Origin of the sequence: Propionicimonas paludicola, from assembly GCF_002563675.1 — a bacterium.
Taxonomy (GTDB): domain Bacteria; phylum Actinomycetota; class Actinomycetes; order Propionibacteriales; family Propionibacteriaceae; genus Propionicimonas; species Propionicimonas paludicola.
The window spans coordinates 2,281,719-2,338,699 of record NZ_PDJC01000001.1 but is presented as its reverse complement, the minus strand read 5'-3'; the positions used below and the strand labels follow the sequence as shown (position 1 = coordinate 2,338,699).

At 68.9% G+C, this 56,981-nt stretch carries 53 protein-coding genes (2 of these 53 cut by a window edge); 21 read left to right on the top strand and 32 right to left on the bottom strand.

Annotated elements, in window-relative coordinates:
- From ATK74_RS10945 to ATK74_RS10915, 7 genes are all read left to right on the top strand, one after another.
- Positions 1-349, top strand: the final stretch of a protein-coding gene (locus tag ATK74_RS10945) for a hypothetical protein (RefSeq protein WP_098461062.1). Its footprint begins 803 nt before the window's first position; 349 of the gene's 1,152 nt are visible here — the last part of the coding sequence; the start codon falls outside the window, past its left edge; the stop codon is at positions 347-349.
- A 30-nt stretch (positions 350-379) separates the two neighbouring features.
- Complete coding sequence (locus ATK74_RS15690) at positions 380-2,041, top strand: Ig-like domain-containing protein (RefSeq protein WP_098461061.1); 1,662 nt, start codon at positions 380-382, stop codon at positions 2,039-2,041.
- Positions 2,042-2,259: 218 nt separating this feature from the next.
- Positions 2,260-3,420, top strand: a complete 1,161-nt coding sequence (locus tag ATK74_RS10935; protein WP_098461060.1) for a COG1470 family protein — start codon at positions 2,260-2,262, stop codon at positions 3,418-3,420.
- Positions 3,417-4,190, top strand: coding sequence for a hypothetical protein (locus tag ATK74_RS10930; protein WP_098461059.1), 774 nt, complete (start codon positions 3,417-3,419; stop codon positions 4,188-4,190). The genes ATK74_RS10935 and ATK74_RS10930 overlap by 4 nt, the downstream gene beginning before the upstream one ends.
- Positions 4,187-5,206 carry a sortase gene (locus tag ATK74_RS10925; protein ID WP_098461058.1) on the top strand — a complete coding sequence of 340 codons (1,020 nt, stop codon included), beginning with the start codon at positions 4,187-4,189 and terminating at the stop codon, positions 5,204-5,206. The genes ATK74_RS10930 and ATK74_RS10925 overlap by 4 nt, the downstream gene beginning before the upstream one ends.
- Positions 5,207-5,261: 55 nt before the next feature.
- Positions 5,262-6,224 carry a phosphate ABC transporter ATP-binding protein PstB gene (gene pstB / locus ATK74_RS10920; RefSeq protein ID WP_211283355.1) on the top strand — a complete coding sequence of 321 codons (963 nt, stop codon included), beginning with the start codon at positions 5,262-5,264 and terminating at the stop codon, positions 6,222-6,224.
- Entirely contained in the window at positions 6,196-7,026 is an 831-nt protein-coding gene (locus tag ATK74_RS10915; protein ID WP_098461057.1) for a lytic transglycosylase domain-containing protein, read from the top strand. Before pstB ends, ATK74_RS10915 begins: the two co-directional genes overlap by 29 nt.
- 129 nt (positions 7,027-7,155) lie before the next feature.
- On the opposite strand, the gene ATK74_RS10910 is transcribed toward ATK74_RS10915, so the two are convergent.
- On the bottom strand, positions 7,156-9,081 hold the full coding sequence (locus ATK74_RS10910; RefSeq protein ID WP_143483639.1) for a leucine-rich repeat domain-containing protein: 1,926 nt from the start codon (positions 9,079-9,081) through the stop codon (positions 7,156-7,158).
- A 180-nt stretch (positions 9,082-9,261) separates the two neighbouring features.
- On the opposite strand from ATK74_RS10910, the gene ATK74_RS10905 reads away from it, so the two are divergent.
- The 5 genes from ATK74_RS10905 to ATK74_RS10885 all read left to right on the top strand — a co-directional run bounded on the left by ATK74_RS10905 (position 9,262) and on the right by ATK74_RS10885 (position 13,937).
- Complete coding sequence (locus ATK74_RS10905) at positions 9,262-10,758, top strand: methylmalonyl-CoA carboxytransferase subunit 5S (protein WP_098461055.1); 1,497 nt, start codon at positions 9,262-9,264, stop codon at positions 10,756-10,758.
- Between the two features lie 10 nt (positions 10,759-10,768).
- Entirely contained in the window at positions 10,769-12,328 is a 1,560-nt protein-coding gene (locus ATK74_RS10900; protein WP_098461054.1) for an acyl-CoA carboxylase subunit beta, read from the top strand.
- 5 nt (positions 12,329-12,333) lie between these two features.
- Positions 12,334-12,591 (top strand): hypothetical protein, encoded by a 258-nt coding sequence (locus tag ATK74_RS10895; protein ID WP_143483638.1) that lies wholly within the window; start codon positions 12,334-12,336, stop codon positions 12,589-12,591.
- A gap of 19 nt (positions 12,592-12,610) precedes the next feature.
- Positions 12,611-12,976, top strand: coding sequence for a biotin/lipoyl-containing protein (locus ATK74_RS10890; RefSeq protein ID WP_098461052.1), 366 nt, complete (start codon positions 12,611-12,613; stop codon positions 12,974-12,976).
- Between the two features lie 73 nt (positions 12,977-13,049).
- Positions 13,050-13,937 (top strand): NAD(P)-dependent oxidoreductase, encoded by an 888-nt coding sequence (locus ATK74_RS10885; protein ID WP_098461051.1) that lies wholly within the window; start codon positions 13,050-13,052, stop codon positions 13,935-13,937.
- Positions 13,938-13,944: 7 nt separating this feature from the next.
- On the opposite strand, the gene ATK74_RS10880 is transcribed toward ATK74_RS10885, so the two are convergent.
- Together ATK74_RS10880 and ATK74_RS10875 are read right to left on the bottom strand one after the other, a co-directional pair.
- Positions 13,945-14,697 carry a fructosamine kinase family protein gene (locus ATK74_RS10880; RefSeq protein WP_098461050.1) on the bottom strand — a complete coding sequence of 251 codons (753 nt, stop codon included), beginning with the start codon at positions 14,695-14,697 and terminating at the stop codon, positions 13,945-13,947.
- Positions 14,698-14,707: 10 nt separating this feature from the next.
- Complete coding sequence (locus tag ATK74_RS10875; protein WP_098461049.1) at positions 14,708-15,172, bottom strand: phage tail protein; 465 nt, start codon at positions 15,170-15,172, stop codon at positions 14,708-14,710.
- A 248-nt stretch (positions 15,173-15,420) separates the two neighbouring features.
- On the opposite strand from ATK74_RS10875, the gene ATK74_RS10870 reads away from it, so the two are divergent.
- A complete protein-coding gene (locus ATK74_RS10870; RefSeq protein WP_098461048.1) occupies positions 15,421-15,780 on the top strand; it encodes a hypothetical protein in 360 nt (119 codons plus the stop codon).
- A gap of 33 nt (positions 15,781-15,813) precedes the next feature.
- Here ATK74_RS10870 and arsM read toward each other — a convergent pair whose 3' ends face one another.
- Positions 15,814-16,650: an arsenite methyltransferase gene (gene arsM / locus ATK74_RS10865; RefSeq protein WP_098461047.1), complete on the bottom strand. Its 837-nt coding sequence runs from the start codon at positions 16,648-16,650 to the stop codon at positions 15,814-15,816.
- A 73-nt stretch (positions 16,651-16,723) separates the two neighbouring features.
- Here arsM and ATK74_RS10860 point away from each other — a divergent pair, with 73 nt between their 5' ends.
- Both ATK74_RS10860 and chrA read left to right on the top strand, forming a co-directional pair.
- On the top strand, positions 16,724-17,065 hold the full coding sequence (locus ATK74_RS10860) for an ArsR/SmtB family transcription factor (RefSeq protein WP_098461046.1): 342 nt from the start codon (positions 16,724-16,726) through the stop codon (positions 17,063-17,065).
- A 12-nt stretch (positions 17,066-17,077) separates the two neighbouring features.
- Positions 17,078-18,280, top strand: coding sequence for a chromate efflux transporter (gene chrA, locus ATK74_RS10855; protein WP_098461045.1), 1,203 nt, complete (start codon positions 17,078-17,080; stop codon positions 18,278-18,280).
- A 13-nt stretch (positions 18,281-18,293) separates the two neighbouring features.
- Here the strand turns inward: chrA and ATK74_RS10850 are convergent, their stop codons facing one another.
- Positions 18,294-19,178, bottom strand: coding sequence for a phosphoribulokinase (locus ATK74_RS10850; RefSeq protein ID WP_098461044.1), 885 nt, complete (start codon positions 19,176-19,178; stop codon positions 18,294-18,296).
- 8 nt (positions 19,179-19,186) lie between these two features.
- On the bottom strand, positions 19,187-20,206 hold the full coding sequence (locus ATK74_RS10845; protein WP_098461043.1) for a class 1 fructose-bisphosphatase: 1,020 nt from the start codon (positions 20,204-20,206) through the stop codon (positions 19,187-19,189).
- 282 nt (positions 20,207-20,488) lie between these two features.
- Here ATK74_RS10845 and ATK74_RS10840 point away from each other — a divergent pair, with 282 nt between their 5' ends.
- Complete coding sequence (locus tag ATK74_RS10840) at positions 20,489-21,859, top strand: ribulose-bisphosphate carboxylase (RefSeq protein WP_098461042.1); 1,371 nt, start codon at positions 20,489-20,491, stop codon at positions 21,857-21,859.
- Between the two features lie 63 nt (positions 21,860-21,922).
- Here ATK74_RS10840 and ATK74_RS10835 read toward each other — a convergent pair whose 3' ends face one another.
- From ATK74_RS10835 to ATK74_RS10810, 6 genes are all read right to left on the bottom strand, one after another.
- On the bottom strand, positions 21,923-22,879 hold the full coding sequence (locus ATK74_RS10835; RefSeq protein ID WP_098461041.1) for a sugar-binding transcriptional regulator: 957 nt from the start codon (positions 22,877-22,879) through the stop codon (positions 21,923-21,925).
- Between the two features lie 146 nt (positions 22,880-23,025).
- Complete coding sequence (locus tag ATK74_RS10830) at positions 23,026-24,807, bottom strand: ABC-F family ATP-binding cassette domain-containing protein (protein WP_211283454.1); 1,782 nt, start codon at positions 24,805-24,807, stop codon at positions 23,026-23,028.
- Positions 24,804-25,565, bottom strand: a complete 762-nt coding sequence (locus ATK74_RS10825; RefSeq protein WP_098461039.1) for a DUF4191 domain-containing protein — start codon at positions 25,563-25,565, stop codon at positions 24,804-24,806. Before ATK74_RS10825 ends, ATK74_RS10830 begins: the two co-directional genes overlap by 4 nt.
- 27 nt (positions 25,566-25,592) lie before the next feature.
- A complete protein-coding gene (gene lipA / locus ATK74_RS10820; protein WP_245840895.1) occupies positions 25,593-26,516 on the bottom strand; it encodes a lipoyl synthase in 924 nt (307 codons plus the stop codon).
- A gap of 91 nt (positions 26,517-26,607) precedes the next feature.
- A complete protein-coding gene (locus ATK74_RS10815; RefSeq protein WP_098461037.1) occupies positions 26,608-28,806 on the bottom strand; it encodes a leucine-rich repeat protein in 2,199 nt (732 codons plus the stop codon).
- Between the two features lie 113 nt (positions 28,807-28,919).
- Positions 28,920-31,025, bottom strand: a complete 2,106-nt coding sequence (locus ATK74_RS10810; RefSeq protein ID WP_169923825.1) for a leucine-rich repeat domain-containing protein — start codon at positions 31,023-31,025, stop codon at positions 28,920-28,922.
- A gap of 64 nt (positions 31,026-31,089) precedes the next feature.
- Between ATK74_RS10810 and ATK74_RS15415 the strand changes: the two genes are divergently transcribed.
- Positions 31,090-31,308: a hypothetical protein gene (locus ATK74_RS15415; RefSeq protein ID WP_169923824.1), complete on the top strand. Its 219-nt coding sequence runs from the start codon at positions 31,090-31,092 to the stop codon at positions 31,306-31,308.
- A 388-nt stretch (positions 31,309-31,696) separates the two neighbouring features.
- Here the strand turns inward: ATK74_RS15415 and lipB are convergent, their stop codons facing one another.
- Both lipB and sucB read right to left on the bottom strand, forming a co-directional pair.
- Positions 31,697-32,434 (bottom strand): lipoyl(octanoyl) transferase LipB, encoded by a 738-nt coding sequence (gene lipB / locus ATK74_RS10805; protein ID WP_211283354.1) that lies wholly within the window; start codon positions 32,432-32,434, stop codon positions 31,697-31,699.
- Positions 32,431-34,161, bottom strand: a complete 1,731-nt coding sequence (gene sucB / locus ATK74_RS10800) for a 2-oxoglutarate dehydrogenase, E2 component, dihydrolipoamide succinyltransferase (RefSeq protein ID WP_098461035.1) — start codon at positions 34,159-34,161, stop codon at positions 32,431-32,433. The genes lipB and sucB overlap by 4 nt, the downstream gene beginning before the upstream one ends.
- Positions 34,162-34,239: 78 nt before the next feature.
- Between sucB and ATK74_RS10795 the strand changes: the two genes are divergently transcribed.
- Positions 34,240-34,560, top strand: a complete 321-nt coding sequence (locus tag ATK74_RS10795) for a hypothetical protein (RefSeq protein ID WP_098461034.1) — start codon at positions 34,240-34,242, stop codon at positions 34,558-34,560.
- On the opposite strand, the gene ATK74_RS10790 is transcribed toward ATK74_RS10795, so the two are convergent.
- Both ATK74_RS10790 and ATK74_RS10785 read right to left on the bottom strand, forming a co-directional pair.
- Positions 34,530-36,119 carry an FAD-dependent oxidoreductase gene (locus tag ATK74_RS10790; RefSeq protein WP_098461033.1) on the bottom strand — a complete coding sequence of 530 codons (1,590 nt, stop codon included), beginning with the start codon at positions 36,117-36,119 and terminating at the stop codon, positions 34,530-34,532. The genes ATK74_RS10795 and ATK74_RS10790 overlap by 31 nt on opposite strands.
- 1 nt (position 36,120) lies before the next feature.
- The gene (locus tag ATK74_RS10785) at positions 36,121-37,599 is read right to left on the bottom strand and encodes a leucyl aminopeptidase (protein WP_098461032.1); all 1,479 of its coding nucleotides are present in this window, start codon (positions 37,597-37,599) and stop codon (positions 36,121-36,123) included.
- Positions 37,600-37,765: 166 nt separating this feature from the next.
- Between ATK74_RS10785 and ATK74_RS10780 the strand changes: the two genes are divergently transcribed.
- On the top strand, positions 37,766-38,890 hold the full coding sequence (locus ATK74_RS10780) for an iron-containing alcohol dehydrogenase (RefSeq protein ID WP_211283353.1): 1,125 nt from the start codon (positions 37,766-37,768) through the stop codon (positions 38,888-38,890).
- 37 nt (positions 38,891-38,927) lie between these two features.
- Complete coding sequence (gcvT, locus tag ATK74_RS10775; protein WP_098461031.1) at positions 38,928-40,022, top strand: glycine cleavage system aminomethyltransferase GcvT; 1,095 nt, start codon at positions 38,928-38,930, stop codon at positions 40,020-40,022.
- Positions 40,023-40,321: 299 nt separating this feature from the next.
- Here gcvT and ATK74_RS10770 read toward each other — a convergent pair whose 3' ends face one another.
- The 6 genes from ATK74_RS10770 to ATK74_RS10750 all read right to left on the bottom strand — a co-directional run bounded on the left by ATK74_RS10770 (position 40,322) and on the right by ATK74_RS10750 (position 46,339).
- The gene (locus ATK74_RS10770; RefSeq protein ID WP_169923823.1) at positions 40,322-41,875 is read right to left on the bottom strand and encodes an ABC transporter ATP-binding protein; all 1,554 of its coding nucleotides are present in this window, start codon (positions 41,873-41,875) and stop codon (positions 40,322-40,324) included.
- Positions 41,872-42,723 (bottom strand): ABC transporter permease, encoded by an 852-nt coding sequence (locus ATK74_RS10765; protein ID WP_098461029.1) that lies wholly within the window; start codon positions 42,721-42,723, stop codon positions 41,872-41,874. Before ATK74_RS10765 ends, ATK74_RS10770 begins: the two co-directional genes overlap by 4 nt.
- Positions 42,720-43,667 carry an ABC transporter permease gene (locus ATK74_RS10760; RefSeq protein ID WP_143483637.1) on the bottom strand — a complete coding sequence of 316 codons (948 nt, stop codon included), beginning with the start codon at positions 43,665-43,667 and terminating at the stop codon, positions 42,720-42,722. Before ATK74_RS10760 ends, ATK74_RS10765 begins: the two co-directional genes overlap by 4 nt.
- Positions 43,668-43,694: 27 nt before the next feature.
- Complete coding sequence (locus ATK74_RS10755) at positions 43,695-45,275, bottom strand: ABC transporter substrate-binding protein (RefSeq protein WP_169923822.1); 1,581 nt, start codon at positions 45,273-45,275, stop codon at positions 43,695-43,697.
- 79 nt (positions 45,276-45,354) lie between these two features.
- Positions 45,355-45,789: a hypothetical protein gene (locus ATK74_RS15410; protein ID WP_169923821.1), complete on the bottom strand. Its 435-nt coding sequence runs from the start codon at positions 45,787-45,789 to the stop codon at positions 45,355-45,357.
- 10 nt (positions 45,790-45,799) lie between these two features.
- Entirely contained in the window at positions 45,800-46,339 is a 540-nt protein-coding gene (locus ATK74_RS10750) for a cucumopine synthase-related protein (protein ID WP_098461026.1), read from the bottom strand.
- Between the two features lie 197 nt (positions 46,340-46,536).
- Between ATK74_RS10750 and ATK74_RS10745 the strand changes: the two genes are divergently transcribed.
- Positions 46,537-47,280, top strand: a complete 744-nt coding sequence (locus ATK74_RS10745) for an IclR family transcriptional regulator (protein WP_098461025.1) — start codon at positions 46,537-46,539, stop codon at positions 47,278-47,280.
- Positions 47,281-47,667: 387 nt separating this feature from the next.
- On the opposite strand, the gene hutI is transcribed toward ATK74_RS10745, so the two are convergent.
- The 10 genes from hutI to ATK74_RS10695 all read right to left on the bottom strand — a co-directional run.
- Complete coding sequence (hutI, locus tag ATK74_RS10740; RefSeq protein WP_098461024.1) at positions 47,668-48,810, bottom strand: imidazolonepropionase; 1,143 nt, start codon at positions 48,808-48,810, stop codon at positions 47,668-47,670.
- On the bottom strand, positions 48,807-49,898 hold the full coding sequence (locus ATK74_RS10735; RefSeq protein WP_098461023.1) for a formimidoylglutamate deiminase: 1,092 nt from the start codon (positions 49,896-49,898) through the stop codon (positions 48,807-48,809). The genes hutI and ATK74_RS10735 overlap by 4 nt, the downstream gene beginning before the upstream one ends.
- A complete protein-coding gene (locus ATK74_RS10730) occupies positions 49,895-51,076 on the bottom strand; it encodes an allantoate amidohydrolase (protein ID WP_098461022.1) in 1,182 nt (393 codons plus the stop codon). Before ATK74_RS10730 ends, ATK74_RS10735 begins: the two co-directional genes overlap by 4 nt.
- Before the next feature lies 1 nt (position 51,077).
- Complete coding sequence (gene hutU / locus ATK74_RS10725; protein WP_098461021.1) at positions 51,078-52,727, bottom strand: urocanate hydratase; 1,650 nt, start codon at positions 52,725-52,727, stop codon at positions 51,078-51,080.
- 102 nt (positions 52,728-52,829) lie between these two features.
- A complete protein-coding gene (hutH, locus tag ATK74_RS10720; protein WP_098461020.1) occupies positions 52,830-54,380 on the bottom strand; it encodes a histidine ammonia-lyase in 1,551 nt (516 codons plus the stop codon).
- Positions 54,377-54,808 carry a DUF3830 family protein gene (locus tag ATK74_RS10715; RefSeq protein WP_098461019.1) on the bottom strand — a complete coding sequence of 144 codons (432 nt, stop codon included), beginning with the start codon at positions 54,806-54,808 and terminating at the stop codon, positions 54,377-54,379. The genes hutH and ATK74_RS10715 overlap by 4 nt, the downstream gene beginning before the upstream one ends.
- A 16-nt stretch (positions 54,809-54,824) precedes the next feature.
- On the bottom strand, positions 54,825-55,301 hold the full coding sequence (locus ATK74_RS10710; protein ID WP_098461018.1) for a cucumopine synthase-related protein: 477 nt from the start codon (positions 55,299-55,301) through the stop codon (positions 54,825-54,827).
- A gap of 70 nt (positions 55,302-55,371) precedes the next feature.
- On the bottom strand, positions 55,372-56,139 hold the full coding sequence (locus ATK74_RS10705; RefSeq protein ID WP_169923820.1) for an SDR family NAD(P)-dependent oxidoreductase: 768 nt from the start codon (positions 56,137-56,139) through the stop codon (positions 55,372-55,374).
- Positions 56,136-56,870: an SDR family NAD(P)-dependent oxidoreductase gene (locus ATK74_RS10700; RefSeq protein WP_098461016.1), complete on the bottom strand. Its 735-nt coding sequence runs from the start codon at positions 56,868-56,870 to the stop codon at positions 56,136-56,138. Before ATK74_RS10700 ends, ATK74_RS10705 begins: the two co-directional genes overlap by 4 nt.
- Positions 56,867-56,981: the 3' portion of an amino acid ABC transporter ATP-binding protein gene (locus tag ATK74_RS10695; protein WP_098461015.1), read on the bottom strand. Its footprint extends 659 nt past the window's final position; only the last 115 of its 774 coding nucleotides appear in the window; its start codon lies off the right edge, out of view; it ends in the stop codon at positions 56,867-56,869. The genes ATK74_RS10700 and ATK74_RS10695 overlap by 4 nt, the downstream gene beginning before the upstream one ends.

Genomic DNA, 56,981 nt, shown 5'->3' with positions numbered 1-56,981 from the left:
CAACGGTGCGGCTCCGAGCACCATTCCGGCGTCCGGTGCGGTCAAGTTGGGCAGCCCGCTGGCTGCTGCCGCCTTCACCACGGACTCCGGTACTGGGGCACTGCTTCCGAACGCGACCTACTACTCGGACTCGACCTGGGGGCGTGACACCTACCTTGTCGTCGAGCGCGCCCGCATCACCTCGGGCAACGCCAAGTACGACGCCAACTTGGCGAACCTGCTGAACCCCAGCCGTTCCAACAGCCTGGTCAACATGAGTGCCTCGGCGAGCTCGCCCGGCGGTGTGAAGCGCCTCTTCGGCTTCCTCACTGTGTCCGACACGACTCCTCTGTACTCGAACACCAAGTAGCCGTTCCTCCGACTCTGAAAGGCATTGAACATGCGCACAAGACTTCGCGGTCTGGGTGTCGGCGTTCTCGCCGCCCTGATTGCCTCAGCTGGGGCAGCGGTTCCCGCATATGCGGCGACCGTACCGTCCACCTTCCCCGCCGACTCGAATGGCCCGGTCTACCTGGTTGACGCCCTGGACAACAACCAGTACGCCGCCAACTCTCAACTGGACTGGGACACCCCAGCGGGTGTCAACCTGTCCAGCACGTCCGGCACTGTCACCCGGTTGCCTTATGTCACTGACGCGGCCACGTCGACCCCCTTCCTCTCGGCAGTGGGCGCAGAGCGCACACCGGCGAGCTGGAAGGCCTTTGGTGATGCCGTCAACCTCAACGGGAAGGGTGTGCTGCTGCCCAACGTCACGCCGTCCTCGCTTCTCAACGGGAGTCCCGCTGGCGTCGTGTCTGCGGGCGGCACCTACAGTCTCGGTGTGGCGTACCTGAGCGGTCCGTCGACCGTTGTGGCCGCCTACTACACCACGATCAACGTGGATGCCGGCACTGGCACTTGGGCCTTCGCCACTCCGGCGGCTCCGGTTGTCATCACGGATGTTGCCACCACCACCACGCTGGCTGCGGACAAGTCCTCGGTCGAGCTGGGTGGCTCGGTGACTCTCACCGCGACCGTCGCCGCCTCGGGCAAGACCCCGGCCGGCAACGTCGAGTTCTACAAGGGCACCAGCAAGCTGGCCACCCGGGCACTGTCCAGCGGCACCGTGTCCTACGCGGTGACCCCGGGCACCACCGGCACCCAGACCTACTCGGCCAAGTTCGTCGAGAACACTGTCGGCACCGACAAGTTCCTGGCGTCCACCTCGTCCGATCTGTCGGTCGATGTCACCACCCCGCCTCCGCCCGTTGTCCCGAACGCACCGAGTGAGGGTGCGCTCAACTCCGACTCGAGCAACGGCGCGACGGCGACCTACGACGCAACCACTCACAAGGTCACCCTGAACGTGGATGCCGCCAACAACTCGAAGTCGGTGAACGTCTTCGCCTACTCCACCCCGACCTTCCTCGGCACACAGACGGTGGCCGATAGCAAGGTTGTGGCGGACGTGTCCGGGCTCGCCTCGGGCTCCCACAAGGTGGCCATCGTCGATCCGGCGACCTACGAGGTCATCGCGTGGGCTTCCTTCGACAAGACCGACGCCGCGATCAGCCCGTCGATCAGCAAGACCATCAACGCCGAGGCCGCCGCGGTTGCCCCGAGCGATGGCGAGTTCTCGCTGACCAACCTGAGCGGCAACACCGTGAGCCTGTCCAACCCGGCGATCGTCGACGGCAAGTCCGTCGTGTCCGGCACCCTGGGCAGCTTCAAGGTGACCGACCTGCGTCAGGTCTCCAAGCCGGGCTGGAAGCTCCAGACCAGCGTGACCGACTTCGCCAAGGGCACTGACACGATCGCGGCCTCCGCGCTCGGTATCAAGCCCAAGTCGGTCGGTCAGGCCGGATCCGGCGCCACCGCTCCGACCCTGGGTGACGAGCAGATCTCGGGCAGCGCCAGCTACCCGTGGGACTTCGCCACCCTGGCCGCCGGCGCCTACTCCGGTGCCAGCACCTACGATGCCGACCTCACCTTCACCGCTCCCAGCGGCAAGCCGGCCGGCACCTACACCTCCACCCTCACCCTGACGCTGATCTCCAAGTGATCTTGGACGGGTGTGGCCGGGCCGTCTTTCGCCAGCGTTCCCGGTCACATCCGCAGAGTCAGCATCAATGAAGAGGCGCGTCCGCACGCGGGTTTGAGCCCCGGGTGCGGACGCGCCGCCTCTCCCTTTCGGGGGCTGTCTCGTTCGTTCGTCCGTCGTTAACCCGGCGGACCGATAACCGCCACGCAACAGATTTGTGAAGGACAAAGGGTAGAGCCATGACCTCTGTGCCGCTCCGCCGCCTCGGCGCCCTGATCGCAGCAGTTGCACTCGGCCTGGGTGGCCTGGTGCTTTCGACCGGAGTGGCACATGCCGAGGACACCGTCGGGATCGGGATCTCCCCGGCCAACGACAAGGGCAAGCCGGACGGACGCAGCCGGTTCACCTATCAGGCCAAGCCCGGCCAGACCATCACCGATCACGTGCGGGTCACCAACACCGGATCCACCCGGGTTGAGGTCACCCTCTACGCCGCGGACGCCTACAACGACGAGAAGGGCGACTTCGCGCTGGCCGACAGCACCGAAAAGAAGGCGGGTGCGGCCGCCTGGGTCACCTTCGACGGACGGCCGAAGCTCGGCCTGACCTTGAAGCGCGGCGAGTCCAAGACGGTGCCGTTCACGGTCGCCATCCCCGCCGACGCCGGTCCGGGCGATCACCCGGCGGGTGTCATCGCCTCTGCGGTCACCGGCGGACAGGTCACCGTGGAGCGGCGGATCGCGAACCGGATGTACGTGCGGGTCGGCGGCGACCTGCAGCCCGTCCTCACCATCACCAGCTTCTCCGGGGTCTACCACTCCGGCCTGAACCCGCTGGACGGCTCGATCAGCGTCACCGCCACCATCACCAACAGCGGCAACGTGGCACTCGAGGGCACCACCACGCTGTCGGCCACCACCTGGTTCGGTGCAGGCATCGGACGTCCCTCGCGCGCCGAACTGCCCGAGATTCTGCCCGGCAGCACCACCACCGTGAACTTCGAGATCACCGGAGTGCCGCAGGTCGGCTACGCCACGGCGCGGATGCTGTTGCAGGGCGGCATCTCCGGCGACGCTCCTGACCCCGGCCCGCTTCCGGTGATCCAACGCGACCTGCTGATCGCGGCCATCCCGTGGGTGGTGGTGGCCGTGCTGCTGGTCGGCGGGCTGCTCTGGCTGGTGCTGTGGCTGCGCCGCCGCCGCGAGGATCGCTACGCCCGGGAGTGGATGGCGCACACCGAGGCCGAGGCAGCGTCCCGGGCGGCCGAGGCCGACGCCCAGGAGCTGGCCATGGCGGTGGCGTCCGGCTCGTTGGCCGCCCAGCGGGCGATCCTTCCCGACGAGGTCGCCGGCAGCCCGTGGGCCCACACAGATGATCCGGACGGGCAGGGCCCCCAGTGAGACGCAGGCGTGTTCGCGGGCTGACCCCGTTCCTGCTGGGCCTGGTGCTCAGCGGCAGTCTGCTGCTGGCTGCCTCCGGGTTGGCCCCCAGGGCCACTGCCGACGACAACATCGGGTTGAGTGTGGACGTCCTGTCGACCAGCCCGTCGCCGAGTCCGACGAAGTCGTCCACGCCGAAGCCCTCGTCCACGTCTTCCACGTCGTCCTCGAACACCGGCACTCCTGAGCCGACCGTGGCCGGGACAGACGCCACCGGGACGCCCACTAGTGGGCCGAACCCCGGCGAGGTTGAGCTGGGTGGGCTGCTCTACGTCAGCGGGCTGAGCTGGACCTACACCCCGTCGCTGAACCCGGCCGCGGGCGCGCTGGACCTCCATTTCAGCGTCCGCAATGCCTTCGACAAGCCGGTCGATGCCAGCGCGCAGTTCTGGGTGACCGGAGTCTTCGGTCAGGTTGTTGGCCAGCCGGCCACAGTCGGGGTCTTCAGCCTGCAGCCGGGGGAGACCCGGACGGTCTCGACCACCATCAGCGGCATGGCGCAATGGACGGTGGTCACGGCTCGGATGATCTTCACGCCGCCACCGCGGCTCGGCACCCAGAGCCTCAGCCCGGTCCACCGCGAAGAAGTCGTCTGGTTCCTGCCCTGGTTCGTGGTCTTGCTGGCTGCCCTCGGCGGTGCCGGCTTCGTCGGCTGGCGCTGGTGGCGTGGACGTCCGGTGGTGCCGGACGAGGCCGCAGAACAGCCCGCACCCGAGGTCGAGGCCGAATGACCCAGCAGTTCGCTCCCGTGGCCGCCCCCGGTGCGGTCCTGGAGGCACCCCGTCCGGCGCCGGAGGATCAGGCGCGGCGGTCCACCGGGCAGCATGCCCCCGGCTCTCCCGACCGGTTCCGGCGGCCGCCCAAGCGACTGCCTCGGCAGCTGCCGCAGTACGCGCCGCTGAGTCGTACCCAGCTGCTGGTTCGGGCCAGCCTCGGCCTGGTGGCCGCACTGCTGGCCGCGTTCCTGATCGACCTGGTCGGGTTCAGCCACTTGCAGCACTTGATCTCCCAGCAGCAGTCCCGCGACCTGTTCGTCACCCAGCTGGCCGATGGCACGGCTCCGGTGAACGAAGGCGACGTGGACGGGGTCCTGCTCGCCGACGGCGCCCCGGTGGCGCGGCTGCAGATTCCGGCGCTCGGGATCAACGAGATCATCGGTGAGGGGACCACGTCTTCGGTGCTGGCCAAGGGGCCCGGGCATCGCCGGGACACCCCACTGCCCGGCCAGGGCGGCGTCAGCGTCATCATGGGACGAGCCAGCGCCTTCGGCGGGCCCTTCGGCAGACTCCAGGAGCTGCCTCCGGGCGAGGCCATCAGTGTGGTCACCGGCCAGGGTGAGCAGCTCTTCCGGGTGATCGGGGTGCGCTACGCCGGCGATCCGGCACCGGGCCCAGTGGCGTCCGGACGCTCCCGGATGGTGCTCGAGACCGCCCGCGGCGGACCCTACTTCCCGCAGGGCGTGGTCCGGGTGGACGCCGAACTGGTCTCGGCCACCCAGGCCAACGGCGGACGGATGACCACCCCCGCCTCGCTGCCGGCCAGTGCCCGCGAACTTGCCGGCGACTTCAGCACGAGCTGGGCGTTGGTCTTCGCTCTGCAGTTCCTGATCGTCGCCGAGGTAGCTGCCGTCTATGCCTACCGACGTTTCGGCTGGGCCCGGACCTGGGTGGTCTTCGTTCCGGTGCTGGCCCTCGGCTCCCTGCTGGTGGCCGACCAGGTCATTCGACTGCTGCCGAACCTGTTATGAGCACGAACCAGGCGGCTTGGTGCCGCCGCACTGTGATTGTGAGGACTACGAGCCGATGAGCGTCCCTGAACGGGTGTTTGAGCCGACCCAGCCGCTGCCGGCCGCCCCGGTGCCGCCCCAGCCGCAGAGTTGGGCGGCGGCGGTCACCCCGCCACCCGCCGAGCCGGTGTCCCCGGTGCCGCCGGTGCAGTTCCGTGCCGGCGAGCACCCCACGCCGGCACCGACGGCATCGGCGGCACCCCGGCTCTCCGGGCTGGAGGCTCGTTCGATCTCGGCCTGGTTCGGCGACCACAAGGTGCTCGACCGGGTCTCGCTGGACATGCCGCCCGGGGTGATCACGTCGCTGATCGGGCCGTCCGGATGTGGCAAGTCCACCTTCCTGCGGATCCTGAACCGGATGCACGAGCTGGTCCCGTCCGCCTCGCTGGCCGGTGAGGTGCTGCTCGACGGCGACGACATCTACGACCGGCGACACAAGCTGGTGGACGCCCGCAAGAAGATCGGGATGGTCTTCCAGAAGCCGAACCCGTTCCCGGCCATGTCGATCTACGACAACGTGGTGGCCGGGCTCAGCCTGACCGGGGTCAAGGTGGATCGCGATCACCGCGATGAACTGGTCGAGACCAGCCTGACCCGGGCCGGTCTGTGGAATGAGGTCAAGGACCGGCTGCGGCAGCCCGGCGGTGGCCTGTCCGGTGGTCAGCAGCAGCGTCTGTGCATCGCCCGATCCCTGGCCGTGAAGCCGGCCATCCTGCTGATGGATGAGCCGTGTTCGGCGCTGGACCCCACCTCGACCCGGGTGATCGAGGAGACCATGCTCGAGCTGCGCAACGAGGTGACCATCGTGATCGTCACCCACAACATGCAGCAAGCCCAGCGAGTCTCCCAGCAGTGCGCGTTCTTCCTGGCCGCGCAGGGGCAGCCAGGGGTGATCGTCGAACACGGGGACACCGACGCCATGTTCTCCATGCCGCAGGACTCTCGGACCAATGACTACGTCACCGGCCGCTTTGGCTGAGCCGGCCGCTCCGCGATCCGGCGGACGGCGTTGGCGCGCTCTGGCCACCAGGATGGCCTCGGTGGTGCTGATCTTCGCCGCGGCCGCCGGCGTGATCGTGGTGCTCACCGTCAACGCGTCCGCGCGTGCGGTGAACCCGGAGATCGCCGCGGCGCAGCCCGCGGCCCCGGTCGTGGTGGACGAGCCGGCTCCGACCGCCAGTCAGCAGCCGGCCGCTGCCGTGCACATGTCCGGGCCGCGCAACCCACCCGATCCGTCCTGGCTGGGCCGGGTGGCCGCGGCTACCGGGATTCCGTCCCGAGCCTTGGCCGGCTACGCCTCGGCCGCCATCGCCGTAGCCAAGGAGCAGCCCGGTTGTGGGCTGTCCTGGAACACGCTGGCCGCCATCGGTGCGGTCGAGTCCAGCCACGGCGAACACCAGGACGGACAACTGCTCGACTCCGGCCTGCCCAGCTCGCCGATTCGCGGGCCCGCCCTGAACGGAAGCGGGCTGGGCATGATCCGCGACTCCGACAAGGGCGCCTGGGACGGCGATGCCACCTGGGATCGGGCGATCGGCCCGATGCAGTTCATCCCGGCCACCTGGCGGCGCTGGGGCGCCGACGGCAATGGGGACGGCAAGGCCGACCCGAACCAGATCGACGATGCCGCGCTCGCTGCCGGGCGCTACCTGTGTGCGTCCGGGTCGCTGCGCAGCCCGTCCGGCTGGCGCGCGGCGATCTACTCGTACAACCACTCCGACGCCTACGTCGACAAGGTCGCAGGTGTCGCCAACAGCTACGCGGCGGTCAGTGGCGGCTGACCGCCGCGTGGGCCAACTCCTGATGGACGCGGCCACCCCAAGCCCGCCAGCCACGCTCGCGGTCTTTTCAGACGCAGGCTGTGAGTTATCCGGCGTCATTGCCGGAAAACTCACAGCCTGCGAGTTCGGTCAGCGCTTCGGACGAACCGGCTTGGTGTAGACGAAGTACGAGTGGTAGCCGTATTGAGTTCCGGTGACCTTGACCTCGATCTTGGCCCGCGCATCCTTGCCGGTGAGCCGATAGGTGCGCCCGGTCGCTCCCTTGATCGGGTGGCCGTTGCGTAGCCATCGGTAGTGCAGCGTGGTTCCGGGCGTCCAGGTTCCCGGCTTCAGGGTGAGGGTGTGGCCGACCACGGCCGTGCCGGTGATCTTCGGCGCCGTCCACACATTCAGGTCCCCGAGCCGGACCGGCTTGGTCTGGGCCGAGCAGATCCGGGAGTCGGTGTAGCCGTTGCGATGCGCCGTGACGCAGACCTTCACCCGCTTGCCGAGATCGGACGGCTTCACGTCGTAGTAAAAGCCCTGGAAATCGGCGCCGGCCCCGGGCTTTCCGTTGACGTACCACTGACGGTCGATCTCGGTCGGCGTGGGTGACCAGGTGCCCGTGAGGTCGGAGCGCAGCGACATCCCGACTTCTGTGTTTCGGTCGCTCAGCTTCGCGATCTTGGGGACCTTCGTGAAGGTGACGTCCGGTTTTGCGCGCTGGGTGAAGGTGAGGGAGAGACCGAACATCTGGTCCGGTTTTGTCAGTCGAACTGAACCGTGGTGGAGCCCGGGGCTGGCGTAGGTAACCCTGCCCGCACTGCAGGTGGCCGTTGTTGAGTCGATCTCTGGGCAAATGGGCGAACCGTCTGTCCACCTGATGCCAAGGTCGGTCGGGGTGTTGATGTCGACCGACGGCAGTTCGCCTAGGTCTTGGTTGTAGGCCAAGACCGAGACTGTGTCTGGCAGTTCACTGAAGTCACGGATCTTGTTGTCCCACAGGTACACAGTGGCGTCGGGGGCAACCTCGCTCAGGGCGGCGACGTTGGTGAGCTGGTTGTCGCTGATGTTGACAAGGGTCAACCTGGCGCCGGCCAGGGCGTCCACCGAGTGCAGCTGGTTACCGATCAGACCGACGCTGGTGAGCTGGCTGAGCGCGCCTCTGGGGCCGAGTGCGGTGAGTCCATTGTCTGAAGCGTCTAGTACGCGCAACTGATGGAGCCCGAAGACCGGCGACAGATCGTGGATCGCGTTGTTGCTCACGCCCAGAGTGACCAGCGACGTCAGCCCGCCAAGTGCAGAGATGTCGGAAACATGGTTGTAGCCCACGTGCAAGTACCTGAGCGCGCTGAGTCCGGACAGGGGGCCAAGGTCTCGGACATCGGTCTTCTCTGCCCTGAGTTCCGCAAGTCGACTCAGGCCAGCCAGGGGGCCAAGGTCCTGGATCGAGTTGAGTGAGAGGACCAGGTACTCCACGTCGGTCAGACTTGCCAGTGGCGTAATCGACGTGAATCGGTTGCCACTCAGGACGAGCTTCTTTAGGCCGGCAAGCCCCGAAAGCGGACTCAGGTTGTCGATTCGGTTTCCGTCCAGGACGAGTTTGGTGAGTCCGGTTCGTCCGGCTAGACCGGCGAGGTCGCTGATCTGGTTGCGTGACAGATCCAGTTCGGTCAGTGCGGGGAGCGAGGGCAGCGAGTCGAGGCTCGTCAGCTGGCGGCTCCCGGTCACCCACAGGCTGCGCAACCGCGATGCTCCCGTCAGCGGAGCCAAGTTGGCGACGTTGGCTGATGTCAGGGCGAGTCTGGTGAGTGCGGTGAGTTCGCCGATTCCGGTGAGGTCACTGACTCCTGTACAGCTCAGCGACTCCAGCTTCGCCAGGTTGTCGGCGGTGAGTTCAGTTCCGATCCCTTCGGACTCCAGCTCGGTCACCAGGCAGGCGGCGAGCGTGGCGTCCGGCACGTTCACCAGATCGGACGCGTGGCTGACGCCAACATTGCCCAATGCCAGCGCGAGGCCTAAGGATGCCGAGATGGCAAGGCGAATCAGTGTCTGCGCAGGGTGGGGACGAGTCACAGCAGAAGCCTAGGGACGGGTCAGTGCCCGCGGAAAACCGGGGACGGGGTTCGTCCGCGAACTGACAACTGCGCAGCGTGTTCCTGCCCCTTTTCTCACAGGTCAGACCATTCGTCTCACGCCTGTCCGCAATCGGGCTTCCACGACAAGCTGTAGTAGTGGGGATGGGAGGATGGACCCATGAGTCAGCGAACCATTGGTGTTACCGAGGTAGCCCTCCGCGACGCCCACCAGAGCCTGATGGCCACACGAATGGCCATGGAGGACATGGTCGATGCCTGTGCCGACATCGACGCAGCCGGCTACTGGAGCGTGGAATGTTGGGGTGGCGCTACCTACGATTCCTGCATCCGATTCCTCAATGAGGACCCCTGGGCACGTCTGAGGACGTTCCGGGAACTGATGCCCAACTCCCGCCTGCAGATGTTGCTGCGCGGCCAGAACCTGCTTGGCTACCGCCACTACGAGGACGGTGTCGTCGATCGTTTCGTGGAGAAGTCGGCCGAGAACGGCATGGACGTGTTCCGCGTCTTCGATGCCCTGAACGACCCCCGCAACATGGCCCGTGCGATGGCTGCGGTCAAGAAGACCGGCAAGCACGCCCAGGGAACCATCTGCTACACGATCTCCCCGCTGCACACCGTCGAGGGCTACGTGAAGCTGGCCGGCCAGCTGCTCGACATGGGTGCTCAGTCGCTGGCGCTGAAGGACATGGCCGCACTGCTGCAGCCGCAGCCCGCCTACGACATCATCCGCGGCATCAAGGAGACCTACGGCGAGGACGTCCAGATCAACGTCCACTGCCACTCCACCACCGGCGTCACCCTGGTCACCTTGATGAAGGCGATCGAGGCCGGCGCGGACGTGGTCGACACCGCGATCAGCTCGATGAGCCTCGGCCCGGGCCACAACCCGACTGAGTCCCTGGTGGCGATGCTGGAAGGCACCGAGTACACCACCAACCTCGACGCTGACCGGCTGATCAAGATCCGCGATCACTTCTCGAAGATCCGCCCGAAGTACAAGGCGTTCGAGTCGGCCACCCTGGTCGACACCGACATCTTCTCCAGCCAGATCCCCGGCGGCATGCTCTCCAACATGGAGTCGCAGCTGAAGGCGCAGGGCGCAGGCGACCGGATCAAGGAAGTCATGGAGGAGGTCCCGCTGGTCAAGGCCGACGCCGGACACCCGCCGCTGGTCACCCCGTCCAGCCAGATCGTCGGCACCCAGGCCGTGTTCAACGTCCTGATGGGCAAGTACAAGGTGATGACCGGCGAGTTCGCCGACCTGATGCTCGGCTACTACGGCGAGTGCATGGGCGAGCGCAACCCCGAGGTGGTCGCCATCGCTCAGGCCCAGGCCAAGAAGGAGCCGATCACTCAGCGTCCGGCCGATCTGCTGGAGCCGGAGTGGGAGAAGCTCTCCGCTGACGCCGCCAAGCTCGAGGGCTTCGACGGCACCGACGAGGACGTGCTCACCTACGCCATGTTCCCGGGTGTCGCCCCCGGCTTCTTCAGCACTCGTGACGAGGGCCCGAAGAACGTCGGCAAGACCGCCGAGCAGCTCAAGGCAGAGGCCGATGCGGCCAGTGGCGCCGCCAATGCAGTCCGCGGCCCGATCAAGTACAAGGTCTCCCTCGGCGGACGCGACCACAGCGTCACCGTAGAGATGGCGTGAGGGGAAGCAGATGAGCAAGAAGCCAGAAACCATGAGCAAGCGCGTCGAAGCGCTGCACGAAGCTGAGGCCAAGGCCCGGCTCGGCGGCGGCGAGGCGCGGCTGGCCAAGCAGCACGAGCAGGGCAAGATGTCTGCTCGCGAGCGGCTGGACAACCTGTTGGATCCGAACAGCTTCGAAGAGGTCGGCCTGTTCCGTCGGAACCGGACCACCACCTTCGGCATGGACGTCGCCGACATGCCTGCTGACGGCGTGATCACCGGCTGCGGCACCGTGCTGGGTCGCCCGGTGCGGGTGGCCAGCCAGGACTTCACCGTCGCCGGCGGTTCGGCCGGCGAGACCCACAACAAGAAGGTTGTGGCGATGATGCAGTCCGCGTTGGAGAACGGCACGCCGTTCCTCTTCTTCAACGATTCGGGCGGCGCCCGGGTCCAGGAGGGCATCGACTCGCTGTCCGGCTACGGCCAGGTGTTCTACGCCAACGTGCTGCTGTCCGGTGTGGTCCCGCAGATCTCGATCATCGCCGGCCCCTGCGCCGGTGGCGCGGTCTACTCCCCGGCCCTGACCGACTTCATCATCCAGACCCGCAAGGCCCACATGTTCATCACCGGGCCGAACGTGATCAAGCAGGTCACCGGTGAGGACGTCACCCAGGATCAGCTCGGCGGCGCCGACACGCACATGTCGGTGTCCGGCGTGAACAGCTTCGTGGCCGACGATGACGAGCAGGCCATCCTGATCGCCAAGAAGCTGATCAGCTTCCTGCCCCAGAACAACGCTGAGGATGCTCCGCTCGTCCCGGGTGAGTACAACCTGGACTACGACGCCGAGATCGGCGACATCGTCCCCACCGAGGGCAAGGCCGGCTACGACGTCCGCGACATCATCGGACGCATCGTCGACAACGCCGACTTCCTGGAGGTCCAGGCCGGCTACGCCACCAACATCGTGGTGGGCTTCGCCCGGATCAACGGACGCAGCGTCGGCATCGTGGCGAACCAGCCGAACTCGCTGGCTGGTGTCCTTGACATCAACGCCTCCGACAAGGGCAGCAAGTTCATCCGCTTCCTGAACGCGTTCAACATCCCGATCGTCACCCTGGTCGACGTCCCCGGCTACCTGCCCGGTGTCGCCCAGGAGTACGGCGGCATCATCCGCCACGGTGCCAAGATGCTGTACGCCTACTCGGCGGCCACTGTCCCGAAGCTGACCGTGGTGCTCCGCAAGGCCTACGGCGGCTCGTACCTGGCCATGTCGGCCAAGGACCTTGGCGCCGACCGGGTGTTCGCCTGGCCGACCGCCGAGATCGCGGTGATGGGTGCCGAGGGTGCGGCTGCGGTGGTCTTCCGCAAGGAGATCGCGGCTGCCGATGATCCCGAAGCCAGGCGCGCTGAGCTGGTCGAGGAGTACCGCAACACCTTCGCCACTCCGTTCATGGCGGCCTCCCGCGGCCTGGTCGACGAGATCATCGATCCCGGCGACACCCGCAAGGCGCTGGCCATGGCTCTGGAGAACCTGGCGAACAAGCGCGTGCTCCGTCCGGCCAAGAAGCACGGCCTGGGACCGGTGTGATCGGCATGTCCACCAACGAGGAACTGCTCGATCTGGTCAAGACTCTGACTGACCGGATCGAGGGGCTCGAGGTCAAGATCAAGAGCCTCGAGGTCCACTGCCAGGATGTCCCGGAGGAGACCATGGTGGCGATTGCCGCCGCCGTGGCCGCCTACCTGGGGCACCGTGCCAAGCGACGTCAGCCGCACTTCACCACTACTCAGGGCTGGAAGGCGAGCACCCGGCGTTCCCAGCTTTCCCACCACCCGCTGTACACCCGCTGACGGCGCGGAAGGATCACAGATGAAACTCAAGGTAACTGTCAACGGAGTTCCCTACGGCATCGATGTTGAGGTCGAGGAGCCGGAGGCTCCGGCGCTCGGCCCGATCATCATCGGCGGCTCGGGCACCAGCTCGATCGTCGTTCCGACCACCGCCTCGGTGAGTGGCGCTTCGGCGAACGCCGTGACCGCGCCGCTGGCCGGCTCGGTGGCCCGGGTCCTGGTCGAGGAAGGTCAGGAGATCACCGCTGGAACGGTGCTCCTGGTCCTGGAGGCCATGAAGATGGAGACCGAGATCACCGCGCCGCGCGACGGCAAGGTGTCCCGGATTCTCGTCGAGAAGGGCACCGCGGTTCAGGCCGGCGAAGGCCTGGTCGAGGTCGACTGAGTCTGACTCATGCGAATGGCCCGTCCCCTCGGGGGCGGGTCATTTTGCGTGTGTGGGGGTTAGGCTGCCCGGCATGAGCCGGATCGCATTCATCGGACTGGGCCGGATGGGCTCGGGTATGGCCGGACGGCTGCTTGCGGCCGGTCATGAGGTCGTGGTGACCAACCGGACGCCGCAGCGCGCACAACCGCTGCTCGACCAGGGTGCGCTCTGGGCGCCCACTCCGGCCGAGGCGGTCACCGATGCCGTTGCCGTGTTCGCCATGCTCAGCGACGATGCGGCTTCTCGCGCGGTCTGGGAGGGTCCGGGCGGCGTGCTGGCCGGACAGCTGGAGCCCGGCACCTTCGCGATCGAGTGCTCGACGCTGTCGCCGGCCCGGGTCCGCGAACTCAGCGCGGCGGCCACGGCCGCCGGCATGCGCTACCTGGACTGCCCGGTCACCGGGCTCCCGGAGGCCGCCGCGTCAGGCAGCCTCACCTTGCTGGTCGGAGCCGAGGACGCCGACCTGGAGCTGGCTCGTCCGCTGCTGAAGCCGCTGGCCAGTGACCTGTTCCATTTCGGCCCGGTGGGGTCCGGCACCGCCTACAAGCTGATCGTGAACCTGATCGGGGCCGTGCAGATCGCCGGAGTGGCCGAAGGCCTGGCCATGGCCGAGCGGGCCGGGTTGGACCCGGCCCAAGTGGCCACGGCGCTGGCGCTGGGCCAGGCGGCCAGCCCGCAGGTGGTCCGCAACAGCCAGCGGATGGTGGCCGGCGATCACGACAGCAACCTCGCCTTCTCCGGACGGCTGCGGCAGAAGGACACCGCCTACGCCATCGCACTGGCCCACGAGCTGGGGATCGGTGTGCCCTTCGGCCAAGTGGCCCTGGACGGACTGGACGAGCTGCTTGCCGAAGGCTGGGGCGAGCTGAACGAGAGCGCCATCATCGAGGTGGCTCGACGGCGTCCGAGCCAGGACTAGCCGCGCATCAGTAGCGCCGCGCCACCTGGACGGCCTGGCTGCCATAGCCGCCGCCGAACAGGGCGGCATGCACCAGCAGCGGATGCAGTTGGTGCAGCCCGATCAGCTCGGTCCAACCGTCGGCCAGCGGGAACGCGTCGGTGTATCCCGCGTAGACCTCGGCCAGATGTGGCAGCCCGAACAGGGCCAGCATTGCCAAGTCGGTGAGCCGGTGGCCGCCGTGGGCGGCCGGATCGATCAGCACCACCGAGTCGCCGCTGAACAGGACGTTGCCGGCCCACAGGTCGCCGTGCAGCCGAGCCGGCGGCAGCTCGTCGTCGAACTCACCGGCGCTCAGCCGCTCGGCGAGCGCTTCGATCACGGCCAGCCCGGACGCGTCCAGCGCCCCCTGCCGATGCGCCCGCTGGGCGTAGGGGAGTAGTCGTTGCTCGGCGTAGAACTCACCCCAGCGCCGCGTCGGGCGCAGGCTGAGCGGTGCGTCACCGATGAAGCCGTCGCCGCTCCAGCCGTCCGGGCCGACCCCGAAAGCGCTGGCCCCGGCGTTGTGGGTGACGGCCAGCTGGGCGCCGAATCGTCGGGCGGCCGCAGCACTCGGCGCGACAGTGGCGACCCGCGAGACGGTGATCGAGGTGGGGCCGACCGCGAGCACTTTCGCCACCGGGACGCCGCCGGGCACGTCCAGCCAGGTCAACCCGGCCGCCTCCACCTCGAAGAAGCCGGACGGGGCCGCGGCGCGCTGCTTGGCGTACCCGTCGGTCACGGCTGGGAGCCTAGTACTGGCCCTTGATCACGAAGAAGGAGCCCCGGATCGTCCCGGCCAGCTTCGACTTCTGGGTGGCGAACTTGAACCGGGAGGCGAGCTCGGCCGGCACGTCCATGCCATCGGAGAGCTTGAACCCCACCGCTCGCTTGCCACCGTCCTCGATGGCGTACATCACGTTGATGGCCAGGCCGGACTGGTAGAAGACGTAGGCCATCCGCAGCCCGCCGGCGACGAACTGGGTCGCTTCCAGGGGTGTGGACTCGATCACCAGCTGACGCTCTTCGGCCAGCACCCGATGCACCCACTCGACGGTGTCAGCGGCCTGGGCGGCCGGCTCGGTGGCGAAGGTGTGGCCGTACTTGTTGAACCAATAGCGGGCCTCGTTGGCCCGCAGCCCGGCCAGCGCATCGGCCACCGGGGACGCCTCCAGGCCGACCGTGGACACGTTCACGAAATCGACGACATAGGACATAGCGACCTCCCGCTTCGTGGTGATCGGCAGGCTATCCCGTCGGGCTGCGTCAGGGGGATGGGCAATGTCGTCCAGGCTGAGCGTCGGCTAGGCAATTGGGACGGGGTCCGCACGGTCGTCTTCCTGCTTAGGCTGACCGCAACGTCCTGCTGAAGGGTGGTAACTCTATGAGTGCATGGTCGTTAGGTGCAGTTCCGCGGGAGTCGACGCGGAGCGTACGTCAAACCACGAGTGGCCTGAAGACCTTCGTGGACAAGGTGGTCAAGTGGATTCCCGGTGATGTCCTTGGCCTCTATCTCGCGGCAGTCTCGGCGATCGGCGTAGCCAACCCCCAGTTGTGGCTGCTGATCGTGGCCATCCTGCTGGCTCCGTTCGTGGTGGTCTTCGGCAGCTGGACGCTGCCCGAGGATCAGCGGCCATCTCGGCTGCCGGCCAGAGCGGTGCTGTCGGCGGTCGCGGTCGCCATTTGGGCGCTGACCGTGCCCGGCTCGGGCTGGCAGGTGTTCACCGTGGTCTCACAGAACGCGCAGACGGTCGCGGTGATCGGAGCGATCCTCGGGCTGGTCTTCGGGCTGGTGGCCAGTGCGCTGGTCCCCGACGAGGCCTGAGCCCGCCGATCGCGGACCAGCGCAGGGGCTGGACTAGGCCTTCTCGGCGCGGATGAAGGCGCTGGCGAAGGCGCCTTCGAGCTGTGCGATGGCCTCGGCCGGGCTGATCCCGTCCGGCAGGCTGTTGTCGGGCAGGGTGCCGGCCATCTCGAGCAGTTCGTCGCGCTCGTAGGTCCGGGTGACCTGGATCCGGGGGTTGGTGAAGCCGGAGGCGCGGAGCTTGGCTAGGTAGTCGGCATCGAGCAGGGCGCCGGCGATGCAGCCGGTCCACAACCCGATCAGCGATACCCACTCCGGCCCGAGCGGGCGCAGCAGGACGATGTCGGAGACGGCGAATCGTCCGCCCGGACGAAGGACCCGGAATGCCTCGCGCAGGACGGCGTCCTTGTCGGTGGACAGGTTGATCACACAGTTGGAGATCACCACGTCCACGCTGGCCTCGGGCAGCGGGATGTCCTCGATGGTGCCCTTGATGAAGGTGGCATTGGTGATGCCGGACTCGGCCTTGTTCCGCTCGGCAAGGGCCAGCATCTCGTCGGTCATGTCCAGGCCGTAGGCGTGCCCGTCCGGAGCGACCCGGCGGGCCGAAAGCAGGACGTCCAAGCCGCCACCGGAACCGAGGTCGAGGACCTGCTGGCCAGGCTCGAGTTCGATCAGCGCGGTCGGGTTGCCGCAGCCGAGCGAGGCGGCCAGCGCGCCTTCGGAGGGGCTGGCGGTCTGCTCGTACAGGCCTGCCGTGATCGGGTCGGTGCCGCCGGCTCCATAGCTGGAACTCCCGCAGCAGCCCCCATCGGCGAGCTGCAGGGCCTGTCGAGCGGCGCCGGCGTAGCGCTCACGGACGGCCTCACGCAGCTCGAGTTGTTCGCTCACTTCTCCTCCTTGAATAGATGATCATCGAAACAGGATCTTTCCAGCCTGTTTTGACGTGTGTCAAGATGACGCCATGGCTCTCGACCTCGAACTCGCCGCGGACTGCTGCGGCCTGGCTGTGGCCCCGGTCACCGAGGCGGAGGCCGCCCGGATCGCACCGATGTTCAAGGCGCTCGGTGATCCGGTTCGGCTACGGCTGGCCTCGATGATCGCCGGCCACGATGAGATCTGTGTCTGCGACCTGACCCCGTCCTTCGAGCTCTCCGGGCCCACGATCAGTCACCACCTGAAGGTGCTGCGCGAAGCCGGCCTGGTCGACTGCGAGCGTCGCGGCACCTGGGTCTACTACCGAGTGCTTCCGGACGCGCTGCGCGCACTCGGCTCCCTGCTCCAGCCGGCCGCTGTTCCGGCCTGAGCGGAACCGGCCGTGACTGAGCCGACCAGCCCAAGCCGCCTCGGACGGGCTGTCGAAGTCTTCACGGTCTTCCTCGGGTTGGGCCTGACCTCCTTCGGCGGCCCGATCGCGCATCTGGGTTACTTCCGTAGGGCGCTGGTCGAGCGCCGCCGCTGGCTCAGCGAGACCGCCTACGCCGACCTGGTTGCGCTGTGTCAGTTCCTGCCCGGACCGGCCTCCAGCCAGGTCGGGATGGGGATCGGCCTGCAGCGGGCCGGGTTGCCCGGTCTGGTCGCCGCCTGGCTCGGCTTCACACTGCCCTCGGCGCTGCTGATGGTCGGCTTCGGCTACGGACTCGACTTGTGGGGTGGTGCCGCCACTGCCGGCTGGGTGCTGGGCCTGAAGGCGGCCGCGGTGGGAGTTGTCGGGAATGCCGTCCTGGCCATGGCCCGGACGCTCACCCCGGACGCCAAGCGGGCCGCCATCGCGGTGGCGGCCCTGGTCGCCGTCCTGCTCAGCCCGCCGGCCTGGACTCAGCTGGTGGTGATCGCGGCGGCAGGGCTGATCGGGTTGGTCTGGCTCACCCCGTCCGCGCCGGCTCCGGAGTCCGAGCTGGACGTCCCGCTGGGCCGATCGGCCGCGGTGGTCAGCCTCGCGCTGTTCGCCGGTTTGTTGGTGGGGTTGCCGGTCCTGGCTGCGGCCACCGGGAACCCGGTGCTGCGGCTCTTCGACGACTTCTACCGGTCGGGATCCCTGGTCTTCGGCGGCGGCCACGTCGTGCTGCCGCTGCTCGACGCGGTCACCGTCCAGCCCGGGCTGGTCAGCCACGACACCTTCCTGGCCGGCTATGGGGCGGCCCAGGCCGTCCCCGGTCCGCTGTTCACCTTCGCGGCCTTCCTGGGCTACGTGCTCAACACCGCGCCCAACGGCCTGCTCGGTGCGGCCATCGCGCTGGTGGCCATCTTCCTTCCGTCGGCTCTGCTGATCGCCGGGGCGCTGCCGTTCTGGAGCCGGTTGCGCCGGGCACCGCGCGCGCAGGCAGCTCTCATGGGGGTCAACGCGGCCGTGGTTGGGATCTTGGCCGCTGCCCTCTACCAGCCGGTGTTCACCAGCGGGATCACTGGGGGAGTCAGCTTCGCCATCGCAGCTGTCTGCTTCGTAGCCCTGACCAGCTGGCGCACCCCGGCCTGGCTGGTGGTGCTGCTGGCCGGGCTGGCCGGCGCCGTCCTGCTCTAGGGTCGGCCCCGGTTCAAGCCCGGGCCAGCGAATGCTCCTTGCGGGCGGTGTCGACCAGCCGCCAGATCAGCGGAGTGAGGATCAGTTGCATGGCCAGATCCAGCTTGCCGCCGGGCACCACGATGCTGTTGGCCCGCGACATGAACGAGCCATTGATCATGCTGAGCAGGTAGGGGAAGTCGAAGCCGCGGGGATCGGCGAACCGGATCACTACCATCGACTCGTCCGGGGTGGGGATCCAGCGGGCGATGAACGGGTTCGAGGTGTCCACGATCGGCACCCGCTGGAAGTTGATGTGGGTGTTGGAGAACTGCGGGCAGATGTAGCGGACGTAGTCCGGCATCCGGCGCAGGATGGTGTCGGTGACCGCCTCGGTCGAGTAGCCGCGCTTTGTGCGGTCGCGGTGCAGCTTCTGGATCCACTCCAGGTTGATGGTCGGCACCACCCCGATCAGCAGATCGACCTTGCTGGCGACGTCCACGGTCTCGGTCTGGACGGCGCCGTGCAGCCCCTCGTAGTAGAGCAGGTCACTGCCCGGTGCCAGATCCTGCCAGGGCGTGAAGGTGCCCGGCTGGCAGCCCAGCGCGGCAGCCTCCTCGTCGTCGTGGACGTAGTTGCGCACCCGACCAGAGCCGGAGCGTCCGTACTCCTCGAAGAGGGCTTCGAGTTCCTCGAAGAGGTTCGCGTCCGGCCCGAAGTGGCTCAGTTCGCTGTGTCCGGCGGCTGCCTCGTGGGCGCGCTTCATTCCCTCGCGGTCGTAGCGATGGAAAGAGTCGCCGTGCACGATCGCCGCCGACACCGACTCCCGGGCGAAGATCTGGGCGAAGGTGTCGGTGATCGTGGAGGTGCCGGCCCCGGACGAGCCGGTGACCGCCACCACGGGATGCCTGCGGGACATCGATGCTCCTAGTCGGCGAAGAGAGTGCGGTGATGGAACAGGGGATGGGAGTACTCCCGGTCGTGGCCCAGCGCATGGTCGGCGAAGTAGCCCTCGAGTCGGGCCACCTCGTCGCTGCTGCCCAGGAACAGCGGCACCCGGGCGTCCAGGCCGCTCGGCGACACCTCGAGCACCCGACCGGTTCCGGTGCTGGCGCTGCCACCGGCCTGCTCGGCCAGGAAGGCCAGCGGGGCCGCAGTGTGCAGTAGCGGCGCCAACCAATGCCCGCTGCGTCCGGTGTCCGGGGCCAGGAACAGGCCGCCGGAGTTCAGCACCCGGTAGGCGCCGACCACGGCCGAGGCGTTCCAGCGCATGTGGAAGTCCTGCCTGCGCGGGCCGTCGCTGCCCAGCGTGCACTCCTCGACGTAGCGGCGCACCGCGGCCGGCCAGTGTGGGGCCTGGGAGGCGTCGATGGCGAACATGGCCGACTCGTCGGGGATCCGCAGGTGCGGGTGAGTGAGCACAAAGTTGCCCACGTCGCGGTCGAGGGTGAAGCCGTCCACACCGTCCCCGGTGGTCAGGGCGCAGATCGTCCGCGGCCCGAAGAGGGCGATCCCGGCGCTGACCTGACGGGTGCCCGGCTGCAGGAAGTCCTCGATCAGGCAGGGACGGCCCGGCTCGGGCCGCTCCAGGATCGAGAAGGCCGAGCCCACCGGCAGGTTGTCGTTCAGGTTGCTCATTCCGTGCATGGCATCGAAGAGCAGCAGGTAGCGGCCTTCGGGGTTGCCGGGCAGGATCTGTGGCTGGCCGGCGAAGGAGATCCCGGCGAGCTGGTCGGCCTCCTGCAGCTGGGCCAGCAGCACCTGGCCGGCCAGCCGGCGCAGGCTGCGGTTCACCTCCCGCGGGCTGGGCTGCCGAGTCTGATCGAGGATCAGCGGCCCTCTGCTGGCAGCGGCCGCGGTCAGCTTCACCGCGACGGCCAGCCCGCTGATCAGCGTGGCATGTGCCGTCTCGCGCATGCCGAGCAGGTACTGGGTAAGGGTGATCACCTCGGCTCCTTCATCTGGTTCGCGCAGCCTATTGATCAAAGATCACAATCAGCTATCGGTCCGCCCCGTTGAGCAAGAACATCAGCTGATCGAGCATTGCGTGCGAAATCGTGCAAGCCGCGTCCGGGCGCTATTCGAGGCCAGTTGCGGGCATTAGCATCATCGCCAACAGCAGGGTGGAGACTGGCGAGACCCCTCATCAGCATCCTCTGACTAGGTCTTCTGTGTCGCTGGCGTGCGTCCCGGCGTCCACTGAGGGCTGCGGCAATAGGGCGAGTCACCATGGATCAGTCGAAGCGTTATGTGAATCTCGACCTCTCTGAGGACGAGTTGATGGCGGGCGGAGCGCACATTCTGTGCGCCTATCGGATGACGCCCAAGCCGGGAATTGGATTTGTTGCGGCTGCCGCGCATTTCGCCGCGGAGTCGTCCACCGGAACAAATGTGACGGTCTCCACCACCGATGACTTCACCCGCAGCGTGGACGCCCTGGTGTACCGCGCGGACGAGGCCACCGGGGAGTTGCGGATCGCCTATCCGCTGGAGCTGTTCGACCGCAACATCATCGACGGTCGGATGATGATCGTCTCGTTCCTGACCCTGACCATCGGCAACAACCAGGGGATGGGCGACATCGAGGCCGCCAAGATGTACGACTTCTGGCTGCCGCGGCGGGCCATTGAGCTGTTCGACGGGCCGGCCAAGGGCATCGTCGACCTGTGGCGGACGCTCGGGCGTCCGGTGGTCGACGGCGGCTACATCGCCGGCACCATCATCAAGCCGAAGCTCGGGCTGCGTCCGGAGCCGTTCGCACAGGCCGCTCACGACTTCTGGCTGGGCGGGGACTTCATCAAGAACGACGAGCCGCAGGGCAACCAGCCGTTCGCGCCGCTGAAGCAGACCATCCCGCTGGTCTACGACGCCATGAAGCGGGCCATGGACGCCACCGGAGAGGCCAAGCTGTTCAGCGCCAACATCACCGCCGACGACCATGACGAGATGATCGCCCGCGGCGAGTACATCCTGTCCGCCTTCGGGCCGGACGCCGACAAGGTCGCGTTCCTGGTGGACGGCTTCGTTGGTGGCCCGGGGATGATCACCACGGCGCGGCGGCACTTCCCGAACCAGTTCCTGCACTACCACCGGGCCGGCCACGGGATGATCACCTCGCCGAGCTCTGCGCGCGGCTACACCGCCTATGTGCTGGCCAAGATGGCCCGCTTGCAGGGGGCGTCCGGGATCCACGTCGGCACCATGGGCTACGGAAAGATGGAGGGCGGCCGGGACGACCGCGCGATCGCCTACGTGATCGAGCGGGACAGCTACTCCGGCCCGGCCTTCCATCAGGAGTGGCACGGCATGCGTCCGACCACCCCGATCGTCTCGGGCGGGATGAACGCCCTGCGGCTGCCCGGCTTCTTCGCCAACCTGGGGCACGCCAACCTGATCAACACTGCCGGAGGCGGCTGCTACGGCCACCTGGACGGGCCTGCGGCCGGCGCCCGGTCTCTGCGCCAGGCCCACGACTGCTGGGCCGCGGGTGCCGATCCGATCGAGTGGGCGCTCGAGCACCGCGAGTTCGCCCGTGCCTTCGAGTCCTTCCCGGCCGACGCCGACGCGCTCTACCCGGGCTGGCGCTCCCGCCTGCTCTGAACCGGACGGACGGTCCGGCGGTCGCCGAGTGGGTCGACTCGCCGACCGAGGGGAGCCTGCGGACTAGCGGGACAGCCGGTTCAGCACGGCTCGCGCGGTGCCGTCGTCCAGGACCAGGTCGGTGGCGGTTCCGGCCCGGAGTGCGCCGATCAGCGCCGGGGCCCGGGACGGGTCGGCGACCACGCAGATCCGGCGCGCAATCTTGGCCAGCTCGGCCGGTGTCGGACCGGTGGCCCGCTCGTTGTAGGCGATGTCGGCGTACGAGCCGTCCTCGCGCAGCAGCACCGTACACACATCGCCGACCACGCCCTCGCTGAGCAGCTGCTCCATCTCGGCGGGGTCCATGTACCCGGCCGAGTAGACGTGGGACGGCACTCGCGCCTTCAGCGCGCCGACGCCGAAGACGGCGATGTCCACCTGGTCGCGCAGCCGCAGCACCTGCTGGATCGACCGTTCCCGCCACAGCACCGACTTGGCCTCGGGCTGGTCGAAGAAGGCCGGCACCGGGAACAGCACGGCGCGTGCGTCGAAGGCGTCACCGAAGGACTGCATGATCTCGCCGATGTAGGGCAGGCCCGAGTCATGCTGGTTCGCGCTTCCGTTCACCTGGACCACCGTGGCCTCGACCAGCGGGCGGCGTCCGAGATAGCGGACGACGTTGGACAAGGTGACGCCCCAGGCGACCCCGATCACGTCGTGATCCTCGACCACCTCGGTGAGCAGCTGGCCGGCCATCCGGGCCACCCGCTCCATCCGCACCTTTTCGTTGGCGTTCTCGCGCACCGACACCATATGGACGCGGACGCCGAAGCGCTGCGCCAGGGCCGTGGACAGCGGCGAAGCCGAGCCCTGGTGATCGGCCAGGGAGATCCGGACCAGTCCGGTATCGCGGGCCTCCTTGAGGAGTCGCGAGACCGTAGAGCGCGAGATCTTCAGATGATGCGCGATGGTCTCCATCGTCTCGGCGTGGACGTAGTACCGGGATGCCGCCTGGTACATCTCCTCGTAGCGCTCGCTCATGACCGTCCTCCCTTGCACGTTCGTGCAATGTGTAGCAGGTCGTGCGACGGTGAGCAATCTCGTCCGCGCGTGTTGGCGAGAGCGACCAGCGGCATCTGTCGTCCAAGTGTCTTCTGGCAAGGGTGGACGGTGTGGAACTCGCCCTGCTACTCGGCGTCGGCGAGTTCCAGCCAGCGGGCCTCGAGATCGGATTGCTCGGCCTGGGCCTGGGCCAGTTCGGCGTTCAGGCCGATCAGCCGTTCGTAGTCGGCGGCGTGGGTGGTCATCTGGTCGTGGAGTCCGGCGATCCGGGTCTCCAGCTTGGCCAGCTGTCCTTCGATCCGGGCCAGCTCCTTGCGCGCCTGGCGCTGGGTGGCCGCACTGCTGGCCGACACCGCCGGACGATCCTTGGCCGCCGATCCGGCCGCTCCGGCGTCCCGGACGACGGCGCGCCGGGCCAGGTACTCGTCCACTCCGCCGGGCAGCATCAGGCAGGTCCCGTCGCCCAGCAGGGCGTAGACCACATCGCAGGTGCGCTCCAGGAACCAGCGGTCGTGGGAGACCACCACCAGGGTCCCCGGCCAGGTGTCCAGATGGTCCTCGATCACGGTGAGAGTGTCGATGTCCAGGTCGTTGGTGGGCTCGTCGAGCAGCAGCACGTTCGGCTCGCTGAGCAGCAGCCGCAGGAACTGCAGTCGTCGCCGCTCGCCGCCGGACAGCTCGCCGATCCGAGTGACCAGTCGTTCGCCGGTGAAGCCGAAGTCCTCCAGCAGGTTGTTCGAGCTGGTCTCCTTGCCGGTGGTCAGCTTGACCTGTCGCTGCAGCCGCTGGACGGACTCCAGCACCCGCTCGTCGTCGTCCAGCTCGACCACCGACTGTGACAGGTGGCCCAGCCGCAGGGTCTTGCCCTGCTTCAGCTTGCCGGACACAGGTGAGATATCACCGGCCAGCAGCCGCAGCAGGGTGGTCTTGCCTGAGCCGTTCACTCCGACGATGCCGATCCGCATCCCCGGCCCGATCGACCAGTCCAGCCGGTGCAGCAGCTCACGTCCGTCGGGCAGTGCGTAACTGACCTGATGCAGGTCGAAGACGTCCTTGCCCAGCCGGGCGGTAGCGAACTCGTTGAGCTTGAGCTTGTCCCGTGGCTCGGGGACGTCGCTGATCAGCGCGTTGGCGGCATCGATCCGGAACTTGGGCTTCGAGGTGCGCGCGGGCGGACCTCGGCGCAGCCAGGCCAGTTCCTTGCGCAGCAGGTTCTGCCGCCGGGACTCGTTCGCCGCCGCCTGGCGGACCCGCTCGGCCCGGGCCAGCACGTAGGCCGCGTAGCCGCCGTCGTAGCTGTCCACCACGGCGTCGTGGACTTCCCACACCCGGCTGCAGACCGCGTCCAGGAACCAGCGGTCGTGGCTGACCACCAGCATCGCGGTGCCGGCTGCGCGCAGCGTGTTGAGGTGCTCGGCCAGCCAGGCCACCGCCTCGACGTCGAGGTGGTTGGTCGGCTCGTCCAGGGCCAGCAGTTCGTGGCCGGCCAGCAGCACCGCGGCCAGGCTGACCCGGCGGCGCTCGCCGCCCGACAGCCGGGACACCTTGGACTCCAGGTCCAGCTCACCCAGCAGATGCCCCACCACGGCCCGTCCGGCCGGTTCTGCGGCCCAGCTGTGGTCCGGGCGTCCACCCACCACGACATCGCGGATGCTGGCGTCCGCAGCGAACGCCTCGTCCTGGCCGAGGTAGCCGATCGAGGCACTGGAGTTGCGGACCACCTGACCGGAGTCGGGAAGCCGGCGTCCGGTGAGCAGCTGGAGCAGGGTCGACTTGCCGTCGCCGTTGCGTCCGACCACGCCGACCACGTCGCCACTGGACAGGCCAAGGCTGACCTCGTCCAGCAGGATCCGGGTACCGAAGGCGAGGCTCAGCCGTTCGGCGTTGACCAGATTGGCCAAGCTCAGCGACCGCGCATCGCGCGGTTGAGGCCCTTCATGTTCGGCAGCGGCCCGCGCGGGATCGGTGCCTTGGGCCGAGCCGCATCGAGCGCCCGCAGCCGTGAGGTGATGTCGGCGATCTGGGTCTTGGACAGCGCCTTGGGCAGCTTCTTGATGTGGCCGGTGAGCTTGGCCAGCGGAACCTGGTTGTCGGCATCGCCCATCATGATGGTGATCACCTTGGCGTCGTAGGCGATCTGCTCGTGCTTCTTGGCCTCGGTGGTCAGCAGCTGGCGGGTGCGCGCCGGGGCGCCTTCGCCGATCAGGATGATGCCGGCCGGGCCGACCACCCGATGGACCAGGTCGAGCTGACGGGTCGCGGTGATCCCGATGGTGTAGCTCCAGGCCTTGGAGTTGAGCAGGTTCAGGGCGACCTCGGCCGAACCGGGCTGGCCGGCGAACCGGACGAAGGTGGCCTTCTTGGCGCGATCGGTCAACACGTACAGGTCGACGGTCAGACCGCCGGTGGTGCCCAGGAGCGCCCACACCCACATCGGAGGAGCGAAGAAGCCGATCACCGTGGCGACCAGCAGGACGCCGACGAAGGTGCCGGCCAGGTACCAGTTCAGCTTCGGATCGACCTCCGCGGTGACCTTGTAGGTCTGCCACAGCTGCTTGTACCAGGGCCAATCCCGGGGGTTGGTGGAGTTCTTCTTCGCCAGCTTGGCCGCCTTGACTTCAGCCTTCTGCTTGGCGGCCAGTTCCTTGGCCTTCTCGCTCGCCATCTATCCGCTCCGGGTCATAGTTACCGCTTATACCTGCCGGGCGGCCATCGCCTGACGGTACAAACGGCCGGCCCGGTAGGAAGAACGTACCAATGGTCCGCTGAGTACGCCCACAAAGCCAATTTCGGTGGCCTCTTCGGCCAACTCGTCGAACTCCTCCGGGGTGACCCAGCGGTCGATCGGCAGGTGCCGCGGCGACGGACGCAGGTACTGGGTGATCGTGATCAGGTCGGTGCCGGCCTCGTGCAGGTCGACCAGCGCCTGGCTGATCTCCTCGCGGGTCTCGCCCATGCCCAGAATCAGGTTCGACTTGGTGACCAGCCCGCGGTCACGGGCCGCGGTCAGCACGCCCAGCGAGCGGTGGTAGTCGAAGGCCGGACGGATCCGCCGGAACACCCGGGGCACGGTCTCGACGTTGTGGGCGAACACCTCCGGAGCGGCATCGAAGATCTGGGCCAGCAGTTCGGCCTTGCCAGAGAAGTCGGGAGCCAGCATCTCCACCCCGACGCCGGGATTGGCCCGGTGGATGGCCCGAATCGTCTCCGCGTACAGCCAGGCACCCTCGTCGGGGAGGTCGTCGCGGCAGACGCCGGTGACCGTGGCGTAGCGCAGGTTCATCTTGGACACCGACTCGGCGACCCGCTCCGGCTCGCCCGGGTCATAGCCGGACGGCTTGCCGGACTCGATCTGGCAGAAGTCGCAGCGCCGCGTGCAGGCGTCCCCGCCGATCAGGAAGGTGGCTTCGCGGTCGGCCCAGCATTCGAAGATGTTCGGGCAGCCGGCTTCCTGGCACACCGTGTGCAGGCCCTCGTCGCGGACGAGCTGCTGCAGTTCGTTGTACTCCGGACCCATCTTGGCCGTGGTTTTGATCCAGGATGGCTTGCGCTCGATCGGGGTCTGCGCGTTGCGCACCTCGAGGCGGAGCAGTTTCCGTGGCGCGGTGTCGGTCACGGCTCTGAGCATAGCCAGACCCCGCGAGGTAGCGGCCTCACGGGGTCCGGGAGGGGCCGCGGAGCGGCCAGTCTCTAGGTGACTGTGCTGATCAGGCAGTTCTCCTGGTCAGGATCAGGCCGGTGCCGAGGATGATCAGCGCTGTGGCCAGCAGAGCCAGCGGGACGGTGTTCTCCGCTCCGGTGTTGGCCAGTTCCTCCGGGTCGTCGGCTTCGCCCCACACGGCCCACAGAGCGCTGGGCTCGCTCAGAGTCAGGTGCGCGCCAGCCGAGTGCAGAGTGCCGGAGCAGCCCGCATCGCCCTGCAGCTCAACACTGCACCAGCCCTGGAAGGTATGACCCTTCCAGCTGGGGCGGGGCAGCGTGGTCGTCCAGCCACCCGAGGTGTTCGCCGGCCCGACCACATCGGTCTGGCGCGACAGCGGCGCTGCGGGGCTCCGTCCGTCCCGGTAGACGTAGCGGGTCTGGGTCCCTGCGTCGAGGTTGGCCAGGTCGAGGGTGCGGTAGCCGGCCAGCACCTGGCTGAAGGCGCGGCTCTGTGGGGTGACCTTCGGACTGCTCACCACCAGTGGCTTGGCCTTGCCAACAGAGCTGTCTGTGACTCGGGGCCAGGAGTTGATGTTGATGCCGTCCGGACCGAACCACTGCCAGTCCACGTTCGCGTTCTCGGCGACCGCGCCGTCGATGAACCAGGTGCCTTCCTCAGGAGCCGAGCTGAACGGGAACACGATCCGTTCCAGGGTGAGGGGCCCTTCCTGGAGGAACGCACGCCAGAGGACCTCCAGTCGGCCAATCGAGTGCGGGAAGATCACCGTCCGCAAGGTGTTGGTGGCACCAGTCTGCGCGAACGCCTGGGAGCCGACGGACAGCACCGGGGCCGTGGCGGGGAACACGATCTCGGTGAGCGCGGTGTGTCCGGACGGGGCCTCCTGGAAGAATGCCGAGTCGCCCAGCTCCATGCCAACAGTGAGGGTCTCAGGGAAGGTGATCTCGGCCAGAGTGCAGTTTCCGTCCTGGCTGGACTGCTGGAAGGCGGCGATGTCGACTGTCGCGATCGCCGGGCTCTTCGGGAACGCCACTGAGGCCAGGCTGGTCCCCTGATCGCCTGCCTGTCGGAAGGCGTTCTCGCCGATGTAGATCTGGTCGATGGAGTCGCTGAAGTCGAGGTGAGCCAGGGACGTCTTGGCGGCGGCCTGCTGGGCGAAGGAGTCCATGCCAATGCTCAACGACTCCAGGGACGATCCAAAGTCCACCGAGGCCAGCGAGGTGCTCCCGCCGCTCGAGATCTGCACGAACGCCCCGTCGCCGACCTGGAGTTGTGGGTAGCCGGCCGGGAAGCTGATCGAGGTCAGCGCGTTGGCGCTCTGGGCGGTCTGAGCGAAGGCGCGATCACCGATGGCGAGGTTCTCGCTTCCGGTGCCATTGGACGGCAGTAGGTCGAAGGTGACGTGGGCCAGGGCATTGCTGCCACCCGAACTGCTCTGCTCGAAGGCCGAAGTCTGCACTGTGAGGTTGCCGGTGCGGGCTCGCAGCGTCACCGAAGCCAGGGCGTTGTTGCCCGTGCCGCCGGCGGCCTCCTGCGCGAAGGCGCCGGCCTTGAGGATCAGCCTCTCCAATGAGTCCGGGAAGACCACCTCCGACAGCGTGTTGGAGCCGACATCTGACTGCTGTGCGAAGGCGCCGGGGTCGATCTGCAGATCGGTGATGCCGTCGGGGAAGCGGACGCTGGTCAGCCGGTTGGCGACGCCGCCACGCGCCTGCAGGAAGGCCTCCTCGCCGATGTGGATCCCGGTCAGCGAGTTGGGACGATTGGTGAAGGACAAGCTGGTGATGTCGGCGCGACAGTTCTCGTTCGCGGACCCGTTGATCGTGATGCCCGTCCGGCCGGTGAGGGAGCTGAGATCGATCGTGATGGCGCCACTGGCGTAGCTGACCCAACTCAGCTTGCCATCGCCCGGGCACAGCGAGTTGTCGGGGAACACGTAGATCGGGTCGGGTGTGGCCGGGGACACGGCGGCGGCCGCCGCAACGTCCGTGGTCGGCGTGCTGGACGGCGCCGGCTCCGCGCTCGAGGAGGGGCTGGCCGACGCTTCGGCGGACGGGGTTGTCGTCGCCTCGGTAGACGAGGTTGGTGAAGGATCTGCGGTCGGCGCGGCCACTATCGGAGTCGGGGCGGACGGCTCCGAGCTGGCCGGGGCGGACGGCTCCACTGCGACGGCGGGTGCGGCGAAGCCGGTGGCCAGCAGCAACGAACAGGCAAGGGTGGCGGCGACGTTGCCGAGACGGATCATGCGAATCCTCAGGGGTGGATCATGGCGGACGGTAAACCATGCCCAAGACTAGGGGTAACGCATCCCCGACGTGGGGAATTTCGACGTTTGATTCAGCCCCGTCCGGGTGGCTTCTATTGCTTGCGCAACTGGTGACGACCGAGGATGAGGCCGAGTCCGGTGACGGTCAGGACGAGCGCCAGGCCGGTGAGCGGCACGGTCCCTTCACTGCCGGTGTGCGCCAGTTCATCGGGGGGTGTCGTGGGGGTGGGGGTCGGGGTCGAGTTGGATCCGACCTGCAGGCTCAGTTCTTCGGTGGTGGTTCCGCCTTGGTTGGTGGCGGCTACCGAGAAGGTGTACTGGCCGGCTGCGGTCGGGGTTCCGATGAGGTGGCACTGTTCGGTGAGGGTGAGCCCTGGCGGCAGGACGCTTTCCGGGTCGAGTGCGCAGGTGATCGGGCCCTGGCCGGAAAGGGAGATGGCCAGGTCGTAGGGCTGGCCGAGGGTTGCCTCAGTGAGGACCAGTTCCTCGAAGGTCGGAGCGGGGACCGCGGCCCACGTCCCCCACAGGGTCGTTGTGACGTTATCCAGGCTCATGCTGCCGCTGGTTGCGTGCAGGTCGCCTTCGCAGGAGGCAGTTCCGGTGACCTCCGTGGTGCACCACCCGAGGAAGCCGTCGCCGGCCTTTGGCGGCAGGTTGAGCGTCCAGGTGCCGTTGTCCCCGTAGGTGTCGGCCTGATCCTGGTACGGCTCGAGCCGGTTCGCTCCGTCGGGGTAGACGTACACCGTGTACGGCTTGGCGACGTTCTTGATGTTGACGCTGCGGTAGCCGACGAGGCGGTGGGGGAGAGGCCCGGCATCGTCCTGGGGGGCGACCCGGCCCACGCGGTTGTCCTGCATGGTGGTCCAGTCGGCGATGTCGGCGCCGTCTTCGCCGAACCAGTACCACGTGACGTGTTCACCGTTGTCGATGGGGAAAGGGATCCAGGTGCGGGCCGGAGGCGTGGAGAACGGGAAGTACAGGCTCAGCCCGTGGGTCGTCTGAGCTTGTGCGTTGAAGGCGAAGTACCCGATGCTGAGCGACGTCACGGTCTGGGGGAGGACGACTCCGGACAAGCCCACCGGCTGGGCGCCCTCGGTGCTCTGCATGAAGGCGACCTGGTCGATCTCCAAGTTGCCGACCTCGCGCGGGAACACCACGCTGGCCAGCGGGATGGCACCGGACTCATAGAGCTGGACCCGGAAGGCGCTGTCGCCGATCTTCATTCGGCCACTGACCTTGGTCGGGAAGGTGAGGTCGGAAAGGGCCGCCCCGAGATCGCTCCACTGGTAGAAGGCGTACGCCTCCACGGTAAGGCTGATCATCTGGTCGGGGAAGGTGACACTGGCCAAGGCGGTGGCAGCGTTGTGCGCCACCTGCAAGAAGGCGTTTTCGCCGATGGTCAGTTCGGTGATCGAGTTCGGGAACTGCACGCTGGTCAGTGCGGGTCGCACCTCCGGGTTGCTCGCGCCCGCCATGCCTGAGCTCTGGCTGAAGGCACCGGAGCCGATGTCCAAGGCGATCAGCCCATTGGGGAAGGTGATCGATGAGAGGGTGAGCGCCCCCTTCTCGGACCGCTGGCCGAATGCCTGGCTCGGCACGGTGAGCGATGTCAGACCGCGAGGGAAGCTCACCTCGGTCAGGCTGGTTCCGCTCCTTCCGCTCTGGTTGAACACTCCGACACCCAGGGTGAAGGTGTCCGGTGCGTCAGGGAAGGTGATCGAACTGAGCGTGGTGGCGCCGGCCGCATCCTGGGCGAAGGCCCAGTCACCCAGCTGCAGGTCGCGCAGGCCAGCCGGAAACGTCACCTCCGTGAGCGCGGTGGAACCGGACCCGCCGCTGGTCTGGGCGAAGGCATACGCACCGATGTGGAGGCTGATCACGGTGCTCGGGAACTTCACCGTGGACAGGCGGTTGTCGCCGCTCACGCTGACCTGAGCGAACGCGTCCGTCCCGATAGAGAGACTCGCTAGGCCCTCGGGGAAGGTGATCGAGGTCAGGGTGTTGGTGCCGGCTTGGCGGAACGCGTACTCCTCGATGATCATCGAGGAGACGTGGGTGCGCGCATTGATGAAGGAGATGGACGTGAGGTTGCTGAGGCAGTCGATGCCATCCTCGTCGCCGCCCTGGATGGTGAGCTCGCTGAGTGGGCCCTGCGCTTCATCCAGCTTCGCCAGGTCGATGGTCAGGCTCCCGCTCACCTCCGACAGCCACGGGTAGGCCCCGCAGAAGTTTGCGACGTGGAGGACCCCGATCGGGGTTTTGGTGCGGCTGGGCACACTGGCCGGCCTGACGGGGCGAGCCGAACTGTCGATCGGCGAGCTTGTGGCGGTTGGCGTGGCGATGGGGGTCGTGGACGGAGTCGCCGACGGCGAGCTGGTCGGTGCGGGGGACGGGCTGGTGTCGGTGCCCGGTGTGGTCGATGCTGTGGTGGTCGATCCCGCCGTGGAGGTGGTCGTGGCCTCGGCTGTCGGCTCGGCCTGAGCCGTCCCGACTGTCGCAAAGGCGAGGAGACCAGCGATCATCGCGCTGGTCAGTGTGCGCAGGGTCGAACGCATCTGGATACAGCCTCCCGTCGACGGGTGCGGCCTCGTGGGCTGCGCCCGTGCGCGGAGCCTACGGCCGGCCCCTGCCGCGCCCCCGCTCAGCCCCGGCCCACGGGCCCTCCTCGGCAAACTTCACCAGGTTATTCGTCAGCTGAATAATCAGATCTGATACTTCCAGGGAAGGTGAATGGGCTGGTCGACAGCGTCCGATGGAGGCCAGCCCATCCGTGCGAGAGCGGGGTTCGTGCTCGCCGAGTCGACGCCACCCGACCGTGATGATGAGGCCGATCCCAGCGACGGTCACCAACGAAGGAGGGCCTACGGCCTCACAGCTGAAGCCCGTAGCTGACCGCTGTCTGCGGGCGGGAGAGCAGCGGAGCGGACGGGGTGTAGCCGGTGAAGCTGAGCAGGTCGCTCAGGTAAGGCTCGGCCGCCGCGGCCACGTCGGTCAGGCTCGGCGCCGCGCCGAGCTCGGCAGCCAGTGACGTCACTCCGGCGTCGTCGATCCCACACGGGACGATTCGGCCGAACCAGGACAGGTCCGGATCGACGTTGAGCGCGAAGCCGTGCAGCGTGGTCCGCCGGGAGACCCGGACGCCGATGGCGGCGATCTTGCGCTCCGGGCGCGTGCCGTCCGCAGCCAGCCAGACGCCGGTGCGTCCCTCGATCCGTCCGGTGGTCAGGCCGTAGTCGGCCAGCAGCCGGATCAGCGCCTCCTCGACCCGGCGGACGTAGTCGACCACGCCCACCCCGTCCGGCAGCGGCACGATCGGATAGCCGACCAGCTGGCCGGGGCCGTGGTAGGTGATCTTCCCGCCGCGATCCACCTCGACCACCTCGGTGCCGTCCACCGGCCGCTCATGCGGCTGCGTGCGATGGCCGGCGGTGAAGACGTGGTCGTGCTCGACGAACAGCACCTGACCCGGCAGTGTCCGGTCGGCGACCTGCGCGTGGACTTCGCGCTGGCGCGCCCAGCCGTCCCGATAGCCGACCAGCCGACCCTCGGTCAGGCCGAGGTAGTCGAACTCGATCGGTTCGGGCAGCGGCTGGGCAGGCAGGCTCACAGGCCCAGTTCAGCTCCGAAGTCGCCCTCTTCGAGGCGGGCCTTGATGAAGCTCAGGAAGCGGGCGGCGTCCGCGCCGTCGACCAGCCGGTGGTCATACGACATCGACAGGTACATCATGTCGCGGACCGCGATGATCTCGCCCAGGTCGGGATCGGTGACCACCATGGGACGCTTCACGATCGCGCCGGTGCCCAGGATGGCCACCTGCGGCTGGTTGATGATCGGGGTGTCGAACAGGGTGCCCGCCGAGCCGTAGTTGGTGATCGTGAAGGTGCCGCCGGACAGCTCGTCCGGGGTGACCTTGGACGCCCGGGTGCGGGCCGCCAGATCACCGATCTTCTTGGCCAGGCCGGCCAGGGAGAGGGTGCCGGCATCGGCGACCACCGGGACCAGCAGGCCCTTCTCGGTGTCCACCGCGATGCCCAGGTGCTCGGCCTCGGCGTAGGTGATGGTGCCGGCCTCCGTGTCGATGGTGGCGTTCACCTTCGGGAACTGCTTGAGCGCCTCGGTGGTGGCCTTGGCGATGAACGGCAGGTAGCTGAGTCCGACGCCCTCGCGAGCCCGGAAGTCGTCCTTCACCTTGGCCCGCAGCTTGGAGATCACGGTGAGGTCCACCTCGACGGTGGCGGTCAGCTGAGCCGAGACCTGCAGCGACTCGACCATCCGCTTGGCGATGGTGGCCCGCAGCCGGGTCATCTTCTCGGTGGTGCCACGCTTGGCGGCGTCTGGGCTGGCCGCGGCCGGAGCGGACGGGGCTGCAGGCTTCGGAGCCGCAGCGGCGGCTGCCGCCGCCTTCTTGGCCTCGGCCGCCGTCAGGATGTCCTGCTTGCGGATGCGTCCACCGACGCCGGTGCCGGTGACCTCGTTGAGGTCGACTCCGGCCTCTGCGGCCATCTTGCGGACCAGGGGGGTCACGTACACCTCGACCGGGCCGTTCGCCCGGGCCGGAGCCGAGGCTGCCGGAGCAGCGGGCGCCGCAGCCGGAGCAGCGGCCTGAGCCGGAGCGGGGGCAGCAGCCGGAGTGGGAGCGGGTGCAGCGACGGGTGCCGCAGCAGGCGCAGCGGGAGCAGGCGCGGCCGGAGTTGCGGGAGCGGCATCGGCGGCACCGATCACGGCGAGCACGGCGCCGACCGGGGCCACGCCGTCCTCCGCGACCAGGATCTGCAGCAGGGTTCCGGAAACCGGTGCCGGGATCTCGGTGTCGACCTTGTCGGTGGAGACCTCGACCAGCGGCTCGTCGGCTTCGACCTGATCGCCGACAGCCTTCAGCCAGCGGGAGATGGTGCCCTCGGTGACCGACTCGCCCAGCTGGGGGAGCTTCACCTCGGTGCTGCCGGCGCTCGACGGCGCAGCGGACGGAGCCGGCGCAGCCGGTGCCGGGGCCTCTGCGGCCGGAGCGGGCTCTGCGACCGGGGCGGGAGCCTCGGCGGCAGGTGCTGCAGCCGGAGGTTCCGCGGCCGGAGCGGCGGGCGTGGAACCGGCCTCGGAGGCCTCGCCGATGACGCCGAGGGTGGCGCCCACCGGGGCCACGCCGTCCTCGTCAACCAGGATTTCCAGCAGGACGCCGGCGACCGGGGCCGGGATCTCGGTGTCGACCTTGTCGGTGGAGACTTCGACCAGCGGCTCGTCCACCTCGACGTAGTCCCCAACCTTCTTCAGCCAGCGGGAAATCGTCCCTTCGGTGACGCTTTCACCAAGTGCAGGCAGTGGGACGGGTGTGGACATGACGCAAGCTCCTTCGCGTTCAATGCAAGACGGTGCAGAAGTCAGACTAGCCCGGATCCCGACGGGGATAATGGCCAGGTGAGTTGGTTCCCCAAATGGCGGCGAGGCTCGTCCGCCGGTGGTTCCGGACGTCCGGAGCAGGCCGCAATGGCCCATTTGGAGCAGTTCGTGGCCTCCCGACGAGGGGTCGAAGCCTTCATCGAACAGCCCACCACCATGACCAAAGCCAGCATCCTGTTGGTCGCCCATGACGGTGAGTGGACCCGTCGCAGCGTCCCGGATGTCGCCTGGGCCAGGCGATTTGCCGCTCGATTACGGCTCCCTGCCTACGACGCAGGCGTGATCGGCTACCCGCAGCGGATGCGCGACTACAACTCCCGGCGCAAGCCAAGCCGCTGATCGGTGACCGCTGCGAAGGCTTCGACCAGGGCCGCGCCGAGGGCCACGCCGGGCGCCGGCGAGGCCGACTTGAACAGCGAAGCCGCCGCGCCACCGCACGCATAGAGGCCCGAAATCGCGGTGCCATCAGTACGTAGAACTCGGGAGTCTGCGTCGATGATCAGCCCGCCCTTGGTGCCCGAATCGCCCGGGTACACCGGCACTGCCCAGAACGGCTGCTTCTCCAACTTGCCGACCGACGTGGCCTTCTTGTTGCCGTGGTCGCCCAGTGCCAGATCCCAGGTGGACGCGCCGCGCCGGAAGTCCGGATCGCCGTCCTTGGCCGCGAAGCCGTTGAACCGCACCACGGTGCCGAGCAGGCCGGCCCGGTCGATGCCGACCGCCTGGGCCAGGTCGTTCAGGGTGGCCGCCTTGACGATCTCGCCGGCTTCGATGGCCTGCTTCGGGGTCTTTCCGGCCGGCCACGGACCGAGCTGGTGGGCCTGGCGGTGCCGGTTGTCCATGATCAGGTAGGACGGCACGGCCCGCACCCCGCGGTTGCGGTCGTACAAGGCCCGTCCGGCCGCGTGGGCGAAGGTCGCCTCATCGAAGAAGCGGTCCCCGGCGGTATCGACGATCAGCGAGTGCGGCTTGCCGCGCTGGGAATCCAGCCGGTAGGCCCGACCCTCGGCCAGCATCACCGGGGTCCACCAGGCTTCCTCGAGCAGCGCGGTGGCCGCGCCCAGCCCGATGGCCGCCGTGAGCAGCGAGCCGTCGTTCGGCACGCCGGTGATCGACCAGTCCGCCGACGTGGGCAGCGGCAGGTACTCCTCGCGCAGGTCCTGGCTGTGTTCGTAGCCGCCACTGGCCAGCAGCACCTGCTCGGCAGCGACCTCGACCTCGCCGGAGGTGCGCCGGACCCGGACGCCGGTCACGGCGTCGCTGTCACCGAGCAGCCCGATCACCGGTGCGTCCAGCCACAGCTGGACGCCGTTGGCCAGAGCGCGATGCAGCAGGTTGCCGACCAGCGCCTCGCCGGAGGTGGCGGTGTTGCGCGGCAGCGGCAACGGCAGCGCGGACGGGATCATCCCCAGCGGGCCCTTGCGCTCGGGCTGAGCAGGAGCGAGCAGCTGGGCGTTGTCGCCCAGAGTGCGCCGATCCAGTGGCTGAGTGGCCAGCACTCGTCCCTTGGCCTTGCCGCCGGGCAGATCGGGATGATGGTCGGGCAGGGTCTTCACCACGGCCAGCGGGACGTGTGAGGAGACCAGCCAGCGGGCGATCTTGCCCGACAGGTTCGCGTAGGCGGCTCGCCGCTCGGCGGTCGAGGCCTCGGTGGTCTCGCCCAGCACGGCGTCCAGGTACTGCAGCGCCTCGGCCGAGGAGTCGGTCACCCCCAGCTTGGCCTGCAGCGGGTTGGCCGGCAGCCACAGCTTTCCGTCCGAGCCGGCAGTGCTGCCACCGGCCAGCGGGGTGGCCTCGACCACCAGGACGTTTCGGCCCAGTCGCCGGGCCGCGATCGCAGCCAACAGGCCGGACGCGCCCGCGCCGACCACGACCAGGTCGAAGGAGTGTTCTGCCATCTCAGTTGGCCAAGGCGTGCGCCAACGCGATCAGCGTGCGCACGCTCATCCCGGTGGCGCCGACCGGGGTGTAGTCGTGCGCCGAACCGGTGTTGAACGCTGGGCCGGCGATGTCCAGGTGGGCCCAGGCCAGGTCGTCGGCCACGAACCGGGACAGGAAGGCGGCCGCGGTCAGGGCGCCGCCGTACTTGTCGCCGGTGGAGCGCAGATCGGCCACCTTGGACTCCAGCTTGGGGGCGGCGTCCTCGGGGATCGGCAGCTGCCAGAACAGCTCGCCGGCGGCTTCGGCCGCGTCCAGGATCAGGTCGGCCGTGGCGTCGTCGCGTGACATCAGGCCGGCCACGTTCTCGCCTAGGGCCACCATGCAGGCTCCGGTGAGGGTGGCCACGTCGATGACCAGGTTCGGCTTCTCCTCACTGGCCTTGGCCAGTGCGTCGGCCATCACGATCCGGCCTTCGGCGTCGGAGTTGCCGTTCTCGACGGTCAGCCCGTTGTACATGGTGATCACATCGGAGGGACGGTACGAGCCGCCCGAGGGCATGTTCTCGGCCAGAGCACCCCAGGCGGTCACCTTGATCCGCAGGCCCAACTCGGCGATCGCGGCGGTCGCGGCCAACACCGAGGCGGCACCGGCCATGTCGCACTTCATCGTGTACATGCCGTCGGCCGGCTTCAGGTTCAGGCCGCCGGTGTCGAAGGTGATCCCCTTGCCGATCAGGGCCAGGTGGAACTTCGCCCCCCGCGGGGCGTAGCTGAGCTTGACCAGGCGCGGCTTGCGGTTCGAACCGCCGCCGACGGCCAGGATGCCGCCCATCCCGTCCTTCTCCAGCGCCCGCTCGTCCCAGACCTCGACATCGAGCTTGCTGGCCTTGGCCAGGTTGCGGATCGCCTCGGCGAAGGTCTCCGGGTACAGCTGGTTGGCCGGCAGGTTCACCCACTCGCGAGCGGTGGCCACCGCCTTGGCGGTGGAAACGGCCAGGTCGAGAGCCTGCTTGGCCTCGGGCTTGCGGTTGGCGCTGACCAGGGTGATGGCCGAGATTCCGGACGGGTCGCGGTAGCTGTAGGCGCCCAGCAGGGCACCCTCGGCCGCGCCCTTGATCACACCGGGCTCACTGGTCTCCAGGCTCACGGTGACCGCGTTCGTGCCGTCCAGTCCGGCCACGGCGCGGACGGCTGCGCCGACCGCCCGGCGGACCTGCTCGGCGGTGACGTCGATCGGGCCCAGGCCGACCACCAGGATGCGCTGCCCGGACGGCCCGGCGACCAGCACGGTCTTGCCGTTCTTGCTGCTGCCGCCCAGGCTGATCGCCACCTCGCCCAACTCTCGGCCGATCGCCTTGGTGTAGGCCTTGGCCAGATCGTCGGGGAGCCCGATCAACACCTGGTCGCTGGAGGTCTCGGCGAGCCCGATCACCAGCACGCCGGGATCCTTGCCGACCGCGGTGGCCAGGGTGATGCTCGGGAGTGCGACGTTGCTCACTGTGGTTCCTTCCTGATGGACCTGCCCGACCTAGGCTAGTCCGCCCCGGCGGGAGTTGCATCGCCGATCCGGGCGGGTCGACCCCGCTCGCCCCGGCGCCGAGGGTCCGGCGGTGATCGCGGCATTCACCGGCGCCACCGTTGGACTGAGGCGGCAAGATGTACCCGTGACTTCGTTCAACTTCGCGACCGCTGCCCGGATCGTGTTCGGGCCAGGGACGGTCGGCCAGCTGCCTGAGCTGGTGGCCGGGCTCGGCTCCCGTCCGCTGGTGTGCACCGGCGGCCATCCCGATCGCCATGCCGCGGTCCTGGCCACTGTGCCCGGCGCCGCGATCTTCGCCGTGGCTGGAGAGCCCAGCCTGGACGTGGTCCGAGCCGGGGCGGACGCGGCCCGCGCGCATCGCGCCGACGTGATCATCGGCCTGGGCGGCGGCGCCGTCCTGGACACCGCCAAGATCGTGGCAGCCCTGGTCGCCAACGGCGGCGACCCGCTGGACTACGCCGAGGTGATCGGACGCGGCTTGCCGCTGAGCGTCGAGTCGCTGCCGGTGGTGGCGGTGCCCACCACGTCCGGCACCGGCTCGGAGGTGACTGCCAACGGGGTGGTCTCCAGCCCCGAGCACCGAGTGAAGGTGAGCCTGCGCTCGAGTTCGATGCTGCCGAAGGTGGCCCTGGTCGATCCCGGGTTGACCCTGGACTGCCCGAAGTCGGTCACCGCACACGCCGGCCTGGACGCCCTGATCCAGTGCATCGAGCCATTCGTCTCGCCGTTCGCCAACCCGCTCACCGACGGCTTCTGCCGCGAGGGGATCCGCCGGGCCGGGCACGGCCTGCGGCGGGCCTGGTCGGCACCCGACGACCTGGGGGCCCGCACCGACGTGGCGCTCTGTTCCCTGTTGTCCGGGCTGGCCCTGGCCAACGGCAAGCTCGGCGCCGCGCACGGCCTGGCCGGCCCGCTGGGCGGCTACCTGGGTGCTCCGCACGGAGCGCTGACCGCCGCAGTGATGGTGCCGGTCAGCCGGTTCAACATCGGGGCGTCCGACCCGCGCACTCGGGCTCGCTACGCCGAGGTCGGCTATCTGCTGACCGGCACCGAGGACGAGTTCGCCTTCCTGGAGTGGTTCGCCGAGACCATCGAGCTGTTCGGGGTCGGCGGGCTGGCCCAGTACGGCCTGGGCGAGGACGATCTGCCGATCATCGCCGAGGCGGCCGCCAAGGCGTCCAGCACGAAGGGGAACCCGGTGCCGCCGAGTCCAGCCGACCTGATCGGAATCCTGCGCGCCGCACTGTGACTAACCTTCTGTCCGTCTACCGCAGGCAGGAGCCGATATGACCGACCCGATTCTTTCCCCGCTGCACTCGCGCCACGAGGCGTTGGGCGCCAAGTTCTCCGAGTTCGGTGGCTGGCTGATGCCGCTGCAGTACGCCGGGGTGGTGGCCGAGCATCGGGCGGTGCGCACCGCGGTCGGCGTTTTCGACGTCAGCCACCTGGGCAAGATGCGGGTCAGCGGGCCGAGCGCGGCCGACTTCGTGAACACCGTGATCACCAATGACCTGCGCCGGATCGTCCCCGGACAGGCGCAGTACACGCTGCTGTGCAATGAGTCCGGCGGCGTGATCGACGACATGATCTGCTACCTGATCAGCGACGACGAGGTGTTCATCATCCCGAACGCCTCGAACACCACCACTGTGGTCGAGTTGATCGCCGCCCAGGCCCCGGCCGGGATCTCGGTGGTCAACGAGCATCGCGACTACGCCATCATCGCCGTCCAGGGGACCAGCTCGGACGAGACTCTGGCCGCCCTGGGGCTGCCGGTGGGCCACGAGTACCTCAGCTTCGTCCGCACCTCTTGGGCCGGGACCCCGCTGACGGTGTGCCGGACCGGCTACACCGGCGAGCGCGGCTACGAGCTGGTGGTGCCCGCCGAGGCCGCCGGCGCGCTCTGGGATGCGGTTCTGGCCGCCGGCCGTGAGTACGACATCGCTCCGTGTGGACTGGGCGCCCGCGACACGCTGCGGACCGAGATGGGTTACCCGCTGCACGGCCACGACCTCAGCCCGGAGATTTCGCCGGTGATGGCCAACCTGGGTTGGGCGGTCGGCTGGGACAAGCCCACCTTCTGGGGTGCCGATGCGCTGCGCGCCCAGCGGGAGGCCAAGTCCGGTCCGCTGCTGCGCGGCCTGAAGGCTCAGGGCCGGGCCATCCCGCGTCCGGAGATGGTGGTCTTCGTCGGGGATGCCGAGGTCGGCGAGATCACCTCGGGGACGTTCTCGCCCACTCTGCAGGTGGGCGTGGCACTGGCCCTGCTGGACCGTTCGGTCAAGCTCGGCGACGTGGTCGAGGTAGCCGTCCGCAACCGCCGCGAGCCCTTCGACGTGGTCAAGCCCCCGTTCGTGACTCCGGCCGTCCGGGAGAGCTGAGCCTGGCTCCGTCCGTCCGTCCGTCCGCGCCGCGCTACCCGTCCGCCCACGGTGCTACTGGTCTGTGTGACCGAGCTACCCGTTCGTCGTGGTGCTACCTGTGTACGGGTAGCGCCGTCGAGGGAGTGGTAGCGCGGCGAGGGGACGGGTGTGGAGGGACGGGTGTGGCGGGACGGGCTTCGCTACCCGTTGGGTGGCTTCGCTACCGCTGGAGCGGTAGCGAAGCGGCAGGAGCGGTAGCGAAGCGGCAGGAGCGGTAGCGAGGCGGCAGGAACGGTAGCGAAGCGGAGTGGACGGGGTCAGCTGGCCAGTCGGGCCGCCCGGACCAGCTCGGCGGTGTAGGGGTCTTTCGGGTGGGCGAGCACCTCGGCGGTGGGGCCGGTCTCGAGCAGCCGTCCGTCCTTCAGTACCGCCACCCGGTGAGCCAGCTCGCCGGCCAGGGCCAGGTCGTGGGTGATGAACACCATGCTCAGCCCCCGTTCGGCCTGAACCCGCTTCAGCAGGGCCACGATGTCGGCCTGGACGGACGCGTCCAGCGAGCTGGTCACCTCGTCGCAGACCAGCACCTCGGGCCCCGCCGCCAGGGCGCGCGCCAGCGCGGCCCGCTGCCGCTGGCCACCGCTGAGATGCTGGGGCATCGCCTGGGCATGATCGGCGCGGAGTCCGACGTCGAGCAGGGTTTGCACGGCCAGTTCCTCGGCCGCCGCCCGGCTCAGCCCGCGCAGGTACTGGGCAGTGATCGCCACCGACGCGCCTACCCGGCGCCGCGGGTTCAGCGATCCCCACGGGTTCTGGAAGACGTACTGGATCGCCCGGCGCTGGGCCCGGTCACGCCGGCCCACCTCGGCGGCCAGCGGCTCGCCGTAGAGCAGGATCCGTCCGCTGTGCTCAGCGTGCAGGCCGCTGATGGCCCGGGCCGTGGTGGTCTTGCCGCTGCCGGACTCGCCGACAACGGCCAGGCATTCGCCCACGCCGAGGCTGAGATCCACCTCGTGCAGGATCTGGACGTCCCCGTACCCGGCCGACAGCCCGCGCACGCTCAGGACCTGCCGGGTGCCGTCCGCTGCGGGGGCGGGGCTGCCACCCAGTCGCCAGGCGGCTAGCAGCCGCTGAGTGTAGGGGTGCTCGGCATGCTCAAGGATCGCTGTGGGAGTGCCGGTCTCGACCACTCGTCCCTCGTGCATCACCACGAGTCGCTGGGCGACCCGGAACAGTAGCGGTAGGTCATGGCTGATGAAGACCACGGCAGCTTGCTCGGCGGCGGCCAGCTCGCGCGCCAAGTCGGCGATCAGCAGCTTGGTGGTGACGTCCAGGCCGGTCGTCGGCTCGTCCATCACGACCAGCGCCGGCTTCAGGCAGAAGGCCAGAGCGATCGCCACTCGTTGCTGCTGGCCACCGCTGAGCTCGTGCGGGTAGCGCCGGGCAAAGGCGTCGTCGCTGGGCAGCCCGACCCGTTCGAACAGCTCGGCCCGCCGCTGCGGCGAGAACTCCATCCGGTGAGCGCGGTGCAACTCAGCGAAGGCGGACTCCAGCCGCAGATGCGGGGCCAGTGCCCCGGCCGGATCCTGCGGGACGTAGGCGATGGTGCGTCCTCGGGCGCTGCGCAGCTGGGTTCCGGACACGGCGGACGGGCCGAGCAGCTCCAGCCCGGCGGAGACCACTTGTCCGGCGCGCCGCTGCAGGCCCGGCCCCAGATGACCGAGCAGGGCCAGTCCGAGGGTCGTCTTGCCACTGCCGGTCTCACCGGCCACTCCGACCACCTCGCCGGCGGCCAGCTCTAGCTCCAGGTCGGCCACGATCAGTGGCCCGCCGCCGCCGACGCCGATGCTCAGTCCGTGTACCTGGGCGGTCATCGGGCCGACCTCGCGGCCAGGGCGCGGGCCAGGCCGTCGCGCAGCAGGTTCATGCCGAGCAGGAAGGCGGCCAGCACCAGGACCGGTGCCACCACCGCCCATGGCTGGAGGGCGATCCCGCCCTGGTTCTCGTGGATCATCGCTCCCCAGTCCACATCGCCGCTGCCGAAGCCGAGGTAGCTCAGCGAGGCCAGGGCGACGAAGCTGATCGACAGCCGAACGCCGTACTCGACCAGGACGGCCGGGGCCACATTCGGCAGCACTTCGCGCAGCACCAGCGATCCGGTGCCCATCCCGACCGCGCGCGCCGCCCGGTAGTAGTCCTCGGTGGTGACTCTCCCGGTGGCCGCGAAGATCACCCGGGCGGTGTAGGCCACCTGGGCCAGAGCCACAGCGACGGTCAGAGTCAGCGGCGCACTGCCGAAAGCGGCCAGGATCAGCAGCACCAGCAGGATCTGCGGGATCACCATCACCGAGTCGCTGCAGAACAGCAGGACGGCGGCGGTCGTGCCCCTGGTCACCCCGAGCAGGATGCCGAGGACGACCCCGGCCAGCACACCCAAGGTGGCTGCGGTCAGGCCTTGGATCAGGAACAGTCGTCCGCCGACCAGCAGTCGGCTCAGCACGTCCCGACCGAGCACATCGGTGCCCAGCCAACTGGTGGCGCTCGGTCGCAGGTAGAGCTTGCCGACGAAGGCGGCCGGATCGTGCGGGGCCAGCAGCGGCCCTGCGACGGCGATGACCACCACGATGGCCACAGCCACCGCACCGGCCCAGAACCGCGGGTCCCGGCGCAGGAAATGCCACACCGAACCGGACGTCTTCGAGTGCTGGGCATGCACGCTCATCGGGACCTCCGCAGCTTCGGATTGGTGAGCAGGCCGATCAGGTCAGCGATCAAGAAGGTGATCAGCAACACGGTGGCGATCCCGATCGCGATCACCTGGACGACCACGATGTCGCGGGCGCCCACCGCGGCCACCAGCTCCGAGCCGATGCCCGGGAAGGCGAACACGGATTCCACGGCCACGACACCGCCGAGCAGATAGTTCACGGTCACTCCGGCCACCTGGGCCACCGGGCCGAGCACATTCGGCAGCGCGTAGCCGGTCAGCAGCCGGACGTCCCCCAGCCCACTCAGCCGGGCCCATCGGACGTAGTCAGTGGCCAACTCCTCGCGCAGGAGAGTCTTGGTGGCCTCGACGAGATGCGGCAGTGCGATCAGCACCATGGTCGCGATCGGCAGGATCAGCAGCCGCGGCTGGTTCCAGGCCAGCTGGCGTGGGTCGAGCGGTGAGGTGGGTGGCAGCCAGCGCAGCAGGCCGCCACCGAACAGGACCACCAGGACGATGCCGACCACGAACTCCGGCAGCGAGAGGATCGTCTGCACGGCGGCCGAGATGCCGACATCCAGAGGGCCGCGGCGGGCGGCGGCCAGACCGAGCAGCAAGCCCAGCGGCAGGGTGATCACCAAGGCGATCAGCACCACGGTCGCCGAGTTCAGCACTCGCACCCGGAGCAGTTCGGCCACCGGCGTCCCTGACGCCAGCGAGGTGCCCAGGTCGCCGGAGAGCAGCCCACCCACCCAATGCAGGTACTGCTGCCAGACCGGCAGGTCGAGGCCGAGTTCGCCGCGCAGCCGGGCCAGCTGCTCGGCGGTGGCATTCTGGCCCAGGATCGTCCGAGCGATGTCACCGGGCAGGGCTTGGGTGGCGGCGAAGACGAGCACCGAGACGGTGATCAGCATGGCCACGCCGGTGAGTACCCGTCTGATCACCAGACGGGTACTCACCTGTGCAGATCCTGACATCGGCTCGAGTCAGCCCTTGAGTCCGAGGATTCGGAAGTTGTAGCCGAAGGCGCCGTCCGAGTTCGGATAGGCCTGGGCTCCGGTCACCTTGTCGGAGAGACCGACCACGGTGCTCAAGAACAGCGGGACGATGTAGGCGCCGCTGTCGTACTCGATCTTCTGCATCCCGGCGACCAACTCCTTGCGCTTGGTGTCGTCGACGGTCGTGATGGCCTGGCTGTACAGCTTGTCGAACTCGGCGTTGGTCCAGTGCGAGGAGTTGTACGGCGCGGTCTTGGTGATCGTGAACGCGGCCTGGTCGAAGATGCCCAGGAAGCCCCAGTAGCTCAGCGAGAGCGGGTAGGTGCCGTAGGCGTCCCCATAGAAGGTGGCGCTGTCGACGAACTTGTAGTCGATCGCGAAGCCGGCGGCCTTGGCCTGCTGCACCAGCGCCTGGTTCTGGCGCTCGCTGGTGGGCTGGTTGTTGGTGCCGACCAGCTCCACCTTCACCGGCAGGGTGTAGCCGGCATCGGTGAGGAGCTTCTTGGCGCCCTCCGGGTCATAGGTCCGCTGGGCCAGAGTGGAGTTGTACATCGGGTCGAAGGGATTGAAGACGTCGTTGCCGAGCTTGCCGAAGCCGTTGTAGACCTGATCGATCAGCTGCTGCCGGTCGACGGCCAGCCGAAGCGCCTGCCGAACCACCGGGTCGTCGAAGGGCTTCTTCTTGGTGTTCATCACCCAGGTCAGCGACCCGCTGGTGGCGTAGTCGAAGATCTGGAAGCCGGGAGCGGTCTTCACCGTGTCGACCAGGGACGGGTCGAGGCTGGCGTCGACGTCGATCTGGCCCGCGGTGAGCGCGGACGCGGCTGCTGCCGAGTCCGGGAAGCTCTTCACCTCCAGCTCACTGGCCCCCGGCGCGCCGCCGAAGTAGCCGGTGTTGGCTGTGAAGGCCAGTTGCACGCCCGGGTCGTTGCTGGCCAGGACGAACGGCCCCGAGCCGATCGGCTTTGCCGGGTCGAAGTCGGCCGGGACGATCGCCATGGTCGGGCTGGTCAGCGCCTCGGGGAAGGTGACCGTGGGGTACTTCAGGCTGAACTCGACAGTCTTGTCGTCGGTGGCCGTGACCTTGGCCGGATCGATGAAGGGCAGCGAGCCGGCCGGCGGGAGCTTCTTGGCGAACCAGCGCTTCACGGTGGCCACCACGTCGGCCGCGGTGACCGGCTTGCCATCGCTCCACTTCGCGGCGTTCAGGGTGACCGTCCACTTATCGGCGGTGGTGCCGGGGGTCACCGAGGCGGCCAGCTGAGGCTTCCAGGCGCCGTCCGGGCCGTACTCGGTGAGGGTGTCGAAGAGCTGGCGGGACAGGATGTAGCCGCCGGTGGTGGTGGCCTTGGCCGGGTCGAGTGCGTCGGCGTCGCTGAGTGAGACGACGCCGACGCGCAGGACCGTGGGCGCAGCCGGGGAGGAGGATTCGGTGGCGGCCGGTCCGGCTGAGCAGGCGGTGAAGAGGGCGGCTGTAGCGGCGAACACGGTCAGTCGGCTGAGCAGGCGGACCGGACGCGCGCGGGACGCCCCGGACTCGAGCCCACCCTTGGCGGAAGCGGTTTCCATGATCATCTCTTTCGCTTGATGCGGATTGCGAAGGTGCGGGAGCGCAGCCGGGGGCGACGGCCGACGCCCTTGGGTGGCTCTAGGCGGAGGCCTCTTCGAGACTGAGCCAGATCCTGGTGCCCGGCTCCAGCCAGGCCTGGGTACCGATCGCGTCGAGCTTCTCGGCGCCCTCGACCACCCAGCCGATGGCCGATACCGGCAGCGGCTCGGGTGGGATGTCATTGCCGTACATGATCGAGATCTGCTGGCGGGGACCGTAATAGGAGACGGCGCCGCGGATCTCGGTGCCCTTGGCGGCCACTTCGGCAGCCAGATCCTCGGGATAGAAGATGTTCTCCCAGTCGGCCAGGATCTTGGTCTGCATCAGCAGCAGATCGCCGGTCAGCTTGCCGTGCTGCAGGTAGGTCGCGAACGGCAATGCGTCGGCGATCTTCTTGGCCAGCTGGGGGACCTTGTCCTCCCAGATCTCGATGACCGCGACGTCCTCGCCGCCCAGGTTGAACTTGATGCGCATGGTGCCCTCCTCAGGCCTGCTGGGCGTCGGAGATCCGGCGCAGGGGATTGATTCGCTTGAAGCCGTTGACCAGGCCCCACGGGAAGCCGATGTCCACCCAGCCGTGCACGCGGTTCATGTAGGTCATCACCGACTCGGTGAGATCGGCGAACTCGGCCAGACTGGCCGCCTTGCGGATGCCGCCCACGTAGAGCTTCATCACCTCGCCGGCCTCGGGTAGGCCGACGTAGTCGTTCATGTTGGCCTTGTACTGGCCCATCTCGTCCATGTAGGAGACCAGGGTGGCCAGGTCGGCGTCCGAGTTGCGGGTGGCGGTGACCCAGGCGAACCAGAGGATCTCGTCGGTCAGCGTCCGCAGTTCGTTCTCGGCGAAGATCATCGTCGACAGGTAGTTGTTCTTGGCGCCGGTGCCCCGCGGGACCACTCCTGAGCACAGGTCCAGCACCTCCTGCGGCGGTACCTCCCAGATGGCATCCCGGGCGCGGTTGATCTCAGCGATCACCTCCGCGACCGTCCCGACCTCCCGTCGGATCTCTGCTTGTGCAACCACGGAAACCGTGCCTTTCTCTCGCTGCCCGACTGATCGCCGGGCCTGTCGTTGCGGCATCTGCTCGCGTCTCGACCATAGGGCCGAAATGGCCGATTTTTCATTTGGTGTGATTACCTTTCACTGGGTGGTAACATCCGTGAAACAGGCTGCCACTGGATGAGAAATAGACTTCGAGCAGCCCAACCCCGGAGGTACCCATGAGTCAGGAACCGGCCCATCGTCGAGTCGGTCGTCCCGCGGCAGCGTCCGCGGGAGAGGCGGGTTCGACCCGCACTGTTGATCGGGCGCTCAGCCTGTTGGACGCCGTCCTGGCCGCCGACCGCGGTGCCAGCCTGAGCAGCTTGGGACGGGCGGTGTCGCTGTCGCCGTCCACCGCATCGCGGCTGCTGGACACGTTGGCCCAACACGGCCTGGTCGAGCGTGAGGACGATGGCAGCTACCGCACCGGAGTCCGGCTCAAGCAACTCGCGGCCGCGGCGTTGCGCGATGACCCGCTCTACGAGACGTCCGGCCCGCACCTGGAGGCGCTGGCCGCCGCGACCCGGGAGGTCGCCTCACTCGGCATCCCGCTGGGACCCGATGAGGTGCTCTACCTGCGTCAGGTGGTCGCGCCCGGCCAGTTGGTGCAGGCCGTGGGTTGGGTCGGGCGGACGATCCCGCGCCAGGACACCGCGCTGGGCATGGCGCTGGACGGCCGGCTGGGGCCGGAGGGTTGTGCCATCTCATCCCGTCCGGAGAACGAGGTGGACGCCGTCGCTGCCCCGGTCTACGACCACTACTGCCGAATCGTGGGTGCCTTGAGTATCAGCGCACCCCGCTACCGGACCTCGGTGGAGGATCTCCAGCGGTTCGGTCGGCTGCTCACGGTGCAGGCTGCGCAGCTCTCGGCGACTCTGGGGGCCTCGGCCGAGGCGATCGCCGCGGTCCGGGCGCAGGCCTGACTCGCCACGATTGCGTTCACAGCCGCCTCGGTGTCTCTGTCCTCGACCTTCAGCCTTGCCGCTGAAGCTCGGGCGTGATCTGCCGTGCCGTCTGTCCGGGCACCATCCGCTGGTGAGCCCGCGCTACCCGTCCGTCCACGGTGCTACTGGTCTGTGTGGCCGCGCTACCCGTTCGTCGTGGTGCTACCTGGGTACGGGTAGCGCCGTCGAGGGAGTGGTAGCGCGGCGAGGGGACAGGTGTGGAGGGACGGGTGTGGCGGGACGCGCTTCGCTACCCGTTGGGTGGCTTCGCTACCCGTTGGGTGGCTTCGCTACCCGTTGGGTGGCTTCGCTACCCGTGGAACGGTAGCGAGGCGGCAGGAGCGGTAGCGAAGCGAGGGGACGGGGTCAGCCGACCCGGCCGCCGATGAGCACCTGGCGGACCAGCGGGACGCCGGGCCGGTAGGACAGATGGACGTGGCTGGGCGCGTCCAGGATCACTAGGTCGGCCCGGGCGCCCGGACGCAGATGGCCGACGTCGGTGCGGCGTAGCGAGACGGCCCCACCCTCGGTGGCCGCCCGCAAGGCCTCGGTCGGGGTCAGCCCCATGTCGCGGACGGCCAGCGCGATGCAGAACGGCATCGACGAGGTGTACGACGTCCCCGGGTTGCAGTCGGTGGCGATCGAGATCCGCACGCCGGCGTCCAGCAGCCGACGGGCGTCCGGGTACGGGTGCCGGGTGGAGAACTCCACGCCGGGCAGCAGCCCGGCCACCACGCCGGTCTCGGCCAGCGCCGCCACGTCCGCGTCGGACAGGTAGGTGCAGTGGTCGGCCGCGGCCGCACCCAGCTCGCAGGCCAGCTGGACGCCGGGTCCGTACCCGAGCTGGTTGGCGTGAATCCGCGGGGATAGCCCAGCGGCCATCCCGGCAGTGAGGACGGCGCGGGCCTGGTCGGCGTCGAAGGCGCCGGTCTCGCAGAACACGTCCACCCACTTGGCGTGCGGCGCGCAGCGGGTGAGCATCTCGCCGGTGACCAGTTCGACGTACTCGGACGCACTCAGCTCGGGCGGGACGACGTGCGCGCCCAGGTAGGTGGTCTCCTCGGTCAGGGTGCCGGCCACCTGCAGCAGCAGCTCCTCAGTGGCGACGTCCAGGCCGTAGCCGGACTTGATCTCCGCAGTGGTGGTGCCTTGGCCCCGCAGTTCGGCCATCCGGGCGCTGGCCAGGCGGGTGAGTTCGGCGGCTCCGGCAGCCCGGGTGGCGGCCACCGTGGTCCGGATCCCGCCGGCCACATACGGCTCACCGGCCATCCGGGCCGCGAACTCGGCCGAGCGATCGCCGGCGAAGACCAGGTGGGTGTGCGAGTCGACGAAGCCCGGGATGACGGCGGCACCGGCCGCGTCGATGACCTCATCGGCCGCGGGAACCTGGGAAGCATCGCCGACCCAGGCCACCACGTCGTCCTCGATCACCAGCGCGGCATCGCTGCGCACCGGGCGCTCGGGATCCCAGCTGACCAGTTCGCCGATCCCGGTGATCGCCGTGCTCACGCCAAGCTCCACAGCTCGTCGATCACGTCGGACAGCTCGGCGGCCACCTCGGCCGGATCCAGGTCGGGCGGCGGCAGCACGTCGGTGGCGCCGGCGGCCCACAGCGGTTCGGTCATGCCGGCAGTCTGCACCGAAGGGCGCAGGGTGAGGGTGTCGGAGACCGAGAATCCCAGCGAGGCGTGGCCGTCGGCGCTGGCCGCCCGCCACAGCTGCTCGGTGGTCCAGCCGTCCCGGGAGCCGGTGGCCAGTCGCTCGTGCATGGCCAGTGCCCGGGCCTCGGCGAAGCCATCGATCACGGTGTTGGAGTCCGAGCCCAGGGTGATCCGGGCGCCCGCCTCGCGCAGCGCTACCGACGGCCCGATGCCGTCGGCCAGTTCGGCTTCGGTGGACGGGCAGAAGCACACGTAGCTGCCCGCCGAACCCAGGATCTCGATATCGCCCCTGGTCAGGTGAGTGGCGTGGACGGCGGTGGTCCGCGGGCCCCAGACTCCGGCCTCGGCCAGCAGTTCCACCGGGGTGCGTCCGGTGGCGGCCAGGCAGGCGGCGTTCTCGGCCGGCTGCTCGGAGACATGGACGTGCAGGGGCGCGTCCGGCACGGTGGCGGCGGCCGCCGCCAGATGCTCGGGCGCCACAGCGCGCACCGAGTGGATGGCGGTGCCGATCACCACCAGTGGATCGTCGGCATAGCGGGCGGCCAGGCCGGTGACCCGGCTCTGCCAGACCTCCAGCGGCAGCACGAAGCGCTGCTGAACCGGGTGCAGCGGCTCATCGGCGAAACCGGCCCGCTCGTAGAGGGTGGACAGCAGGCAGATCCGCAGGCCCACCGCGCGGGCGGCCTCGATCACGGCCTCGGCCAGGTCGGGGGAGTGCAGGTAGTGGAACTCGCCGACGCTGGCGTAGCCGGCCAGCCGCATCTCGGCGAAGGTGGCCTTGGCCAGCCGGTGGTAGCGGTCGGCGTCCAGCAGCCCGGCCACGGCGTACATCCGGTCCCGCCAGCCCCAGAAGTCGGCGCCGCCGACGGTCCGGGCCCGCAGCGATCGGTGGAAGGCGTGCGAGTGGCAGTTCGCGAACGCCGGGACGCTGGTCATCCCAGGTCCCGGATCACGGCAGTCAGAGCGTCCACGCCGGCCTCGATGTCTTCGGGCGTCGAGGTCTCCTCGGGGGCGTGCGAGATGCCGGTGGGGTTGCGGACGAACAGCATGGCCGTGGGCAGCTTCGCGGCCAGGATGCCGGCATCATGACCGGCTCCGGTGGGCAGCGCGGGGGCGTCCAGGAGGGCGGCCAGCCGATGCCGCAGCGCGTGGTCGAACTCGACGGCGCCGGTGGTCGACTCGGCCCGGAAGTTCACCTGAGTGCCGTCGAACTCGGCCGCGGCCTTGGCCCGCCGGACGATCCCGTTGACTAGGGCCTCCAGGGCGGGCTCGGCGTCGGCCCGGGCGTCCAGCCAGGCCACCACCTTGGACGGGATCGAGTTGGTGCTGCCCGGTTCGACCAGCACTCGTCCCAGCGTTGCCCGTTGTCCGGAGCTGGTGGCCAGCTCGCGGGCGGCCAGCACCGTGGCCGCGTAGGCCAGCATCGGATCGTGCCGGTCGGCCATGGCGGTGGCGCCGGCGTGGTTGCCCTCGCCGCAGAACTCGAAGCGGTAGCGGCCGTGTGGCCAGATGGCCGAGGCCACCCCGACCGCGGTTCCGTGCGGGGCCAGCCAGCGGCCCTGTTCGACGTGCAGCTCGACGTACTGACTCACCGAACCCAACCAGTCCGACCGTCCGGCAGCCCGCGGGTCACGTCCACGGGCACGCATCACCTCGCCCAGGCTGGTGCCGCTGGCATCGCGCAGCGCGAGCGCGGCGTCGGGGGTGATGGCCCCGGTGGCCAGCCGCGAGCCCAGGCAGGCCACGCCGAAGCGTCCGCCCTCCTCGTCGCTGAAGTTCACCACGCCCAGCGGACGACTCGGCGTCCACCCGGACGCCTTGAGCCGGGCCACGGCGGCCAGCGCCGAGGCCACCCCGAGCGGGCCGTCCAGCGGTCCGCCTTCGGGCACCGAATCCAGGTGTGAGCCGACTAGCAGCGCGTCCGAGCCGCAGCCCCACCAGGCGGTCTGGTTGCCGTTGCCGTCCTCGGTGAGCTCCAGGCCGAGCGCGGCCGCCTGTCCGGCGAACCACTCCCGCAGGGTCATGGTGGCGTCGTCCCAGGCCAGCCGGGTGTAGCCGCCGCCGCGGGTGCGTCCGACCCTCTCGAGCTCGGCGAGGAGCTGGTTGGCGCCCATCTCAGCTCTCCATCGGGATCCGGACGCCGCGCTCGCGAGCCACCTCACGGGCCCGCTCGTAGCCGGCGTCGACGTGGCGCATCACGCCGGTGCCCGGGTCGTTGGTGAGCACCCGGGCGATCTTCTGCGCGGCCAGCTCGGTGCCGTCGGCCACGATCACCTGGCCGGCGTGGATCGAGCGTCCGATGCCAACCCCGCCGCCGTGATGGATCGACACCCAGGTGGCGCCCGAGGAGGTGTTCAGCAGGGCGTTCAGCAGCGGCCAGTCGGCCACGGCGTCCGATCCGTCGGCCATGGCCTCGGTCTCCCGGTACGGGGACGCCACCGAGCCCGAATCCAGGTGGTCGCGGCCGATGGCGATCGGTGCGGACACCTTGCCGGAGGCGACCAGCTCGTTGAACTTCAGTCCGGCCAGGTGGCGTTCGCCGTAGCCGAGCCAGCAGATCCGGGCCGGAAGACCTTCGAAGTGCACCTTCTCGGAGGCCTGGGTGATCCAGCGACGCAGCTGCTCGTCGTGCGGGAACAGCTCCAAGATGGCCTCGTCGGTGGCGGCGATGTCGGCCGGGTCGCCGGACAGCGCGGCCCAGCGGAACGGGCCCTTGCCCTCGCAGAACAGCGGACGAATGTAGGCCGGCACGAAGCCCGGGAAGGCGAAAGCTCGCTCGTAGCCGCCCAACTCGGCCTCGGTGCGCAGCGAGTTGCCGTAGTCGAAGACCTCGGCGCCGCGATCCAGGAAGCCGACCATGGCCTCGACGTGAGCGGCCATCGATGCGCGGGCCCGCTCGGTGAAGCCGACCGGGTCGGCGGCGGCAGCCTGGTGCCATTCCTCGACCGAGATGCCGATCGGCAGGTAGCTCAGCGGGTCGTGGGCACTGGTCTGGTCGGTGACCACGTCGATCTCAACGCCGTCGGCCAGCAGCCGGGGGAAAACCTCGGCGGCATTGCCGACCAGGCCCACCGAGAGCGGACGCCGCTCGGCCTTGGCCGCGGTCACCTTCGCCACGGCCGAGGCGTAGTCGTCGGTGTACTCGTCGAGGTAGCCGTGCTCGACTCGGCGGGCCAGCCGGGTGGCGTCCACGTCCACGATCAGCACTACGCCCTCGTTCATGGTGACTGCCAGCGGCTGGGCTCCACCCATCCCGCCACAGCCGGCGGTCAGGGTCAGGGTTCCGGCCAAGGTGCCGCCGAAGCGCTTGCGGGCCACGGCACCGAAGGTCTCGAAGGTGCCCTGCAGGATGCCCTGGGTGCCGATGTAGATCCACGAGCCGGCCGTCATCTGGCCGTACATCATCAGGCCTTCGGCTTCCAGCTTGCGGAAGTGCTCCCAGGTGGCCCAGTCGCCGACCAGGTTGGAGTTGGCGATCAGCACCCGCGGCGCCCACTCGTGGGTGCGGAACACCCCGACCGGCTTGCCGGACTGGACCAGCAGGGTCTCGTCCGCCTCCAGGTCGCGCAGGGTGTCGACGATGGCGTCGAAGGCCGCCCAGGAGCGGGCTGCCCGTCCGGTGCCGCCGTAGACGACCAGGTCTTCGGGACGCTCGGCCACCTCGGGATCGAGGTTGTTCATCAGCATCCGCAGCGGGGCCTCGGTCTGCCAGGATTTGGCCGAGATGGTGGTGCCGCGGGGGGCGCGGACGGACTCGTGGGTCATCGGTTCTCCTCGGATTGTCTCAGCGGTTCCATTGAAGGACGGATCCGCGCCCTCGGCTACCGCCTGCAGGGCTGCTGGTGTCTCGGATTCGAGACAGTTGGCTCAGGCGGCGGACGGAGCCGCATCCCGCGCGGCGGCCAGCAACACTCCGCTGCCCACCATGGCCACGGCATCGGCGATCTCCGGTGCCAGGTAGCGGTCCGGGCCGGGGGCCGGCACTCGGGTGCGCAGCTGGTCGATCACGGCCTGGCTGACCGCCGAGGCCGGCAGCGCGCGCAGGTCGATGGCTCGGGCCGCGGACAGGATCTCGATGGCCACCACCCGGCGTAGTCCGTCCAGGGCTCTGCGCAGCTTGCGGGCAGCCGACCAGCCCATCGAGACGTGGTCCTCCTGCATGGCCGAGGTCGGGATCGAGTCCACCGAGGCCGGGGTGGCCAGCCGCTTGAGCTCGCTGACGATGGCGGCCTGGGTGTACTGGGCGATCATGTGGCCGGAGTCGACGCCGGGGTCGTCGGCAAGGAACGGCGACAGGCCGCGGCTGCGGGCCGGGTCGAGCAGCCGGTCGGTGCGCCGCTCGCTGATGCTGGCCAGGTCGGCCACGGCGATGGCCAGGAAATCCAACACGTAGCCCAGCGGGGCGCCGTGGAAGTTGCCGTTGGACTCCACCCGTCCATCGATGGTGACCACCGGGTTGTCGACTGCGGAGCGGAGCTCTCGCTCGGCGACCAGCCGGGCGTGGGCGATGGTGTCCCGGACGGCGCCGTGCACCTGCGGTGCGCAGCGCAGCGAGTAGGCGTCCTGGACGCGGATCGCGCCGTCGCGGCGATTGGCCTCGATCAGTGGCGAGTCGGCCAGCGCCCGGCGGATGTTCGCCGCAGACTCGGCCTGACCGGGATGGGGACGCAGCTGCTGCAGGTCATCGGCGAAGACCCCGTCCAAGCCGCCCAGGGCCTGGACGCTTAGGGCTGCGGCCAGGTCGGCGTGGTCGACCAGCTGGTTCAGGTCGTGGATGGCCAAGGCCAACTGGCCGAGCATGCCGTCGGTGCCGTTGATCAGGGCCAGGCCCTCCTTCTCCACCAGGGAGATCGGGGTCAGCCCGGCCAGGGCCAGCGCGGCCGCGGCTGGCAGGATCTCCCCGTCCGGAGCACGCACCTCGCCTTCGCCCATCAGGGCCAGTGCGCAGTGCGCCAGCGGAGCCAGGTCGCCCGAGCAGCCCAGGCTGCCGTACTCGCCGACCACCGGAGTCAGCCCGGAGTTCAGCAGATCGGCATAGGCCTGGACGGTCTGGCGGCGGACGCCGGTGCGTCCGGTGGCCAGGGTCTGCAGCCGCAGCAGCAGAGTGGCCCGGACCACCTCGTCCTCGATCGGATCGCCGCTGGAGGCCGCATGGCTGCGCACCAGCGACTCCTGGAGCTGAACGCGGCGCTCCGGCGGGATCCGCACGGTGGCCAGCGCGCCGAAGCCGGTGCTCACCCCGTAGTGCGGACGCTCATCGGCGGCCAGGCCGGCGATCACTGCCGCCGACCGGTCCACCTCGGACAGTGCCTGCTCGGCCAGCCCGACCGGGTGGTGGTGGCGGGCGACCGCCACCACCACCTCCAGGCTGAGCGGCTCGGCGCCGATCATCACGTCGGTATCGACGGTCTGACTCATGCGGCGTCCTCGACCCGCAGCGCGACCACCTGGCCCTGCTGCAGCCAGTTGCGGTGGCCGGCCAGGGCCAGCTCCAGTTCACCCTCGATGACCTCGCCGATGTAGCTGATCCGCAGCGGCTCGTCGGCCAGGTCGTCCCCGTAGACCACGCAGAACTGCTGGCGCGGGTTGTACCAGCACACCGAGCCGCGGGCGTGGCCGAGCTCCTTGCGACGCAGGGCACCCACTTCCTCGGTGCGCATGACGTTCTCCCACGGCGCCACGATCGGCATGGTCCAGAAGACCATCTCGCCGATGATCTTGCCGTGCTGCAGGATGCTGCGCTGCGGCAGCTGCTCGCGCAGTGCCTTGGCGATTCCGGGCACCTTGTCCTCGAAGACCTGGATGGTGCAGGTGTCGACTCCGTCGACGGACATGATCAGTCGCATTGTGGTTCTCCTGTCCTCACGCGTCGACGCGCTTGAAGCCGTTGGTTACGCCCCACGGGAAGACCGCGTCGACCCACATGTGGAGCTTGTTCACGTAGCTGATGGCAGCCCGGGTCAGGGCCAGGAACTCGTCGAGGCTCTCGGCGACCTGGGTGGCCTGGACGTAGCGGTGGACCAGGCCGGCAGCCTGCGGCATGCCGACGAAGTCGAAGAAGTCGGCCTTGTAGCCGACGATCTGACGGACGATCGCCTGCAGCGTGTGCAGGTCCAGCTGCTCGGTCTCGGACAGCTCGATGATTCCCCACAGGAACTCATCGGACAGGGTGCGGGCTTCGCCCTCGGCGAAGATCAGGGTGGTGAGGTACTGCCCGTGGCTGCCGGTGCGGCGCGGGATTCGGCCCCGCCCCATGTCGGTCACTTCTTGTGGGCAGTCCAGCCAGATCCGTTCCCGCTCGGCGTCCAGCTCTGCGATCACCTCGGTTACCAGGCTCATTGGTCCTCCATCTGGGTTGATGTCATTAGGTATACACCAACTCCATTACGTGAATGTAAACATTCACGAATCAGGCCAGAGCCTTGCCCCCATCCACCCGCAGCGTGGTCCCGGTGACCTGGGGAGTGCAGGTGCTGAGGTAGCTGAGTGCGGCGAAGACTGCATCCAGATCGGCCTCTCGGATCCAGAGGCCCGGACGCACCTGCGCGGTCTGCCCGGACGGCGCGGCCTCGCCGCGGGCCTGGCGCAGCCGGTCGTTGGACCCGTCGTCGGAGCGGAAGAACTGGCTGGGCGCGACCGCATTGCAGGCGATGGTGGGCGCCAAGGCGACCGCCAGTTGCTCCATCAGCCGGGCCAGCGCGGTCTTGGCCACCGAGTGCGGGATGAACTCCGGCCAGGCCTCGCTGAGCGAGTTGCCGACCAGGGCAACGATGTTGCCGCCGCCCTGAGTCAGCATCACCTTCGCGGCGGCCTGGCTGAGGAAGAACGGGCCGCGCAGGTTCACTCCGAGCGCGGAGTCGAAGGCGGCCTCGTCCACCTCGAGCCAGGGGCGGGGCGCGAAGGTGGACGCGTTGTGCACCAGGACGTCCAGCCGCCCGAAGTGGTCACAGCAGGCGGCAACCAGCTCGCGACCCTGGGCCGGGTCGGTGATGTCGCCGGCGCAGGCGGCTGCGGCCGAACCGAGTTCGGCCAGCAGTGCCTCGGCCTGGGCGGCCTGGCTGGGCAGGTGGCTGATCATCACCTTGGCCCCGGCCTGGACGTAGCGGCGGGCGAACTCGGCGCCGGCCCGCTCGGCGGCACCGGTGATGCAGACCACCCGTCCGGCCAGGCCGGTCACCACTGCTCGCCTCCGGTGACCGAGACCACCTGCCCGGTGATGGCGGTGGCGTCCGGGCCGACCAGGAAGGCGGCCAGGTCGGCGATCTGATCCGCAGTGGGCAACGGGCTGCTCCGCCGCTGGACGGCGATCGCCTCCAGGGCGGCGAAGCCCGGGTCGGTCTCGGCCAGGTCGGGTTCGACCCGCACCCGGCCCGGGGCGATCACATTGACTCGGACTCCGTGCGGGCCCTCTTCCAGCGCCATGGTCAGGCAGGCGCTCTCGGCGGCGGCCTTGCTCAGTGAGTAGAGGCCGAGCCCGGGGTGGCGGCGGTGCGCCAGGGCGCCGCCGAGCATCACGAACGAGCCGGCGCTCTGCCGCAGGCTGGGCACGCAGGCCGCTGCCAGATTCAGCTGGGTGCGCAGGCCGTCCAGGGCCGACTCCCGCAGGGCCGGGTCGGCCTCGGCGATCGGAGCGCTGGCGTGGCTCGGCCACGCGCAGTTCACCACGGCGTCCAGGGTTCCGCCGAGCCGGGCCTCGGCCCGGCTGACCAGGCTGGCCGCCTCCTGGGGGTCGAGCAGGTCGGCCGGAAGCACGCAGTGCCGTCCGGCGGTCAGTCGGCCCAAGACGGTCTTGGCGGCGTCCACGCGGCTGCGGTACTGGACGCAGACCGACCAGCCGCGCCGGCTGAGTTCGACGGCGATCGCGCTGCCCAGCGGCCCGCTGCCGCCGGCGATCAGCACCCGGCTCACTTCAGGTTTCCGTCCAGGAAGGCGCGGATCCGGGGGGAGTCGGAGCCGAACACTTCGGCCACGCTGCCGGCGACGGCCACCCGTCCCTCGTCCATGAAGACGATCTGGTCG

Bases quoted from the DNA above. Each gene is read 5' to 3' on its own strand.
- ATK74_RS15690 (WP_098461061.1), top strand. From the start codon at position 380: ATGCGCACAAGACTTCGCGGTCTGGGTGTCGGCGTTCTCGCCGCCCTG.
- ATK74_RS10935 (WP_098461060.1), top strand. From the start codon at position 2,260: ATGACCTCTGTGCCGCTCCGCCGCCTCGGCGCCCTGATCGCAGCAGTT.
- ATK74_RS10925 (WP_098461058.1), top strand. From the start codon at position 4,187: ATGACCCAGCAGTTCGCTCCCGTGGCCGCCCCCGGTGCGGTCCTGGAG.
- pstB (WP_211283355.1), top strand. From the start codon at position 5,262: ATGAGCGTCCCTGAACGGGTGTTTGAGCCGACCCAGCCGCTGCCGGCC.
- ATK74_RS10915 (WP_098461057.1), top strand. From the start codon at position 6,196: ATGACTACGTCACCGGCCGCTTTGGCTGAGCCGGCCGCTCCGCGATCC.
- ATK74_RS10905 (WP_098461055.1), top strand. From the start codon at position 9,262: ATGAGTCAGCGAACCATTGGTGTTACCGAGGTAGCCCTCCGCGACGCC.
- ATK74_RS10900 (WP_098461054.1), top strand. From the start codon at position 10,769: ATGAGCAAGAAGCCAGAAACCATGAGCAAGCGCGTCGAAGCGCTGCAC.
- ATK74_RS10895 (WP_143483638.1), top strand. From the start codon at position 12,334: ATGTCCACCAACGAGGAACTGCTCGATCTGGTCAAGACTCTGACTGAC.
- ATK74_RS10890 (WP_098461052.1), top strand. From the start codon at position 12,611: ATGAAACTCAAGGTAACTGTCAACGGAGTTCCCTACGGCATCGATGTT.
- ATK74_RS10885 (WP_098461051.1), top strand. From the start codon at position 13,050: ATGAGCCGGATCGCATTCATCGGACTGGGCCGGATGGGCTCGGGTATG.
- ATK74_RS10875 (WP_098461049.1), bottom strand. From the start codon at position 15,172: ATGTCCTATGTCGTCGATTTCGTGAACGTGTCCACGGTCGGCCTGGAG.
- ATK74_RS10860 (WP_098461046.1), top strand. From the start codon at position 16,724: ATGGCTCTCGACCTCGAACTCGCCGCGGACTGCTGCGGCCTGGCTGTG.
- ATK74_RS10850 (WP_098461044.1), bottom strand. From the start codon at position 19,178: ATGTCCCGCAGGCATCCCGTGGTGGCGGTCACCGGCTCGTCCGGGGCC.
- ATK74_RS10840 (WP_098461042.1), top strand. From the start codon at position 20,489: ATGGATCAGTCGAAGCGTTATGTGAATCTCGACCTCTCTGAGGACGAG.
- ATK74_RS10835 (WP_098461041.1), bottom strand. From the start codon at position 22,879: ATGAGCGAGCGCTACGAGGAGATGTACCAGGCGGCATCCCGGTACTAC.
- ATK74_RS10825 (WP_098461039.1), bottom strand. From the start codon at position 25,565: ATGGCGAGCGAGAAGGCCAAGGAACTGGCCGCCAAGCAGAAGGCTGAA.
- ATK74_RS10815 (WP_098461037.1), bottom strand. From the start codon at position 28,806: ATGATCCGTCTCGGCAACGTCGCCGCCACCCTTGCCTGTTCGTTGCTG.
- sucB (WP_098461035.1), bottom strand. From the start codon at position 34,161: ATGTCCACACCCGTCCCACTGCCTGCACTTGGTGAAAGCGTCACCGAA.
- ATK74_RS10790 (WP_098461033.1), bottom strand. From the start codon at position 36,119: ATGGCAGAACACTCCTTCGACCTGGTCGTGGTCGGCGCGGGCGCGTCC.
- gcvT (WP_098461031.1), top strand. From the start codon at position 38,928: ATGACCGACCCGATTCTTTCCCCGCTGCACTCGCGCCACGAGGCGTTG.
- ATK74_RS10770 (WP_169923823.1), bottom strand. From the start codon at position 41,875: ATGACCGCCCAGGTACACGGACTGAGCATCGGCGTCGGCGGCGGCGGG.
- ATK74_RS10765 (WP_098461029.1), bottom strand. From the start codon at position 42,723: ATGAGCGTGCATGCCCAGCACTCGAAGACGTCCGGTTCGGTGTGGCAT.
- ATK74_RS10755 (WP_169923822.1), bottom strand. From the start codon at position 45,275: ATGGAAACCGCTTCCGCCAAGGGTGGGCTCGAGTCCGGGGCGTCCCGC.
- ATK74_RS15410 (WP_169923821.1), bottom strand. From the start codon at position 45,789: ATGCGCATCAAGTTCAACCTGGGCGGCGAGGACGTCGCGGTCATCGAG.
- ATK74_RS10745 (WP_098461025.1), top strand. From the start codon at position 46,537: ATGAGTCAGGAACCGGCCCATCGTCGAGTCGGTCGTCCCGCGGCAGCG.
- ATK74_RS10735 (WP_098461023.1), bottom strand. From the start codon at position 49,898: ATGACCAGCGTCCCGGCGTTCGCGAACTGCCACTCGCACGCCTTCCAC.
- ATK74_RS10730 (WP_098461022.1), bottom strand. From the start codon at position 51,076: ATGGGCGCCAACCAGCTCCTCGCCGAGCTCGAGAGGGTCGGACGCACC.
- hutU (WP_098461021.1), bottom strand. From the start codon at position 52,727: ATGACCCACGAGTCCGTCCGCGCCCCCCGCGGCACCACCATCTCGGCC.
- hutH (WP_098461020.1), bottom strand. From the start codon at position 54,380: ATGAGTCAGACCGTCGATACCGACGTGATGATCGGCGCCGAGCCGCTC.
- ATK74_RS10715 (WP_098461019.1), bottom strand. From the start codon at position 54,808: ATGCGACTGATCATGTCCGTCGACGGAGTCGACACCTGCACCATCCAG.
- ATK74_RS10710 (WP_098461018.1), bottom strand. From the start codon at position 55,301: ATGAGCCTGGTAACCGAGGTGATCGCAGAGCTGGACGCCGAGCGGGAA.